General features: G+C 72.0%; 59 protein-coding genes and 5 pseudogenes (2 of these 64 cut by a window edge). 29 read left to right on the forward strand and 35 right to left on the reverse strand.

The genetic code is table 11. The features are described 5' to 3' along the window. The 5 genes in view from L1857_RS22480 to L1857_RS22500 are tightly spaced (at most 21 nt apart) and all read left to right on the forward strand, a layout consistent with a single transcriptional unit that may run on beyond the window. Nucleotides 1-294: the 3' portion of a sugar phosphate isomerase/epimerase family protein gene (locus tag L1857_RS22480; protein ID WP_162831045.1), read on the forward strand. 537 nt of this gene lie to the left of the window's left edge; the window shows 294 of its 831 coding nt (coding positions 538-831); its start codon lies beyond the left edge, outside the window; it ends in the stop codon at nucleotides 292-294. Further along, a complete protein-coding gene (locus L1857_RS22485) occupies nucleotides 291-1,160 on the forward strand; it encodes an intradiol ring-cleavage dioxygenase (RefSeq protein WP_094007581.1) in 870 nt (289 codons plus the stop codon). Before L1857_RS22480 ends, L1857_RS22485 begins: the two co-directional genes overlap by 4 nt. Beyond that, a complete protein-coding gene (locus L1857_RS22490; protein ID WP_116110607.1) occupies nucleotides 1,157-2,227 on the forward strand; it encodes a maleylacetate reductase in 1,071 nt (356 codons plus the stop codon). Before L1857_RS22485 ends, L1857_RS22490 begins: the two co-directional genes overlap by 4 nt. Continuing rightward, nucleotides 2,224-3,576, forward strand: a complete 1,353-nt coding sequence (locus L1857_RS22495) for an MFS transporter (protein WP_116110608.1) — start codon at nucleotides 2,224-2,226, stop codon at nucleotides 3,574-3,576. Before L1857_RS22490 ends, L1857_RS22495 begins: the two co-directional genes overlap by 4 nt. A gap of 21 nt (nucleotides 3,577-3,597) precedes the next feature. After that, on the forward strand, nucleotides 3,598-4,350 hold the full coding sequence (locus L1857_RS22500; protein WP_249466208.1) for an SDR family NAD(P)-dependent oxidoreductase: 753 nt from the start codon (nucleotides 3,598-3,600) through the stop codon (nucleotides 4,348-4,350). Between the two features lies 1 nt (nucleotide 4,351). Here L1857_RS22500 and L1857_RS22505 read toward each other — a convergent pair whose 3' ends face one another. Together L1857_RS22505 and L1857_RS22510 are read right to left on the reverse strand one after the other, a co-directional pair. Beyond that, nucleotides 4,352-5,221: an alpha/beta fold hydrolase gene (locus L1857_RS22505; RefSeq protein WP_094007585.1), complete on the reverse strand. Its 870-nt coding sequence runs from the start codon at nucleotides 5,219-5,221 to the stop codon at nucleotides 4,352-4,354. A 52-nt stretch (nucleotides 5,222-5,273) separates the two neighbouring features. Beyond that, nucleotides 5,274-6,230 carry a LysR family transcriptional regulator gene (locus L1857_RS22510; RefSeq protein ID WP_116110610.1) on the reverse strand — a complete coding sequence of 319 codons (957 nt, stop codon included), beginning with the start codon at nucleotides 6,228-6,230 and terminating at the stop codon, nucleotides 5,274-5,276. A gap of 122 nt (nucleotides 6,231-6,352) precedes the next feature. Between L1857_RS22510 and L1857_RS22515 the strand changes: the two genes are divergently transcribed. Together L1857_RS22515 and L1857_RS22520 are read left to right on the forward strand one after the other, a co-directional pair. Further along, nucleotides 6,353-7,225, forward strand: coding sequence for an alpha/beta hydrolase (locus L1857_RS22515; RefSeq protein WP_249466213.1), 873 nt, complete (start codon nucleotides 6,353-6,355; stop codon nucleotides 7,223-7,225). Further along, on the forward strand, nucleotides 7,222-8,730 hold the full coding sequence (locus L1857_RS22520; RefSeq protein WP_116110612.1) for an MFS transporter: 1,509 nt from the start codon (nucleotides 7,222-7,224) through the stop codon (nucleotides 8,728-8,730). The genes L1857_RS22515 and L1857_RS22520 overlap by 4 nt, the downstream gene beginning before the upstream one ends. Here the strand turns inward: L1857_RS22520 and L1857_RS22525 are convergent. The 6 genes and pseudogenes from L1857_RS22525 to L1857_RS22550 form a co-directional block, all read right to left on the reverse strand. Next, a pseudogene (locus tag L1857_RS22525) lies at nucleotides 8,711-8,827 on the reverse strand (hypothetical protein); the annotation flags it as partial. The gene L1857_RS22520 and the pseudogene L1857_RS22525 overlap by 20 nt on opposite strands. A gap of 86 nt (nucleotides 8,828-8,913) precedes the next feature. Then, the gene (locus tag L1857_RS22530; RefSeq protein WP_240323179.1) at nucleotides 8,914-9,558 is read right to left on the reverse strand and encodes an SRPBCC domain-containing protein; all 645 of its coding nucleotides are present in this window, start codon (nucleotides 9,556-9,558) and stop codon (nucleotides 8,914-8,916) included. A gap of 1 nt (nucleotide 9,559) precedes the next feature. Next, nucleotides 9,560-9,952 carry an ArsR/SmtB family transcription factor gene (locus L1857_RS22535; RefSeq protein WP_116110613.1) on the reverse strand — a complete coding sequence of 131 codons (393 nt, stop codon included), beginning with the start codon at nucleotides 9,950-9,952 and terminating at the stop codon, nucleotides 9,560-9,562. A gap of 106 nt (nucleotides 9,953-10,058) precedes the next feature. After that, nucleotides 10,059-10,487 (reverse strand): hypothetical protein, encoded by a 429-nt coding sequence (locus tag L1857_RS22540; RefSeq protein ID WP_162831038.1) that lies wholly within the window; start codon nucleotides 10,485-10,487, stop codon nucleotides 10,059-10,061. Between the two features lie 111 nt (nucleotides 10,488-10,598). Continuing rightward, entirely contained in the window at nucleotides 10,599-10,826 is a 228-nt protein-coding gene (locus tag L1857_RS22545; RefSeq protein WP_143266228.1) for a hypothetical protein, read from the reverse strand. A gap of 96 nt (nucleotides 10,827-10,922) precedes the next feature. Then, nucleotides 10,923-11,273: a winged helix-turn-helix transcriptional regulator gene (locus L1857_RS22550; RefSeq protein WP_094007592.1), complete on the reverse strand. Its 351-nt coding sequence runs from the start codon at nucleotides 11,271-11,273 to the stop codon at nucleotides 10,923-10,925. A gap of 89 nt (nucleotides 11,274-11,362) precedes the next feature. On the opposite strand from L1857_RS22550, the gene L1857_RS22555 reads away from it, so the two are divergent. Beyond that, nucleotides 11,363-11,668 (forward strand): EthD family reductase, encoded by a 306-nt coding sequence (locus L1857_RS22555; protein WP_094007593.1) that lies wholly within the window; start codon nucleotides 11,363-11,365, stop codon nucleotides 11,666-11,668. A gap of 26 nt (nucleotides 11,669-11,694) precedes the next feature. Then, complete coding sequence (locus L1857_RS22560; protein ID WP_249466217.1) at nucleotides 11,695-12,750, forward strand: quinone oxidoreductase family protein; 1,056 nt, start codon at nucleotides 11,695-11,697, stop codon at nucleotides 12,748-12,750. A gap of 20 nt (nucleotides 12,751-12,770) precedes the next feature. On the opposite strand, the gene L1857_RS22565 is transcribed toward L1857_RS22560, so the two are convergent. Both L1857_RS22565 and L1857_RS22570 read right to left on the reverse strand, forming a co-directional pair. Continuing rightward, nucleotides 12,771-13,454: an ABC transporter ATP-binding protein gene (locus L1857_RS22565; RefSeq protein ID WP_116110614.1), complete on the reverse strand. Its 684-nt coding sequence runs from the start codon at nucleotides 13,452-13,454 to the stop codon at nucleotides 12,771-12,773. Then, nucleotides 13,451-14,539 (reverse strand): ABC transporter permease, encoded by a 1,089-nt coding sequence (locus tag L1857_RS22570; protein WP_094007596.1) that lies wholly within the window; start codon nucleotides 14,537-14,539, stop codon nucleotides 13,451-13,453. The genes L1857_RS22565 and L1857_RS22570 overlap by 4 nt, the downstream gene beginning before the upstream one ends. A gap of 159 nt (nucleotides 14,540-14,698) precedes the next feature. Here L1857_RS22570 and L1857_RS22575 point away from each other — a divergent pair, with 159 nt between their 5' ends. The 4 genes and pseudogenes from L1857_RS22575 to L1857_RS22590 all read left to right on the forward strand — a co-directional run bounded on the left by L1857_RS22575 (nucleotide 14,699) and on the right by L1857_RS22590 (nucleotide 17,784). After that, a complete protein-coding gene (locus tag L1857_RS22575) occupies nucleotides 14,699-15,934 on the forward strand; it encodes a sensor histidine kinase (protein WP_249466223.1) in 1,236 nt (411 codons plus the stop codon). Continuing rightward, nucleotides 15,931-16,569 carry a response regulator gene (locus tag L1857_RS22580; RefSeq protein ID WP_116112355.1) on the forward strand — a complete coding sequence of 213 codons (639 nt, stop codon included), beginning with the start codon at nucleotides 15,931-15,933 and terminating at the stop codon, nucleotides 16,567-16,569. Before L1857_RS22575 ends, L1857_RS22580 begins: the two co-directional genes overlap by 4 nt. Before the next feature lie 121 nt (nucleotides 16,570-16,690). Further along, a pseudogene (locus L1857_RS22585) lies at nucleotides 16,691-16,876 on the forward strand (class I SAM-dependent methyltransferase); the annotation flags it as partial. Nucleotides 16,877-17,010: 134 nt separating this feature from the next. After that, nucleotides 17,011-17,784: a hypothetical protein gene (locus L1857_RS22590; RefSeq protein ID WP_162831162.1), complete on the forward strand. Its 774-nt coding sequence runs from the start codon at nucleotides 17,011-17,013 to the stop codon at nucleotides 17,782-17,784. A 72-nt stretch (nucleotides 17,785-17,856) separates the two neighbouring features. Here the strand turns inward: L1857_RS22590 and L1857_RS22595 are convergent, their stop codons facing one another. After that, a complete protein-coding gene (locus L1857_RS22595; RefSeq protein ID WP_255407941.1) occupies nucleotides 17,857-18,339 on the reverse strand; it encodes an Lrp/AsnC family transcriptional regulator in 483 nt (160 codons plus the stop codon). A 114-nt stretch (nucleotides 18,340-18,453) separates the two neighbouring features. Between L1857_RS22595 and L1857_RS22600 the strand changes: the two genes are divergently transcribed. The 3 genes from L1857_RS22600 to L1857_RS22610 are packed head-to-tail and all read left to right on the forward strand — an operon-like array spanning nucleotide 18,454 to nucleotide 21,676. Next, nucleotides 18,454-19,497 (forward strand): thiamine pyrophosphate-dependent dehydrogenase E1 component subunit alpha, encoded by a 1,044-nt coding sequence (locus tag L1857_RS22600; protein WP_116112359.1) that lies wholly within the window; start codon nucleotides 18,454-18,456, stop codon nucleotides 19,495-19,497. Next, a complete protein-coding gene (locus tag L1857_RS22605) occupies nucleotides 19,494-20,480 on the forward strand; it encodes an alpha-ketoacid dehydrogenase subunit beta (RefSeq protein ID WP_094007602.1) in 987 nt (328 codons plus the stop codon). The genes L1857_RS22600 and L1857_RS22605 overlap by 4 nt, the downstream gene beginning before the upstream one ends. Further along, a complete protein-coding gene (locus L1857_RS22610; RefSeq protein ID WP_116112365.1) occupies nucleotides 20,477-21,676 on the forward strand; it encodes a dihydrolipoamide acetyltransferase family protein in 1,200 nt (399 codons plus the stop codon). The genes L1857_RS22605 and L1857_RS22610 overlap by 4 nt, the downstream gene beginning before the upstream one ends. 36 nt (nucleotides 21,677-21,712) lie before the next feature. Here L1857_RS22610 and L1857_RS35780 read toward each other — a convergent pair. The 4 genes and pseudogenes from L1857_RS35780 to L1857_RS22625 form a co-directional block, all read right to left on the reverse strand. Beyond that, a pseudogene (locus L1857_RS35780) lies at nucleotides 21,713-21,847 on the reverse strand (IS481 family transposase); the annotation flags it as partial. Between the two features lie 230 nt (nucleotides 21,848-22,077). Continuing rightward, nucleotides 22,078-23,355 carry a DUF1479 domain-containing protein gene (locus L1857_RS22615; RefSeq protein WP_116112368.1) on the reverse strand — a complete coding sequence of 426 codons (1,278 nt, stop codon included), beginning with the start codon at nucleotides 23,353-23,355 and terminating at the stop codon, nucleotides 22,078-22,080. A gap of 44 nt (nucleotides 23,356-23,399) precedes the next feature. Beyond that, a complete protein-coding gene (locus L1857_RS22620; protein ID WP_094007605.1) occupies nucleotides 23,400-24,515 on the reverse strand; it encodes an ROK family transcriptional regulator in 1,116 nt (371 codons plus the stop codon). Nucleotides 24,516-24,612: 97 nt separating this feature from the next. Beyond that, nucleotides 24,613-25,620, reverse strand: coding sequence for an AraC family transcriptional regulator (locus L1857_RS22625; RefSeq protein ID WP_094007606.1), 1,008 nt, complete (start codon nucleotides 25,618-25,620; stop codon nucleotides 24,613-24,615). A 142-nt stretch (nucleotides 25,621-25,762) separates the two neighbouring features. Between L1857_RS22625 and L1857_RS22630 the strand changes: the two genes are divergently transcribed. The 5 genes from L1857_RS22630 to L1857_RS22650 are packed head-to-tail and all read left to right on the forward strand — an operon-like array spanning nucleotide 25,763 to nucleotide 30,347. Then, nucleotides 25,763-26,953 carry a lipid-transfer protein gene (locus L1857_RS22630; RefSeq protein ID WP_116112370.1) on the forward strand — a complete coding sequence of 397 codons (1,191 nt, stop codon included), beginning with the start codon at nucleotides 25,763-25,765 and terminating at the stop codon, nucleotides 26,951-26,953. 19 nt (nucleotides 26,954-26,972) lie between these two features. Further along, nucleotides 26,973-27,407: a type II toxin-antitoxin system Rv0910 family toxin gene (locus tag L1857_RS22635; protein WP_094007608.1), complete on the forward strand. Its 435-nt coding sequence runs from the start codon at nucleotides 26,973-26,975 to the stop codon at nucleotides 27,405-27,407. Continuing rightward, the gene (locus L1857_RS22640; protein WP_116112372.1) at nucleotides 27,407-28,249 is read left to right on the forward strand and encodes a MaoC/PaaZ C-terminal domain-containing protein; all 843 of its coding nucleotides are present in this window, start codon (nucleotides 27,407-27,409) and stop codon (nucleotides 28,247-28,249) included. Before L1857_RS22635 ends, L1857_RS22640 begins: the two co-directional genes overlap by 1 nt. Nucleotides 28,250-28,251: 2 nt before the next feature. After that, on the forward strand, nucleotides 28,252-29,133 hold the full coding sequence (locus tag L1857_RS22645) for an SDR family oxidoreductase (protein WP_094007610.1): 882 nt from the start codon (nucleotides 28,252-28,254) through the stop codon (nucleotides 29,131-29,133). Next, nucleotides 29,130-30,347 (forward strand): acyl-CoA dehydrogenase family protein, encoded by a 1,218-nt coding sequence (locus L1857_RS22650; protein WP_094007632.1) that lies wholly within the window; start codon nucleotides 29,130-29,132, stop codon nucleotides 30,345-30,347. Before L1857_RS22645 ends, L1857_RS22650 begins: the two co-directional genes overlap by 4 nt. Here L1857_RS22650 and L1857_RS22655 read toward each other — a convergent pair. From L1857_RS22655 to xsc, 4 genes are all read right to left on the reverse strand, one after another. Next, nucleotides 30,284-30,895, reverse strand: coding sequence for an MFS transporter (locus L1857_RS22655; protein ID WP_116102034.1), 612 nt, complete (start codon nucleotides 30,893-30,895; stop codon nucleotides 30,284-30,286). The two genes, L1857_RS22650 and L1857_RS22655, sit on opposite strands and share 64 nt — an antisense overlap. Before the next feature lie 34 nt (nucleotides 30,896-30,929). After that, the gene (locus L1857_RS22660; protein WP_240323320.1) at nucleotides 30,930-31,448 is read right to left on the reverse strand and encodes an IclR family transcriptional regulator; all 519 of its coding nucleotides are present in this window, start codon (nucleotides 31,446-31,448) and stop codon (nucleotides 30,930-30,932) included. A 90-nt stretch (nucleotides 31,449-31,538) separates the two neighbouring features. Then, nucleotides 31,539-32,549 carry a phosphotransacetylase gene (locus tag L1857_RS22665; RefSeq protein WP_116112376.1) on the reverse strand — a complete coding sequence of 337 codons (1,011 nt, stop codon included), beginning with the start codon at nucleotides 32,547-32,549 and terminating at the stop codon, nucleotides 31,539-31,541. After that, complete coding sequence (gene xsc, locus L1857_RS22670; RefSeq protein ID WP_116112379.1) at nucleotides 32,546-34,144, reverse strand: sulfoacetaldehyde acetyltransferase; 1,599 nt, start codon at nucleotides 34,142-34,144, stop codon at nucleotides 32,546-32,548. Before xsc ends, L1857_RS22665 begins: the two co-directional genes overlap by 4 nt. A gap of 249 nt (nucleotides 34,145-34,393) precedes the next feature. On the opposite strand from xsc, the gene L1857_RS22675 reads away from it, so the two are divergent. Next, nucleotides 34,394-35,350 (forward strand): acyl-CoA desaturase, encoded by a 957-nt coding sequence (locus L1857_RS22675; protein ID WP_198958327.1) that lies wholly within the window; start codon nucleotides 34,394-34,396, stop codon nucleotides 35,348-35,350. A 6-nt stretch (nucleotides 35,351-35,356) separates the two neighbouring features. Here the strand turns inward: L1857_RS22675 and L1857_RS22680 are convergent, their stop codons facing one another. The 9 genes from L1857_RS22680 to L1857_RS22720 all read right to left on the reverse strand — a co-directional run bounded on the left by L1857_RS22680 (nucleotide 35,357) and on the right by L1857_RS22720 (nucleotide 40,900). Then, nucleotides 35,357-35,785 carry a lipopolysaccharide assembly protein LapA domain-containing protein gene (locus L1857_RS22680; RefSeq protein ID WP_233157426.1) on the reverse strand — a complete coding sequence of 143 codons (429 nt, stop codon included), beginning with the start codon at nucleotides 35,783-35,785 and terminating at the stop codon, nucleotides 35,357-35,359. A gap of 119 nt (nucleotides 35,786-35,904) precedes the next feature. Beyond that, nucleotides 35,905-36,477: an alkaline shock response membrane anchor protein AmaP gene (locus L1857_RS22685; RefSeq protein WP_116112381.1), complete on the reverse strand. Its 573-nt coding sequence runs from the start codon at nucleotides 36,475-36,477 to the stop codon at nucleotides 35,905-35,907. After that, on the reverse strand, nucleotides 36,474-37,010 hold the full coding sequence (locus L1857_RS22690) for a DUF6286 domain-containing protein (RefSeq protein ID WP_094007615.1): 537 nt from the start codon (nucleotides 37,008-37,010) through the stop codon (nucleotides 36,474-36,476). The genes L1857_RS22685 and L1857_RS22690 overlap by 4 nt, the downstream gene beginning before the upstream one ends. Then, nucleotides 37,007-37,408 carry an Asp23/Gls24 family envelope stress response protein gene (locus tag L1857_RS22695; RefSeq protein WP_094007616.1) on the reverse strand — a complete coding sequence of 134 codons (402 nt, stop codon included), beginning with the start codon at nucleotides 37,406-37,408 and terminating at the stop codon, nucleotides 37,007-37,009. The genes L1857_RS22690 and L1857_RS22695 overlap by 4 nt, the downstream gene beginning before the upstream one ends. Nucleotides 37,409-37,410: 2 nt before the next feature. Beyond that, the gene (locus L1857_RS22700; RefSeq protein WP_094007617.1) at nucleotides 37,411-37,587 is read right to left on the reverse strand and encodes a hypothetical protein; all 177 of its coding nucleotides are present in this window, start codon (nucleotides 37,585-37,587) and stop codon (nucleotides 37,411-37,413) included. Beyond that, complete coding sequence (locus L1857_RS22705) at nucleotides 37,584-37,904, reverse strand: hypothetical protein (RefSeq protein ID WP_094007618.1); 321 nt, start codon at nucleotides 37,902-37,904, stop codon at nucleotides 37,584-37,586. The genes L1857_RS22700 and L1857_RS22705 overlap by 4 nt, the downstream gene beginning before the upstream one ends. Then, entirely contained in the window at nucleotides 37,901-38,362 is a 462-nt protein-coding gene (locus L1857_RS22710; RefSeq protein ID WP_094007619.1) for an Asp23/Gls24 family envelope stress response protein, read from the reverse strand. Before L1857_RS22710 ends, L1857_RS22705 begins: the two co-directional genes overlap by 4 nt. Before the next feature lie 330 nt (nucleotides 38,363-38,692). Next, nucleotides 38,693-39,508: a class I SAM-dependent methyltransferase gene (locus L1857_RS22715; RefSeq protein WP_116112389.1), complete on the reverse strand. Its 816-nt coding sequence runs from the start codon at nucleotides 39,506-39,508 to the stop codon at nucleotides 38,693-38,695. Between the two features lie 72 nt (nucleotides 39,509-39,580). Further along, nucleotides 39,581-40,900, reverse strand: coding sequence for an MFS transporter (locus L1857_RS22720; protein WP_116112391.1), 1,320 nt, complete (start codon nucleotides 40,898-40,900; stop codon nucleotides 39,581-39,583). Between the two features lie 253 nt (nucleotides 40,901-41,153). Between L1857_RS22720 and L1857_RS22725 the strand changes: the two genes are divergently transcribed. After that, entirely contained in the window at nucleotides 41,154-42,737 is a 1,584-nt protein-coding gene (locus L1857_RS22725) for a PucR family transcriptional regulator (RefSeq protein WP_249466228.1), read from the forward strand. Nucleotides 42,738-42,743: 6 nt separating this feature from the next. Here L1857_RS22725 and L1857_RS22730 read toward each other — a convergent pair whose 3' ends face one another. Beyond that, on the reverse strand, nucleotides 42,744-43,940 hold the full coding sequence (locus tag L1857_RS22730; RefSeq protein ID WP_249466232.1) for a CaiB/BaiF CoA transferase family protein: 1,197 nt from the start codon (nucleotides 43,938-43,940) through the stop codon (nucleotides 42,744-42,746). A 116-nt stretch (nucleotides 43,941-44,056) separates the two neighbouring features. Continuing rightward, nucleotides 44,057-44,926: a PaaI family thioesterase gene (locus L1857_RS22735; protein ID WP_162831164.1), complete on the reverse strand. Its 870-nt coding sequence runs from the start codon at nucleotides 44,924-44,926 to the stop codon at nucleotides 44,057-44,059. A 154-nt stretch (nucleotides 44,927-45,080) separates the two neighbouring features. Between L1857_RS22735 and L1857_RS22740 the strand changes: the two genes are divergently transcribed. Continuing rightward, complete coding sequence (locus tag L1857_RS22740) at nucleotides 45,081-45,812, forward strand: haloacid dehalogenase type II (RefSeq protein WP_198958329.1); 732 nt, start codon at nucleotides 45,081-45,083, stop codon at nucleotides 45,810-45,812. A 12-nt stretch (nucleotides 45,813-45,824) separates the two neighbouring features. On the opposite strand, the gene L1857_RS22745 is transcribed toward L1857_RS22740, so the two are convergent. Then, nucleotides 45,825-46,262: an SRPBCC family protein gene (locus L1857_RS22745; protein ID WP_094007625.1), complete on the reverse strand. Its 438-nt coding sequence runs from the start codon at nucleotides 46,260-46,262 to the stop codon at nucleotides 45,825-45,827. A 12-nt stretch (nucleotides 46,263-46,274) separates the two neighbouring features. Further along, a complete protein-coding gene (locus L1857_RS22750) occupies nucleotides 46,275-47,435 on the reverse strand; it encodes an epoxide hydrolase family protein (protein ID WP_116112402.1) in 1,161 nt (386 codons plus the stop codon). Nucleotides 47,436-47,773: 338 nt separating this feature from the next. Between L1857_RS22750 and L1857_RS22755 the strand changes: the two genes are divergently transcribed. From L1857_RS22755 to L1857_RS22765, 3 genes and pseudogenes are all read left to right on the forward strand, one after another. Next, entirely contained in the window at nucleotides 47,774-49,210 is a 1,437-nt protein-coding gene (locus L1857_RS22755; RefSeq protein ID WP_116112405.1) for an MFS transporter, read from the forward strand. 202 nt (nucleotides 49,211-49,412) lie between these two features. Then, complete coding sequence (locus tag L1857_RS22760) at nucleotides 49,413-49,532, forward strand: DUF5753 domain-containing protein (RefSeq protein ID WP_240323322.1); 120 nt, start codon at nucleotides 49,413-49,415, stop codon at nucleotides 49,530-49,532. Between the two features lie 784 nt (nucleotides 49,533-50,316). Next, a pseudogene (locus tag L1857_RS22765) lies at nucleotides 50,317-50,873 on the forward strand (HD domain-containing protein). A gap of 48 nt (nucleotides 50,874-50,921) precedes the next feature. Here the strand turns inward: L1857_RS22765 and L1857_RS22770 are convergent. Continuing rightward, nucleotides 50,922-51,560: a TetR/AcrR family transcriptional regulator gene (locus L1857_RS22770; RefSeq protein ID WP_116112408.1), complete on the reverse strand. Its 639-nt coding sequence runs from the start codon at nucleotides 51,558-51,560 to the stop codon at nucleotides 50,922-50,924. A 102-nt stretch (nucleotides 51,561-51,662) separates the two neighbouring features. Between L1857_RS22770 and wzt the strand changes: the two genes are divergently transcribed. Together wzt and L1857_RS22780 are read left to right on the forward strand one after the other, a co-directional pair. Next, entirely contained in the window at nucleotides 51,663-52,430 is a 768-nt protein-coding gene (wzt, locus tag L1857_RS22775; RefSeq protein WP_116112411.1) for a galactan export ABC transporter ATP-binding subunit Wzt/RfbE, read from the forward strand. 17 nt (nucleotides 52,431-52,447) lie between these two features. After that, nucleotides 52,448-53,214, forward strand: a pseudogene (locus tag L1857_RS22780) (ABC transporter permease). Nucleotides 53,215-53,257: 43 nt separating this feature from the next. On the opposite strand, the gene L1857_RS22785 reads toward L1857_RS22780, so the two are convergent. Together L1857_RS22785 and L1857_RS22790 are read right to left on the reverse strand one after the other, a co-directional pair. After that, entirely contained in the window at nucleotides 53,258-53,614 is a 357-nt protein-coding gene (locus L1857_RS22785) for a YybH family protein (RefSeq protein WP_162831165.1), read from the reverse strand. A 144-nt stretch (nucleotides 53,615-53,758) separates the two neighbouring features. Further along, nucleotides 53,759-53,815 carry the final stretch of a DUF5709 domain-containing protein gene (locus tag L1857_RS22790; protein WP_198958331.1) on the reverse strand. It continues 357 nt past the right edge of the window, so the window shows 57 of its 414 coding nt (coding positions 358-414); the start codon falls outside the window, past its right edge; it ends in the stop codon at nucleotides 53,759-53,761.

Here is a 53,815-nt window from a genome sequence, read left to right on the forward strand (position 1 = left end):
ACCACGGTGCAGCTGTGCGACGTGCTGCCCGAACCGGGTCCCGACCTGACCGAGGAGGCCCGCCACCGGCGGCTGCTGCCCGGCCGCGGCGCCGGGGACACGCTCGCCGTGCTGGGCGCCCTGCGGGACCGCGGCGTCACCGCGCCGATGTCGGCGGAGGTCTTCTCCGACGAGCTCGACGCCCGCCCGGCGCGGGACGCGGCCCGGTTCGCCTTCGACGCCGCCACCGACGTCCTCGACCGCGCCGCATTCCCCGCGCCCCCCTGGACGATCAACCTCGAGGAGGGCCGATGACCGGCTTTTCGGAGGACACCTCGGCGGAGGTCGTCGCGGAGAGCTTCGCCGGCACCCCCGACCCACGCTTGAAGCAGGTCATGACGAGCCTCGTCAAGCACCTGCACGCGTTCGTCAAGGACGTCGAACTGACCGACGCGGAGTGGCAGCAGGCGATCGATTTCCTCACCGCGACCGGGCACACCTGCGACGACACCCGCCAGGAGTTCGTCCTGCTCTCCGACGTGCTCGGGGTGTCGATGCTGGTCGACGCGATCAACAACCGGAAATCCGCCGCCGCCACCGACACCACGGTCCTCGGCCCGTTCCACCTGGTCGACTCCCCGCCACGCGAGCTCGGCGCGAACATCTCGCTCGACGGCAACGGTGAGCCGTGCGTGTTCGCCGGGCAGGTCCGCTCGTCCGACGGAACCCCGCTGCCCGGCGCGCGAGTGGACGTGTGGCAGGCCAACGGCGCCGGGTTCTACGACGTGCAGCAACCCGGCGTGCAGCCGGAGCGCAACCTGCGCGGGCTGTTCGTCACCGACGAGCACGGCCGGTTCTGGCTGCGCACCGTGGTTCCCCGCTACTACCCGATCCCGGACGACGGGCCGGTCGGCCGGCTGCTCGCCGCCACCAGGCGGCACCCGAACCGGCCCGCGCACATCCACGTCATCGCCGACGCCCCGGGCCACGCGCCGCTCACCACCCACGTGTTCGTCGAAGGGAGCCCGTACCTGGACTCCGACACGGTGTTCGGGGTCAAGGAGTCACTGATCCGGCCCGTCACCGACGTCGACGATCCGGATCGCGCCGCGCGCTACGGGGTGGCGAACCCGTTCCGGCTCCTCGAATTCGACATCGTCCTGGATCGGGTTCGGTCATGACCCACGACTTCGTGCACGAGAGCCGCTCCGGCCGGGTCGTGTTCGCGGCGGGGGCGGTGAGCCGCCTGGCCGAGGAGGTCGAGCGCCTGGGCCTGCGCAGGCTGATCGTGGTGTGCACCCCGGAGCAGGCGGAGCTGGCCACCGAGCTCACGTCCCCGCTCGGCGGCCGGGTCGCGGCACTGCACGCGCACGCCGCCCCGCACGTGCCGGTCGCGGTCGCGGCGGCGGCGATCGCGCGCAGCCGGGACCTCGGCGCCGACGGATGTCTCGCCGTCGGTGGCGGCTCCGCCATCGGCCTGGCGAAGGCCATCGCCAAGGACACCGGGCTGCCCGTCGTCGCGGTGCCCACGACCTACGCCGGCTCGGAGATGACCCCGATCTGGGGCCTGACCGACGCCGGCCGCAAGACCACCGGCCGGGACCCCCGAGTGCTGCCGTCCACTGTGGTCTACGACCCGCGGCTGACCCTCACCCTGCCGGCGGCCCTGTCGCTCACCAGCGGGGTCAACGCCCTCGCGCACGCCGCCGAAGCCCTCTACGCCCCGGACGGTTCACCGGTCACCGCGTTGATGGCGGCCGAGTCGGCACGCGCGCTGGCCGCCGCGCTCCCCCGGGTGGCCGCCGATCCGCACGACCTCGACGCCCGATCGGAGGCCCTCTACGGGGCGTGGCTCGCCGGCAGCGTGCTGGGCGCGACCACGATGTCGTTGCACCACAAGCTGTGTCACATCCTCGGCGGCACGTTCGACCTGCCGCACGCCGAAATCCACACCGCGGTACTCCCGCACGTGCTCGCGGTCAACCTCCCGGCCGCGCCCCGGGCGCGGGCCGCGTTGCGGGCCGCGTTCGGGGCCGATGATCCGGCCGCGCACCTGTTCCGCCTCGCCAGTGATCTCGGCGCCGACATGTCGTTGAAGGCACTCGGGATGCCGGAGGACGGCGTGGACACCGTGGTGGCCCAAGCGCTGTCCGCGCCCTACGCCAATCCGAAGCCGGTGACGGAACACGATCTGCGAGCCATCCTCGGCGGCGCGCTCACCGGCTCCTGTCCCACGGAGGACACGTGACGAGTCTCGACCTGCAACACGTCATCGACCGCAACAAGGTCGGAGGCCTGCAGCGTAAAGTCCTGCTGCTCTGCCTGGGTGTGGTGGTCCTCGACGGCCTGGACCTCGCCGTCGTCGCTTACCTCGGCCCGCCCCTGCTCGCCGACTGGGGCCTGGCGAAGGCCCAGCTCGGGCCGGTGATCACGAGCGGGCTGCTCGGCATGGCGCTCGGGTCCCTGGTCGCCGGGCCGATCGCGGATCGCGTCGGCCGGCGCAAGGTCATCCTCGCTTCGATGGTCTTCTTCGGGGTGATGTGCGCGGCGACCGCGCTGGCCCCGGACGTGGTGTGGTTCTCGATCCTCCGCCTGCTCACCGGTTTCGGTCTCGGTGCCGCGCTGCCCAACGCGACGACGCTGGTCTCCGAGTACGCTCCCGTGCGGCGCCGGGGCACGATGATGGCGCTCACCTACTGCGGCCACACCCTCGGTGGCGCCATCGCCGGGTTCCTCACCAGCCTCGTCGTGCAGGTCGCGAGCTGGCACTGGGCGCTGGTCGCCGCCGGTGTCCTGCCGATCGCCTACGCCGTCGTCGTCTACTTCGCGTTGCCCGAGTCGCCGAAGTACCTCGCCCGCCAGGCCGGGCGGGAGGCCGAGCTGGTGGGCCTGGTGAACCGGATCGTGCCGGAGAACTTCCCGCCCGGCACCCGGTTCGCCCTCCACGAGCCGCCGGTGGAGGCGAAGGCCCGGGTCGCCGGGCTGGTGGCCCGCCGGTTCCGGCTGGGGACCGCCACCATCTGGATCGGCTTCAGCGCCGCGTTCTTCATCGTCTACCTGACGAACAGCTGGATGCCCATCCTGATGACCGACATCGGCTTCTCCCTGACCGCCGCCGCGACGATGGGGCTGCTGCTCCAGGCCGGTGGCACACTGGGCAACCTCGGGATCGGGTCGGCGATGGACCGCTTCGGCCTGCACCGCACGGTCGTCGCCGCCATGGGGTGCGCCTGCGCGATGTTCGTGCTGGTGGCCGTCGCGCCGCCGAACGTGCTGGTGCTCGGGACGCTGATGTTCGTGATGGGGGTGTTCACCAACACCTGCGGCACGGCCTTCCCGATCATCGGCGCCGCCTTCTACCCCACGAGCATCCGCGCCACCGGAACCAGCTGGGCGACCGGCGTCGCCCGGTTCGGGGCGATCGGCGGAGCGGCCATCGGCACGGTGCTCGTCGCCGCCGGTCTGGACTACCACCAGGTGTTCCTCTCGCTGCTCGTGCCCGGCGCCGTGTGCATCCTCGCCGTCGTCGTCAAGGGCAGGCGAGCCCGCGCACCCGAGGGCGAACCGGTCACCGGACGCCTCTCCGCACACAGCTGACCTCAGGAAAGGGACCCGATCATGCGACTGCGCGACAAGACCGCGCTGATCACCGGCGCCTCCAGCGGGATGGGCCGCGCCACCGCCACGACGTTCGCCCGCGAGGGCGCGGCCGTGGTCGTCGCCGACATCAACGACGACGACGGCACCACCGTGGTCAAGGAAATTCAGGCCGGCGGCGGGCGGGCGCGCTACCTCCACCTGGACGTCACCGACGAAGGCTCCTGGACGACCGCGATCGACGAGGTCCTGGCGGAGTTGGGGCGGCTCGACGTGCTGGTCAACAACGCCGGGATCAGCGGCACCTTCGACCCCGACCTCACCAGCACCGCGTTCTTCGACCAGCTCATGCTGGTCAACGCCAAGGGTGTGTTCCTCGGCATCAAGCACGGCGCCGCCGCCATGGCCCGCACCGGCGGCGGCTCGATCGTCAACCTGTCCTCGATCTCGGCCTCGATCGGCCAGCTCGGCGTGCACCTCGGCTACGGGGCGTCCAAGGCGGCCGTGAAGTCGATGACCAGGACCGCCTCCGTGCATTACGCCGACGACGGGATCCGGGTCAACGCGGTGGCTCCGGGAATGCTCCCGCCGATGCGCACCTCCCGCAGCTCGGCCGACCCGGTGTGGCGGGCCCGGCAACTGGACGGGGTGCCGATGAAGCGGGCCGGCGAGGTGCGGGAGGTCGCCGACGTCGTCCTCTTCCTCGCCAGCGACGAGGCCTCCTACGTGACCGGTGTGGAGATCCTGGTCGACGGCGGGCTGACCGCCGTGTGACTCACCGCTGGGCGAGGAACGCCTCCACGGCGGCCACCACGTCCCCGGGTGCTTCCTCGGGAACGTAGTGACCGCCCGGGACGGCGTACCCGCGCACGGCCACGGGATCGGCGTGGTGCTCCTGCCAGACGCGCACCACGTCGGTCCCGCCGAGACCGCCCTCGGCGCCCCACAGCACGAGCAGCGGCGCCCGCACCCGCAGCCCCCGCGCGTGATCGGCCTGGTCACGGTCGAGGTCGGTGGAGAAGCCGGTCCGGTAGTCCTCGAAGGACGCTCGCAGGTGTCCCGGATCGCTGAACGCGGCGACGTAGTGCTCGAAGGTCCGCGCGTCCACGGCGCCGGATTCGAGGACCCGGGAGAAGAAGTGCCGCAGATACGCCTCGACGTTGCCGGCGACCAGTGTCGCCGCCAGCTCCGGGTTCCGGTGGAAGAACCAGTGCCACATGGCGCTCGCCGAGTCGCGGTCGAACGTGTCCATGACGACCCTGGTCGGCAGGATGTCCAGCAGCACCAGGGCATCGATGTCCGCGGGGTGGTCCAGGGCCCACCGGTGCGCGACGCGCGCGCCGCGATCGTGGCCGATCACCACCGCCGAGGAGAACCCCAGGTGGCGGATGAGGGCACTGAGATCGGCGGCGGTGGCGCGCTTGTCGTACTCCCCCGAGCGGGCCAGTCCCGAGTCACCGTACCCACGCAGATCCGGCACGATGAGCGTGCGCCCGCGGCTGAGCGGCTCCACCACGTGCCGCCAGCAGGCGTGCGTCTGCGGCCAGCCGTGCACCAGCACGGCGGCCTCGGGCCCGTCCCCGGCGACGCGGTAGGCCAGCTCGACGTCGTCGAGGCGCACCGATTCGCGAATATCCCACGGCATGTCTTCCCCTTGCGGTCACGGGAGTTCTCCCGGACCACAGTGCCCGCGCCGCTCAGGACACACCAAGCGGCGGTTGCCGCTCAGTGGCAGCGGGGTGCCGGGCGAGGAGCTCGTCGAGCCAGGAGCCCACGTCCGCGCAGTTCTGCCGGACCACCGCGAGGAACGCCGCGAGGACGGGCGAGGAATCGGTCACCCGGAACGACATCTGCAGATCCGGCAACCGGAACCGGGGTTCGACGTCGCAGAACCAGACGTCGTCGCGAGCGAGGAGCCGCATCCGGGCCGGCCCGAGCCCGACCCCGGCGCAGCACGCGGCGAGCCCGGCGATCGTGTGGATGTCCCGGGCGATCGTGGCGGCGTCGAGGACGGCCGCGTCGGCCTCGAACAGTGGTCGCAGGTAGGTGCCGGCCGCGTCCGCGCTGACCACGAGCGGCTCGCGGGTCAGCTGCTCGACGCCGACGGACGGGCGCCCGGCGAAGGGGTGCATCGTGGACACCACGGCCACCAGGTGGTCCGCCCCGATGGGCACCGTGACCAGGTCCTCCGCCCCGGCGCCCCGGGGGCTGCCCCGCCCGACGGCCACATCCAGCTCGCCGGCGAGCAACGCCGCCGACGCGGCGGGGCTGTCCAGCTCCTGCAGGGTGAGCCGGACGTCCGGATGGGTCCTGCGGAAGCGGCCGATCACGCCGGGCAGCGGGGCGAGCAGCGCGGATCCGAGGAACCCGATCCGGAGCCGCCCGGTTTCCCCGCGCGCGGCGCGGCCGGCGTCGATCCGGGCCAGGTTCATCTCGGCGAGCGCGCTGCGTGCCCTGGCGAGGAAGGCCTCACCGGCGGCGGTGGGGAAGACCCCGCGTGCCGTGCGGTCGAACAGCCGCTCGCCGATCTCCCGTTCCAGCGCGGCGATCTGGGTGGACAGCGGTGGCTGGGCGATGCCGAGCGAGGCGGCGGCGCGGCCGAAGTGCTGGTGCTCGGCCAGCGCCAGGGCGTAGCGGAGGTGACGGGCTTCCACGAGCGCGATGATACGGAGGAAGTATCGCGGGCGGCGCTGTGAGATATCGCGGTGGATGACGTGGGTCCCGGTGCGGTGATCTGGTCCGGTCCCCTCGATCGACTACCTCCGAAGGACTTCCCGTGAACCGTCCCTCCGCCTGCGAAACCGTCGTCCTGCTGGTGCACGGCGCGTGGCACTCCGCATTGCACTGGGCGCCCGCCCAGCGGGCCCTCGCCGGGCACGGCCTGGCGTCGGTGGCCGTCGACCTGCCCGGAGCGGGGCTCGGCGCCCCGGTCCCGCCCGGGTACTTCCTGCCCGGCCAGCCCGGGCTCGCCACCGAGAAGTCGGCGCTGCACGAGATCACGATGCAACACGCGACGGACGTGGTGCTCGAGGCGATGGTCAGCGCGCGCACGCGCTACCGGAACGTGGTCCTGGTCGCGCACAGCGCCGGCGGATCACCGGTGTCGGCCGCCGCCGAGCAGGCCCCCGAGCTGGTCGACCGGCTGGTGTACCTGTCCGCGTTCGTGCCCGCGGGCAGGCCCCGGTTCGCCGACTACATCGGCGCGGAGGAGAACGCCGGCGCCGTCCAGGTTCCGCCCGTCGCCGACCCGGCGGAGCTCGGCGCGTTCCGGATCAACCCGCTGTCGCCCGATCCGGCCGTGACCGAGGTGATCCGCCGGGCCTTCCTCAACGACCTGCCCGCGGACCAGCCGGACACCTGGCGCCACTTCCTGCACCCGGACCACCCGTACCGCAGCTTCACCACGCCGGTCGAGGTCACGCCCGGGCGCTGGGGACGTCTCCCGCGCTCCTACGTCAGGCTGACCGGCGACCTCGCCCTGCCGCCCGTCACCCAGGACCTGATGATCGCCGAGGCCGACCGGGTCACGCCGGACAACCCGTTCCACGTGCGGTCCCTGCCCGGCGGCCACTCACCGTTCGTGACCCGTCCGGCGGAACTGGCGGCGCTGCTCGCGACCATCGCCCTGCAGGGCGCGGTGACCCGGTGACGCCGGCGCTGCGGCGGCGGCTCCTCCTGCCGGTCATCCTGTCCGGCACGTTCGTCCAGCTGTTCAGCGTGACGGTCCTGCAGGTCGGTGTCCTCGACGTCCGGCGGGATCTGGGTGCCGGAGCCGGCGAAACCCAGCTGGTTCTCGCCGGCTACACCCTCACCTACGCCTGTTCCCTGATCGTGTCGGCCCGGTTGGGTGACCGGTACGGGTACCGGCGGATGTTCGTCGCCGGGATGGCGTTGTTCACCGCCGCCTCCCTCGGTGCGGCCGCGGCGCCCGGGGCGTGGGTGCTGATCGCCTGCCGCCTGGTGCAGGGCTTCGGCAGCGGGCTCATGGCGCCGCAGATCCTGTCGATCATCCAGTCGGCGGTGCCCGCGCCCCGCCGGCCCGCGGCACTGAGCGCGTTCGGCGCGACCATGGCGGCGGCCTCGCTCGCGGGCCCGGTGCTCGGCGGCGTGCTGATCCAGCTCGACCCGCTGGGGCTGGGCTGGCGGGCGGCCATGCTGGTGACGGTGCCGATCGGGCTCCTGGCCCTCGCCCTGTCCCCCGTCCTGCCGACCGTCCACACCGGACAGGTCCGGGCACGGGTCGATCCGGTCGGGGCGGTGCTGAGCCTGCTGGGTTTCGCGCTGCTGATCTTCCCGCTGGCCGTGGGGCGGGAGGCGGGGTGGCCACTGTGGACCTGGGTGAGCCTCGCGCTGGCGGTGGTCATCCTGGCCGGTTTCGCGGTCTCCCAGCGCCGGGTGCCCGCTCCCCTGGTGCATCCGTCCACCATGGCCGAGCCGGCGACGAGGTGGGGGCTCGGTGTCGTCCTGGTCTTCAACGCGGGCGTGCCGTCGTTCACGCTGCTGCTGTCGATGCACCTGCAGGGCGCGGCAGGCTGGAGCCCCCTGCAGGCCGGGCTCGGCGTCACCCCGTACGCCCTCGGCGCGCTGGCGGGCAGCGGGATCGCGCAACGGCTGGGCGGGCGTGCCGGCCCCGGCGTCCTCGCCGCGTCGTCCCTCACCCTGGGGCTCGTGTCGCTCGCCGTCCCGGTGACTCTCGGCCACCACGGTCTGCTGTGGACGTACTGGCTGGCTCTCGCCCTCGGCGGCGCCGGTTTCGGGCTGTTCACCGCTTCCGCGTTCGCCCAGGTGATCGCCAGGGTCCGGCCCGAGGCCGCCACCTCGGTCTCCGGCCTGCTCCCGACCGCGCAGCAACTGGGCGGGACGCTGGGCGTCACGCTGGCCGGCATCGCCTACGCGGCATCCGCCCCGGACGCCGGCGGAGCACTGTGGCACGCGATGACCTACGAGGCCGCGGTGTTCACCCTCGCCGCCGCGTGCGCCATCGGACTGGCCCGCAAGGCACCGGGCAGTGCGCCGTCCGGGCGGATGCCAGCGGCGGCCGGCCTTCCCCCGCCGTTGACCGCATCCCGCGGCCGTGGTCACGCGCCAGCCCGTAGCGGACGGAGCTGGCGTGCCGGATCGCCTCCTGCTCGTCGCCGACCCGCTGGACCGTGATGACCGGACCGAACCCCTCGTCGGTGACGATCTCGTCGCCCTGCCACCACCGTCGGCGCGTAGCAGAACCCGCCGTCCCCGGCCCGCGAAACTCCACTGTGGACCCGTCCGTGATCCGGGAGCCGGTCGAGGAACCTGATTCTCATCGTGGGCGCGAGCGCCGCGCCCACCCGGTCAGGAATGTCAGGCCGGGTCGGGTGCGTAGAACTTGGTGGTGGCCTCGACCGCGGCCGCGACGTGCTCCGGGTCGCCACCGGCGGCCAACTGAGCCTCGCCCCAGGCCGCGGCGCTGCGCCGGCTGAACTCGCGTCCTTCGGGCGACTTCTCGAACTCCTCGTGGTCGGCGCTCCCGCCATCGGCCAGGAGCCGGGCCAGGGTGAGCAGCGCCAGGTCCCAGCCGACGCCGCCGGCGCCCGGGCCGTAGGTGGGGAAGGAGGGCTCACCGACGACCGCTGCGTGGATCAGCTCGAACTCGGTGTCGCCGGCGGGACCCGGGGCCAGGCGCACCTCGACCTCGCTCGTGCCGGGCCAGGCGTCGGCGTCCGGGCCGTAGAGCCAGGACACCTTGAGCAGCCGCGGCGGCTCACACCGGAGGATTTCGCCGTGCTCACCGCCGGCCAACTCGTACTTCCCGCCAAGCCGGAGGTCTCCGGTGACCGGCCTCAACCAGCGGCGCAGCCGCTCGGGGTTGGTGATGGCGTCCCAGACGTCGTCGATCTCCGCGTCATACCGGCGCCGCAGCTCCACGGTGTACGCCTCGCCGGCCGGCACGCTGCCCTTGCCCATGACCCGGCGCACGGCGGCCAGCTCGTCCAGTACGTCCTTCATGTCATGTCCTCTCGGTGGATGGATCGGGGCTGTGCCCGGCCGGCCGGGTGGGCGCCTCACCGGCCCGGGACCGGCGTGCGCGCTTGCCCCGGGTCAGCTCGGTGCCGAGGGCGTCGAGGCGTTGTTCCCAATACCGGCGGAACCGGTCCAGCCACGCATCGACCTCGCGCAGCGGCGCGGGCTCCACCGTGTAGAACCGGCGAGCACCCTCGGCCCGGACCGACGCGAACCCGCTGTCCCGCAACACACGCAGATGCTGGGAGACAGCGGGCTGGGAAATGCCGAACTCGGCCCGGATGACATCCGTGACCGCCCCGGAGGTCTGCTCACCGTCGGCGAGCAGCTCGAGAATGCGCCGGCGTACGGGGTCGCCGAGGATGTCGAACGCGTGCACACCGAGATCCTACCGGGGCGGGCTAATATAAATCAAGGCTGATACATGATGTCGACCAGGACCTCCAGGGCGAGGCGGAGTTGGTCGTCACTCCACCGGAACGAAGTCACCGCCCGCCCGAGCGGCGGCAAGATCCGCGCAGGTGCGCACGCTGGCCATGAAACGCCCCTGGAAAGACGAGCACGAACTTCGATCCGTCATTCCCACGCAGAACGGCTTTCGCCCTCAGGCTGCCGAGAAACTCGACGATATCGCGCTCGATCTCCTCCGCGAATTCGCGTTGATCGTCCAGCGAAATGTCGTACAGGTCGGTGTCGATGTCGTAGGTGGCACTCCTGCCGGTCACTGGATCCCGCGCCTGGAACGTCGACCCGAGCCAGCTTCGCGGCTCGACGACTACGGTGGCCTGCCACGTCGGTCCCGCGAGCTGCCACGTGGACCCGCTGCCGGTCTCTTCGGTGACGACCGCCCACGTGGTCGCTACCTGGAGCTCGCGGAGGGAATCAAGGAGCCGATCGCCCACTCCGGATGTCACGTACTCACCATTTCCCAGAAGGGGGCGCGGTGGCCGGCGCCGGCCCGGCTCCTGGCCGGCGCCGGCCACTGTGGACGCCGTCGTCACCTCGGCGGCGTGGCCACCGAGGCGTCAGATCAGGTACAGCCAGTACTTCTGGCTGGACGGGCCGGCGTGCGGGCCCGTGCAGGCGTAGCGGTACGCCTTGCCGGCGTGCACGTACTGGAAACCGGCGGTCTCGCACGCGGACTTGGTGGCGTACTTGGCGTACGGGTCCTGCGCGGACGCTGTGCCGGCGCCCGCCAGCAGCATGCCGGCAGCAGCCGAGGTGACCACTGCCGTCGTCAGAATTCGCTTCACTCGCATTCCCTTCGGTCGGCGTTGATGATCATCATGCCAGCACAGCTGCCGGCGATCTCACCGTGCATCCGGTGGTGCAGCGCCGGCGCTCGAGCGTCAGAAGCGCTGGTGGTCGGCGGCGGAGAGCGTCGCGGCCCATTCCGTGGACCACCGGGCGAGCGGGCGCAGCGCGCGGTGGGCGCCGTGGCCCAGCTCGGTGAGGGCGTAGGTGCTGTCCGGCTGCTGCTCGACCAGGGCGGCATCGAGCAGCTCGGTCAGCCGTTGCCGCAGCACGCTGGAGGACATGTTGTCGCAGCGCTCCTGCAACGCACGGAACCCGACCGGCCCGTCTCGCAGTTCCCAGACGATCCGCAGGTTCCACCTGCGGCCGAACAGGTCGAGGGCGGCCATCAGCGGCCGGCCGGTGCTCGACCCTCGCACCGGGCGGCCCGGTCTGGGTGCAGCCATCCGTCGTACCGTCCCCTCTTGCGGCTTCGATATCCGACACACTATCGTGCGTCCCACTGATTCGATTTTCGAAGCACTTGGAGGTTGTCGTGCACAAGCTGGTGGTCCTGTATCCCGAGCCCACCGACCCCGGCCACTTCCGCGACTACTACGTGAACCACCACCTGCCGCTGGCCACGCGCATGCCCGGCCTGCTGGCGTGGCGCTACAGCTTCGAAGTGGCAGCGACGGAGGGACGAACACCGTACTTCGCGATCTTCGAAGCCGACTTCGCCGACGAAGCGGCGATGACCGCGGCGAGGACGTCTCCGGAGGGCCAGCAGGCGGCTGCCGATGTCCCCAACTACGCCACCGGTGGCGCGATCGTCATCCACTACCCGGTGCAGAACGACTGAGCGAGAACATCGAACAGGGAACCGTGATGAAGGCGTTGCTCATGTCCGGGCCGGCCGTGGACGGCAGTGCGACGAACGTGGCCGAGGTGCCCGCGCCGGAGCCCGGGCCGGGGCAGGTCGCCATCGACGTCGCCTACGCGGGGATCAACTTCATCGACGTCATGGCCCGCCGCGGGGACCCCGGCTACGCCTCCGGGTGGCCGTACGTCCCCGGGCTCGAAGTCGCCGGAACCATCCGCGCGGTCGGCGCCGGGGTGACCGGCAGGCAGATCGGGCAGCGGGTGGCCGCGTTCACCCCCGGCGGCGGCCTCGCGCAGGTCGCCCTCGCCGGCGCGGAGGTCACCGCGCCGGTGCCCGACGGCGTCGCGCTCGCGACGGCGGCGTCCGCTCCGCTCGTCGTGGCCACCGCCCTGCTCCTGCTCACCGAGCGGGCCCGGTTGCGGCCCGGCGAGACCGTGCTCATGCACTCCGCCAGCGGCGGGCTCGGCTCGGTCGTGAGCCAGGTGGCCACCGCATTGGGCGGCGCCCGCCGGATCGGGACCGTCGGCAGGCCGGACAAGATCGCCGACGGTCTCGCCGCGGGCTGGGACGACGTGTTCGCCCGCGACGGGGACCTGGCAGACGCCGTCCACACGATCGCCCCCGACGGTGTCGACGTCGTGCTCGACCCCACCGGCACCGCGCTGCTCGACCTCGACCTGAGCCTGCTCGCGCCGGGCGGACGTGTCGTGCTGTTCGGCAACGCCGGCGGTGGCACCCCGGCACCGCTCCCACCGGTGGGCCGCCTGATCGGTGACAACGCTGGGATCGTCGGCTTCAGCATGAGCCGGCTCATCGCCACCGACCCCCCGGGCCGCGGCCGAAGCGCTGACCACCGGACTGGACCTGATCGCCCAGGGCAGCCTCCGCCCCGGCGTCACCGTCGTCGGACTCGACCGCGTCGCGGCGATCCACGACCTCCTCAGCAAGGGACTCGGCCGCGGCAAGTACGTGGCGAAGATCGGGAACTGAGGCGGGCGCTGCGGGACACGGGCAACGGCGTCTGCCCGGACCGAGGCCCCACCGCTCCATCCGGGGTGTAGCGCACTGGTTGTCTGGACCTCTAGCGGGTGGCGGCCGGCAGGCGCAGGCTCCCGTCCTGGATTTCGGCGATCCGGTCGGCGGCGGCGAGGTGGGTGCGGTCGTGGGTGACCAGGATGGTGGCGGTGGCCTGCTGGTGGGTGAGGCGGGTGATCAGGTCGATGACGGCGCCGCCGCGTTCCTGGTCGAGTGCGCTGGTGGGTTCGTCGACCAGGAGGACGGTGGGGTCGTTCATCAGGGCGCGGGCGATGTTGACGCGCTGGCGCTGGCCGCCGGAGAGCTGGTGGGGGCGGCGCTGGGACTGGCCGGCCAGCCCGACCGCGTCGAGGAGTTCCAGGGCGCGGGTGCGGGCCTTGGCGGGGCTGCGGCCGTCGATCTGAGCCATGACCTGCAGCTGTTCGACGGTGGTGAGCGAGGGCAGCAGGTTCGGTTGCTGGAACACGATGCCGATCTTGTGGCGGCGCAGGGTGGCGAGTTCGCCGCGGCTCATACCGGTGGTGTCGGTGCCGTCGATGGTGATCGTGCCGGCGTCGGGGGTGATGAGGGTGGCGGCTACGGCCAGGAGGCTGGACTTCCCGGAGCCGGAGGGGCCGACTACGGCGGTGAGGCTGCCCTCGGGGACGTCGAGCGTGACGTGGTCGAGGGCGGTCAGGCGGGTGTCGCCGTCGGGGTAGGTGAGGGTGATGTCGGTCAGGTTGAGGCTCATCGTGCGCTCCCCAGGGCGGTCAGCGGGTCGACGGAGGTGATGCGGCGGATGGACAGGGCGGCTCCGAGCGCGCCGAGGAGGATCATCACGGCGGCCGGGATCAGGACGGTGGCGGGTGTGAGGAGGAACGGCACCGCGGCGCCGGCCACGAGTGCGCCGAGGGCGACGGCGAGGCCGGTGCCGATCAGGGTGCCGCCGGCGAGCAGGACGACGGCCTGGCCGAGGGCGTCTTCGAGCAGGCTGGCGGTGGAGGCGCCCAGGGCCTTCAGGACGGCGACGTCGCCGCTGCGCTGGATGGTCCACACGGTGAAGAAGGCCCCCATGACGAGGGCGGAGATGGCGAACAGGAAGCCGCGCATCAGCTGCAGGGAGCCGTTTTCCGAGGCGTAGGAACCGATCGCGGACAGCGAATCGTCCTTGGTGACCGTCTGGGTGCCCGCGGCCTCGTCGGCGGCTGCCGTATCGGCGCCGGAGGTGGTGGTCAGGGCGATGACGGTCGCGGCGGGGCCCTCGCCGTCAGCGGTGGGAGGCGCGGTCTTGCGCCAGGTGCCGAGGCTGATCCAGATGACCGGGGTGTGGCTGAAGGACGCCTCGCCGGACACGGCGGCGACCGTAAGTCGCTGCCCGGCCAGGGTGAAGGTGTCGCCGGGGGCGAGGCCGAGGTCGGCGGCGGCCGGGGTGGACAACACCGCGGAATCGCCGGTGATCTTGCTGCTGTCGGGGGCCAGGCGGGAACCGGGCCGGACCCCGAAGGCGGAGACGCTTGTGCTGGTGCCGGCGGTGGTGGCCGTGGTGGTGGTGATGCCCAGCGGTTCGGCGCTGGTGACACCGGGGGTCGTGGCCCACTGCCGCCACTGTCGTTCCGTGACCGTGGAGTCGGCGTAGGACAGGTCCCCTCCGCCGCGGGGAGCCTGGAAGACGATCTTGTCGGCAGGCAGGCTGGTGATGGCGGAGATGTTCTGCCGGCCCAGGCCGGCGGTCAGGCCGGACAGCAGCCCGACCAGCAGGGTGATGAGCACGATGACGGTGCCCATCAGGGCGAAACGCCCCTTGGCGAACTTCAGATCTCTCCAGGCGACGAACACGGCGGGGGGCCTGTCCTTTCCGGTGATGGCATCGGGATGGCTCCACTGTCGCCGCTGGTCCCCGGTGTGCGCGTCTGGCGCAGGACGGCACTTCGCGGGCCGGAAGACGGCACGCGGGTTATCACTTTCGATAGAGGCGGCCTCGCGGTCGGTGTCCGTATGCTGGAAGCCACTGTGGATACCGCCGCTCCTGCCCCGACCCCGGCGCTGCGGGCCCTGGCCTGGTGCCTGCACCTGCTGATCATCGGCCTGCTCGTGCTGGCCGCCGCCCGCGCCGTGGTCGACAGCCGGCCGCACGCCGCGACGACCGTCGCCGTAGCGGTGGTGTGCGCCGGGGTGTCCGCGGCCGGGCCGCTCGTGGCGCGCATCCGCCGCTCCCGTCCGGCGGCGGCCTGGTGGCTGGCGGTCGTCGGCGCGTGCTGGCTGGGGCTGCTGGTCCTGTCCGCCGACGGGGTCTGGGTGGCGTTCCCGCTGTACTTTCTCCAGCTCCACCTGCTGCCGCGCCGCGCCGGCCTGACCGCCGTCGCGGCGACCGCGCTCATCGCGATCAGCGCGTTCGCCGCCCACACCGGCTCCGTCAGCGTCGCCATGGTGATCGGTCCCGCGCTCGGCGCCGCCGTCGCGGTCGCGGTGGTGTGGGGATACCAGGCCCTGTACCGGGAGAGCGAACAGCGCCGCAGGCTGATCGAGGAGCTCACCGCCACCCGGGCCGACCTGGCCGCCGCCCAGCACACCGCCGGGGTGCTGGCGGAACGCGAACGTCTGGCGCGCGAGATCCACGACACCCTCGCCCAGGGCCTGTCCAGCATCCAGCTGCTGCTGCGCGCCGCCGAACGCGCCCTGCCCGGCACACCCGGGAACGCCGCCCGCCACGTGGACCAGGCCCGTCAGGCCACAGTGGACAGCCTCACCGAAGCGCGCCGCTTCGTCGCCGCCCTCACCCCGCCCGCCCTGGACAGCAACACCTTGGCCGGCGCGCTGGAGCGCCTGTGCGCCACCACCAGCGCCCGGCACCGGCTCACCGCACGCTTCCGCCTCACCGGCGACCCGGCGCCGCTGCCGACCGCGCACGAGGTCGCCCTGCTGCGCATCGCCCAGTCCGCCCTGTCCAACACCGTCCGCCACGCCGGCGCCACCACCGCCGACGTCACTCTCGGCTATCTCGGTGACCACGTCGTCCTCGACGTCGTCGACGACGGGACCGGCTTCGACCCCGGCCGGGTACCCGAGCCCGACCCCGACCGGGGCGGCTTCGGGCTGCCCGCCATGCGCGCCCGCATGCACGCCCTCGGCGGCGCCCTCACCATCGAATCCGCCCCCGGCCAGGGCACCGCACTGGCCGCGCGGCTCCCGCTGAACCCGGCCGGCGACACCGAACGCGAGGGCCGCCCGTGACCGGCCGGCCGATCCGGCTGCTCCTGGCCGACGACCACCCGGTGGTGCGCGCCGGGCTGCGCGCCGTGCTGGAGACCGAACCCGGCCTCACCATCGTGGCCGAAGCCGCCACCGCGGAGGACGCCGTCGTCCGCGCCCGGCACGGCGACATCGACGTCGTCCTCATGGACCTGCAGTTCGGCAACGGAATGGGCGGCGCCGAGGCCACCGCGGCGATCACCGCCCGGCCGGACGCCCCCCGCGTGCTGATCGTCACCACCTACGACTCCGATGCCGACACCCTGCCCGCCATCGAGGCCGGCGCCACCGGCTACCTCCTCAAGGACGCCCCGCCCGAGGACCTGGCCGCCGCCGTCCGCACCGCCGCCGCCGGGCGCACCACGCTGGCCCCCGCCGTCGCCGACCGCCTCATGAACCGGCTCCGCACCCCCGCCACCGCCCTGACCCGGCGGGAGACCGAGGTCCTCGCACTGGTCGCCGAGGGCCTGTCCAACCAGGCCATCGGCCGGCGGCTCCACCTCACCGAGGGCACCGTGAAATCCCACCTGGCCCGCATCTACACCAAACTCGGCGTCGACTCCCGCACCGCCGCCGTCGCCACCGCCACCGAACTCGGCCTCATCCGGAGGCGGTAGCGCCGGATGTCACTACGCTGACCCGAGCATCGCCAGGGACGACGGAGACACCTGGGACCTGGCCTCCAGCGCGCGGAAAGTTCGCTCATCGACGATCCGTTCGCCGAACCGCTCGTCCGGGCTGGGCGCCGCGCCCACCGCCGACCGGAGAGTGGCCCCGGCCGATCTGCGCGACGACTGGCCCACCGCTCTGCGCACCGCCGGAGTCGATCCGGCCCGGCCGGCCGCGTGGAGCGCCGAAGGCCTGCCGGGCTACCTGCCGCCCGAGGCGCAGGACCGCCTCCTGGACACGATCACCGAACTCTCGCGTTCCCGAAGGGCGGAGCTCCATGGATGCGATCGCGGTGCAGCGTGTGGCTGGTCCGCGGCGGAACAACCCGCTGTGGCAGGTTCCGGTCCGAACCCGCCCCGCCACGCGCGGGCCCGCGATACCGTCGCCCGGTGGGCAGCTCTGCGAGGGGTTCCGAGGTCGTCCGGTTCCGCACCAAGCGGCGGTTCCTCACCACACCCGCCCTGGGCGCCTGGTTGCTGCTCTGCGCCGGCGCCGGGGTTCTCGCCATGGTGGTGAGTCCCTGGGCCGGCGCCGCGCTCCCGGTCGCGGCGATGGCCGGCCGGGCCGTGTTCGTCGTCGCGGTACCGCCCCGCGGCGGGCGCCGGGTGTACGAGGTCACGCCTGCCGAGCTGGTCGTCCACGCCGGGGGTGAGCGCCTGGCGATCCCGTGGCGCGACGTCGAGTACGTGGTCCACCGGCCCGTCGCCAAGACCCACGACGGCGGGACCGTCACCACCCACTGGGAGCACATCGAGCTGTTCCTGACCAGCCGGCGCGTCTCCCGGATCACGGGCCTGGGGCGCCGGCGGGTCTTCGGACGCGGGCACCGTGACGACCGGCGGATCCTCATCCACGGCGTGCACCGGCAGGGTGCCCTGTCGAAGCTGGTGATCGAGCGGTGCCGGGACCGCATCGTGCGCCGGCTGCGGACCGCCCTCGACCGCGGGCGCGAGGTGGAGTACGGGGACTTCCGACTCGACGGCGAGGGCGTGCGCGCCCCCGCCGGCTTCCTGCCCTGGCGGACCGCTTGGCGGATCCGGCACCACCACACCGCGGAGGGCACCAACCTGGTGCTCACCACGCCGGACGGGCAGGTCCTCGGCGGGTGGGTGCCGGAACGCACCACCGCCGAGGAACTGCTGCGAGCACGAGCCGACGCGTGAATGCCGCGGATCGCCGCCGTGGTTCCGTTCGGCATCGCGCCGGCCAGCGGAGGTTCGTCCCCCGGCCGCTGGTCAGTGGTTGTCGATGTCTTCGAAGATCAGCGTGGTGCGGGTGCCGAGCACGCCGGGGATGTCGTGCAACTGGCCGAGCACCACCTGCCGCAGGTGCTGGTTGTCCGTGGCGCGCACCAGCAGCATCACGTCGGCGTCGCCGCCGACCAGGGCCATGTGCTCCACCTCGGGGATGCGACGCAGGTGCTCGGTCAGGTGCCGCCACGAGTTCTGCCGCACGGTGAGCGTCACGTAGGCCGAGGTCGCCAGGCCGGCCTTCGCCGGGTCGACCTTCACCGTGAAGCCGGTCAGCACGCCGCTGTCCCGCAGCCGCTCCAGCCGGCTGTAGGCGTTCGCGCGGGAGATGTTCACCCGCTCCGCGAGGACGCGCACCGACATGCGCCCGTCGGCGGTCAGCTCGCGCACGATCCGCTGATCGACCTCGTCGAGGGCGGGCGCCAATCGTCCAGGACCGCGCGTCCCCGTGGCCTCCCGGCTGGACACATCGTTCACGCTTTCCACCCTCGCAATCCATTCGTCTTGGCTTGGTGCGGTCCTCTGTTCATGAGTTCTCCATGAAAGCAGAATCGGGTCACTCTGTCTTTCCCGGAGGTGTGCATGACCGAGGCAGTCCGCCTCCTGAACCCCGACGGCACGGTGCATCCCGACGCCCGCTACGCGATGCCGGACCGCGCGGAGCTGCGCGCCCGCTACCGCTCCCTCGTGCTGGGCCGCCGCCTCAACGAGCAGGCCGGCGCGCTCGTCCGCCAGGGCAAGCTGGCGGTCTACCCGTCGTCACACGGGCAGGAGGCGTGCCAGGTCGCGGCGGCCGCGGTGCTGCGCCCGGGCGACTGGCTCTTCCCCACCTACCGGGACACCGTCGCCGCGGTGGAGCGCGGCGTCGACCCGGTCGAGGTCCTGATGATGCTGCGCGGCGACTGGCATTGCGGCTACGACCCCACCGCCCACCGCGTCGCGCCGCAGTCGACGCCCCTGGCGACCCAGCTGCTGCACGCCGTCGGCGTCGCGCACGCCGCCACGCTCAAGGGCGAGGACACGGTGGTGATGGCGCTGTGCGGCGACGGCGCCACGAGCGAGGGCGATTTCCACGAGGCCCTCAACTTCGCCGCGGTCTTCCGCGCCCCCGTCGTCTTCCTGGTGCAGAACAACAAGTACGCGATCTCCGTCCCCTTGGCACGTCAGTCGGTCGCGCCCTCCTTGGCGGACAAGGGGATCGGCTACGGCGTCCCCGCCGTGCTGGTCGACGGCAACGACGTCGCGGCGCTGCTGGCGGTGCTCGGCGAAGCCGTCACACGTGCCGCGACCGGCGGCGGCCCGACCCTCGTCGAGGCCGACACCTACCGCATCGAGGCGCACACCAACGCCGACGACGCCACCCGCTACCGCGACGAATCCGAGGTCGAGGAATGGCGGACCCGGGACCCGCTGACCCGGTTGCGCACCTACCTCGGCCTGACCGGCGAGGAGTTCCGGGACGAGGCCGAGGAACTGGCCGCCCGCCTGCGCACCGGCCTGTCCGCCGAGGGCGCGCCCGATCCGGCCGAGCTGTTCGCGCACGTCCACGCCACGCCGACCCCGCAGCTGACCGCGCAGGCAGACCTGCTGCAGGCCGAGCTGGAAGCCGAGGAGGAGCCGGCATGACCGCGACCAAGGTGACGATGGCGCAGGCCATCAACACCGCACTGCGCGACGCGATGACCGAGGACCCCTCGGTCGTCGTGTTCGGCGAGGACGTCGGCCCGCTCGGCGGCGTCTTCCGGGTGACCGACGGGCTCACCGGCGCCTTCGGCGAGCAGCGCTGTTTCGACACGCCACTGGCCGAGTCGGGCATCGCCGGCATGGCGATCGGGATGGCCATGAACGGCTTCCGCCCGGTGGTCGAGATGCAGTTCGACGCCTTCGCCTACCCGGCGTTCGAACAGATCACCAGCCACCTGGCGAAGATGGGCAACCGCACCCGCGGCCGCGTCCGGCTGCCGGTGGTCGTGCGGGTCCCCTACGCCGGGGGCATCGGCGGGGTCGAGCACCACTGCGACTCCTCCGAGGCCTACTACGCGCACACCCCGGGCCTCACCGTCGTCGCGCCCGCCACGAACGAAGACGCCTACGGCCTGCTCCGCGAAGCCATCGCGAGCCCGGACCCGGTGATCTTCCTCGAACCGAAGAGGCACTACTTCACCCGCGAGGAGGTCGACTTCGCGCGGGCGGTTCCCCCGATCGGCCGCGCGGTCGTGCGCCGCCCGGGCCGGGACGCCACCCTCATCGCCTACGGCCCGTCCGTCCCGGTCGCGCTCGCCGCCGCCGGCCAGGCCGCCACCGAAGGCCGCGACCTCGCCGTGGTCGACGTGCGCTCGATCGTGCCGTTCGACGACGAGACGGTCACCAGGGCCGTCGCCGCCACCGGCCGGGCGGTCGTCGTCGCCGAGGCGCCGGGCTTCGCCTCCGTCGCGGCCGAAATCGCCGCGCGGGTGAGCGAGCAGTGCTTCCCCTACCTGGAGGCGCCGGTCCGCCGCGTCACCGGCTTCGACATCCCTTACCCGCCACCGAAACTCGAACACCACCACCTGCCCTCGGTGAACCGGATCCTGGACGCCGTCGACGAGCTGAACTGGGACGCCGCATGAGCGACACGTTCACCCTGCCCGACCTCGGCGAAGGGCTCACCGAAGCCCAGCTGGTGCGCTGGCTGGTCGCGGTCGGCGACACCATCGCCGTCGACGCGCCGGTCGCCGAGGTCGAGACCGCCAAGGCCGTGGTCGAGGTGCCCTCGCCCTACGGCGGGGTCGTCACCGAGCTGCACGGCGAGCCCGGCGGCACGGTGCTGGTCGGCGCACCGCTGATCACGGTGACCGCGGACCAGCCCGCGGCCGCCGCTTACCGCGAGGAAGAGCGGGCGGGCTCCGGCAACGTCCTCATCGGTTACGGCACCAGCACCGCGGCCAACGGCCGTCGGAGGCGCCGCAGGCCCGCCGGCACCCGGACCGTGGTGCTCGACCGGCCGCGCACCCAGTCACCGATCGTGCGGAAGCTGGCCCGGGAACGCGGCCTGAACCTGGCCACGCTCACCGGGAGCGGACCGGACGGGCTGATCACCCGCGCCGACGTGGAACGCGCCGCGGCCCCCTCGGCGGGCGACGACCCACGCACCGGCCTGGGGATCCGCGAACGGGTGCCGATGACGGGGATCCGCAAGGCGATCGCCACCACCCTGAGCCGCAGCCGCCGCGAGATCCCCGAGGCGACCACCTGGGTCGACGTCGACGCCAGCGCTCTGGTGGAGCTGCGTGAATCGCTGGCGGGCGCGGGGATCCTGGCGTTGCTCGCGCGGTTCGTGGTCGCCGGGCTGGCCCGCTTCCCCGAGCTGAACGCGCGGGTGGACGAGGGCGAGATCGTGCAGTTCGACGGCGTCAACCTGGGCATCGCCACGCAGGCCGGACGCGGGCTGGTGGTGCCCGCGGTCAGGCGGGCCGACCGGATGAGCGCCCGCGAACTGGACGCCGAGATCCGCCGCGTGGTCACGGCGGCCCGCGACGGCGCGGTGCCGGAACCGGTGGCGGGAACGTTCACGCTCAACAACTACGGCTCGTTCGGCGTGGACGGCAGCGCGGCGATCATCAACCACCCGGAGGTCGCGATCCTCGGCGTGGGCCGGATCCTGCCGAAACCGTGGGTCGTCGACGGCCAGGTCGTGCCCCGGCACCTGACCCAGCTGTCGCTGGTGTTCGACCACCGCGTGTGCGACGGCGGCACCGCGGCCGGATTCCTCCGGTTCGTCGCCGACGCCGTGGAAAACCCGCTGTCCGCGCTCGCCGATCTCTAGGCCCCGCGCCGCGATGCGGCCAGGTGTACTTGGCCATCAGGTTGGTGGCAGTCGGCTGGTGGGTGGGTGGCCGCCGAGTGCGTTGTGGCGGCGTTGGGTGTTGTAGTGCTCGAGCACGTGCCGGAGTGACCAGCGATAGGCCCAAGCGTTGCCGGTCATCCGGGGATGCCGCGACGGGCGAAGGAGGCGATCGCTCGGGCTGGTTTCCCGCTGGGCGCGGCCGAGCGCGATATGAGCCTGCGGCCACCCGCGTGCTATCGCTGGACGATCAGCAACCTGCACAGAAACGTGGTGCGGGCATTACGGCGGGACACGGGAGCCTCCGGTCGAGCGTGGTCCTAGACAAGCCACACCCCAACCGGAGGCTCTCCCCAAAGGGCGTCACCTACGTGTTCGCCGCGTCAGTCGAGGCCGAGGCCCCGGCGTCCGGTGTCGTTCAGCTGCTCGACGGTGAAGCGGCCTTCCCAGTCGCGCTCGTAGTGTTCGGCCGGGAAGTCCGCTGGGCTCGATCCGGTGCGGAACGCTTCGCGCACGCTGGCCGCGTACTCCTCGTTGCGGGGGCACCACGGGGCGGCCGGGATGTACATGACGTTGCCCCAGCCCTGCTGGTCGGCGACCGGCGCGACGCTGTGGATCACGTCGCAGTGCCACCACACCGAGTCGCCGGCCCGCACGTCCGGGATGCCGGACAGTGCCTCCATCAGGTCGGCGTGCCACTTGTGCCCGGCCGGGAAGACCTGGTTGACGGTGACGCCGCACATGTCGTCTTCGGGCACGTCGGTCAGCAGGGGACGCAGCATCAGGTACGCCATGGCCTCCGGGATCGGCACGGCGTGCAGGACGCCCTGGTCGTGGTCCATGTCGGACAGTGCGGTCCAGCCCTGGAAGGTGCGGAACGCCGAGCACATCGTCGAGCCGGGGTACTGCGGGCCCGCGGTGCGGTGCGCCGCGTCCCACGGGTCGTACTCCTCGACCGTGCCGTCGAACAGGTGGCGGAACGCCTTCTGGTAGGCGCTGGTCATCCACAGGTCGAGGGTGCCCGGATCGCTGTGCGTGCCCAGGCCCGCCGAATCGGCGCCCGGCGGGCGGCGGCGGATGCGGTCCGGGTACAGCGCGTGGCGGTCCGGATCGAACCACCGCACCCCGCCGGATTGGTGCCGCCAGAACGAGTTCAGGAACGCCTGCACGGTCGCCATCCGGTCGCTCTGCCGGGCCTGCATCTGCGCCGGCGACCAGTAGATCGGGTAGATCTCGGGTTTCGAGCCGACACTGCCGAAGAAGTCGTCGCCGGGCCCCCGGTAGTTCTCGAAGAACCGGTTCCGTTCGACGTAGTCCACGATGCCGGCGTCCCAGGCGAGGGCCTGCTCGCGGTCGAAGTGCCCGCGGACGACGAGGCACCCTCGTCGTTTCACGAGGTCCCGCTGTTCGTCGCGGACGGTGCCGTGCGCGATGTCGGCGTAGTCGAGGACGGGCCAGACCGCCTTGCCCTGCCGGCGGTCGGAGCCGATCTCGGCGACCCGCTCGGCGATGCGCCGCTCGACGACGGCGAACACCTCCTCCACGGAGCGGCCCGACGCCGCGATGCGCGCCCGCAGCGCCGACTTGATCTCGCGGATCGCTCCGGGAAGGTCCTCGGGCACGCTCTCCCAGTGGGGCAGTTCCGTTGCGGCGGCCGGCATTCCAGCAGGGTAGCGAGCGCTCCACTTTTAGGCAAGAGTCCTAACTAAAACTGGCTTCGCGTGGCGATCCAGCTGCGCAACTCCCCCAGCGCGTGCGACCGCGCTCCGGCCAACGCCGGTTCGGCGACGACCTCCGCCGCCCGCACCGGCACACGCCGGGGCAGGCTGCGAACGCGCTCCTCGATCGCCCCGAGGAGGGCGGGCTCGGTTCCCCACTCGCCGCCGAGCACGACGACCTCCGGATCGCACACCGCGAGCAGGGCCGACAGGACTCCGCCGATCGCGGCGGCGAGCGCGTCCAGCGTCTCGCCGGGCAGCGCCCGGGACAGGGCTTCCACGTCGATCGCCGCCGAGCCCGGCCGGCGCAACCCGAGCACGCGGAACACCTCGGTGAACGCGACCGCGCGGCCGTCCGGGCCGTGGGTGACGAGGTGCGCGATCTCCCCGGCCAGCCCGGACGCCCCGCGGCGGACCTCGCCATCGCTGACCACCGCGCAGCCCAGCCCCGCGCCCAGGTGCAGGTAGGCGAAATCGTCGAGCCCCTGGGCCGCGCCGGACGCTCGTTCCGCCCGCGCCGCCCAGTTGACATCGTTGTCCACCCGCAGCGAGCCGGCGATCAGCGGCCCCACCTGCTCGGCCGGCGACAGCTCACCGATGAGGAACGGCGCGTCCGGCAGGTGCACCAGGCGCCCCGTCCGCCGGTCCACCGGGTCGGCGGCGCTCACCGCCCCCACCAGCAACGGGCCAGGCAGGTCCGCGCGCACCCGGTTCACGACTCGGCGCAACGCCACCGCCACCTGCCGGGGCGTGGCCGGCCGCGACACCGCGTGCCGCGCCCGCGCGAGGACTTCGCCATGACAGTCCACGCCCTCGGCCACCACACCCTCCGGCGCGATGCCGACGACGAGCGCCGCACCGACGTCGTCGGCGAGGGCGTAGTAGGACCCCACGCGTCCACGGCCGGACGTTCGCTCACCGGTATCACGCAGCACACCCGACTCGGCCAGCCGGCGCACGCTCTCCGAGACCGTGGGCTTCGAGATCCCCGTGACCTTCGCCAGCTCGGCGCGTGTCAGCCGGCGGTGCTCCATGAGCGCGCGCAGCACGTGCTCGTCGGTCAGGCTGCGGAGCAGCTCCAGCGAAGGCTTGGCCGTGGTCACGGCACCAGTTTAGTTAGGAGACCTTTCTTTGGCGCGAGACCGGTCACACGCGGACGGCCCGCTCCCGCGACCCGGCCGGACGTCCTCGCGCGCCTGGCTAGCTCGTCTCCCGGAGGCGGGCCCGGTAGCGGGCCGGCGCCTCCCCCGTCCACCGGTGGAACGCCCGCGTGAACGCGCTCGTCTCGGAGAATCCCAGCCGCGTCGCGATGGACGCTATCGGGTCGTCCGTTGTCCGCAGCGCCGTCTCGGCCGTCTTCGCCAGGACCTCGTCGCGGATTTCGCGTAGGGAACTGCCCTCCTGACGCAACTGCCGGCGCAGCGTGGGCACGCTCGTCGTCAGCGCCGCCGCCAGCTCCTCCGCCGTGACGATGTGCCGCCGCGCCAGGCCGCGCTCGATCAGCTGCCGCACCCGGCGGGCCAGCGGGAGCGTGCCGGGCTCGCTCGCCAGCCACTCGCCGGGCGCGCGGGCCACGTAGTCGACCACCGACTGCTCGTCGTGCGCGATCGGGCTCGCCAGCGCGCTCGCGGGGAGGATCAGCGCCGGGAATTCCCCGGCGCCGTACCGGATTTCCTCGCCCAGCAACAACGCGATGTCCGCGCTGTTGGGCGGTTCCGGGAACGGGAATTCGACCCGCACCTTCGGGGTGGCGCGCCCGATGGCCCAGCCGATGATCCGGTCCGCGATCGCCGCCACCATCACCGTCAGCAGGGGACCCGCGCCGGGCGGCACGTGCAACCGGAGCGCGTGATCCCTCCCGCACGGCTCCAGCTCGAGATCGGGGAACCCGGCCAGCGGCTTGACGAGCATCGCGAGCCGGTCGATGCCCTCGCGCAGGGTCGGCACGCCCGCCATGGCGTGGGACAGGATGTGCAACGTCCCGCGCGGCACCGGGGCGGCCCCGAGACCGAACAGCTCGTCGCCGGTCATGCGCCGCAGGGCGACCGCCAGCCGGACCGCCTGCTCGGCCGTCACCCGCAGGTCGTGCGGGCGGGTGCGGATCGGCGACAGGCCCGCTTCGACCAGCAGCCGCGGCAGGTCGATGCCCCGCTCGACGGCCAGTTCGACCGCCGCGACCGCGAACGACGCCGGGATCCGGTACGCCACCCCACCCTCCTTCCCGCGATCGTTCGAGTCAAGACGACCGTGATCGGTTCGGTCAAGTCCTTGCTCGCGAGGGTCAACGCGCGGCGCCCGGCAAAAGTTACCGTCGGGTCGGCAGGCAAGTGCCGAACCGGAGGAACCCAGGATGAGCCGGAAGGTCTACGTCATCGGTGTCGGGATGACGAAATTCGAAAAACCCGGCCGTCGCGAGGGGTGGGACTACCCCGAGATGGCCAGAGAGTCCGGCACGAACGCGTTGCGGGACGCCGGAATCCCCTACGACCTCGTCGAGCAGGCTTACGTCGGCTACGTCTACGGCGAATCGACTTCCGGGCAGCGCGCGGTGTACGAGCTGGGCATGACCGGCGTGCCGGTGGTCAACGTCAACAACAACTGCTCCACCGGGTCGACCGCGTTGTACCTCGCCGCGCAGGCGATCCGCGGCGGGCTGGCGCGCTGCACGCTCGCGCTCGGGTTCGAGAAGATGCAGCCGGGTTCGCTCGGCGCGATGTACGACGACCGCGAACAGCCGATGACCAGGCACATCCAGGCGCTCGCCGAGATCTCCGAGGTGCTGTTCCCGCCCGCGCCGTGGATGTTCGGCGCCGCCGGGCGCGAGCACATGCGGCGGTACGGCACCACCGCCGAGCACTTCGCGAAGATCGGCTACAAGAACCACAAGCACTCGGTCCACAACCCGTACTCGCAGTTCCGCGACGAGTACTCGCTCGACGACATCCTCGGTTCGCGGACGATCTACGACCCGCTGACGAAACTCCAGTGCTCGCCGACCTCGGACGGCTCCGGCGCGGCCATCCTGGCCGGCGAGGACTTCGTCGACGAGCACGGCCTCGCCGGTCAGGCCGTCGAGATCGTCGGGCAGGCCATGACCACGGACTTCGCGTCCACTTTCGACGGTACCGCGAAGAACATCGTCGGCTACGACATGAACGTCCGCGCCGCGCGGTCGGTCTACGACCAGTCCGGGCTCGGCCCCGGGGACTTCCAGGTCATCGAGCTGCACGACTGCTTCTCCGCCAACGAACTGCTGCTCTACGAGGCGCTGGGCCTGTGCGGCGAGGGCGAGGCCGCGCAGCTGATCGACGACGAGCAGACCACCTACGGCGGCAAGTGGGTCGTCAACCCCTCGGGCGGCCTGATCTCCAAGGGACACCCGCTCGGCGCGACCGGTCTCGCGCAGTGCGCCGAGCTGACCTGGCAGCTGCGCGGCACCGCGGACCGGCGGCAGGTCGAAGGCGTCACCGCGGCGCTGCAGCACAACATCGGACTCGGCGGCGCCGCCGTCGTCACCGCCTACCAGCGCGCCGAGCGCTGACCCCACGAGGAGGACAACCATGGGCAGCATCCACGTTTCCGCCGAACTCCCGGCCGCGCCGGAGAAGGTGTGGCAGACCTTTTCCCAGCCGGACAGGTTCGAGCAGTGGCTGACCATCCACACCAGGTGGAAGGGCGACGTGCCGGCCGAGTGGCGCCAGGGCTCCCAGGTCAGCGAGGTCGTGACCATGCTGGGGATGGCCAACACGATCACCTGGACCGTCGAGGAGTACGACGCGCCGAAGAAGCTGGAGATCTCCGGCACCGGCATGGCCGGGGTCAAGGTGCGGTTCACGCTCTCGGTCGAGCCCGCGGGCGCCGGCGGGAGCACCGCCACCATCGACGCCGAGTTCACCGGCGCGATGATCGTCGGCGCGCTGGGCAAGGCCGTGGAGAAGGACGCGCGCAAGAACCTCACCGAATCCCTGGACAAGCTCAAGGACCTGGTCGCCTGATGCCGGAGAACTTCGATCCGGCCGGGCTCGGCGTCTGGACCGGCGCGGTCCGGCACACGGTGACCCGCGACGCGGTGATCGGCTACGCCAAGGCCACCAACGACCCGATCGAGGCGCACCTGGCCGGTGACGTGGCCCCGCCGGTGTACGCGATCGTCCCGGTCTTCCCGTCGCTGATGGAACCGGCGCTGGAGGTCGTGCCGCTGCGCCTGCTCGGCAGGATCCTGCACGGCGAGCAGGACTTCGTGTTCCACCGCCCGATCCGGCCCGGTGACGAACTGGTCGCCAGGGGCCGGATGACCGGCTGGAAGGGCGGGCAGAGCGGAACCGCCGCCTGCGTGTACCTGGAAACCCGGGACACGGACGGCGAACTGGTCAACGAGCAGCGCGTGACGTTCTTCGTGCGTGGGTTCGACACCGGCGACCGCCGGGGCGAACTGGCGCCGGAGCACGTCTTCGACGAGTCGTTGCGGCGGCGGGCACCGGTCGCCACGGTCACCCAGCACATCGACGACGACCAGCCGCTGCGGTACGGGCCCGCCGCCGGTGACCCGATGCCCATCCACCTGGACGAGGACGTCGCCAGGGCAGCCGGCCTGCCGGGGATCATCGCCCACGGCCTGTGCACGATGGCGTTCACGTCGTGGGCGCTGCTCACCGAGCTCGCCGGCTCCGACGTGCGGCGGCTGCGGCGGCTCGCGGTCCGCTTCGCGAAACCGGTGCTGCCGGGCCAGGACATCACGACCACGGTGTGGCGCAGGGACGCCACCACCTACGCCTTCGAGACCACCGCCGGTGACGACGTCGTCGTCAAGGACGGCCTCGCGGAAATCAGGGAGTAGCCATGGGAACGCTGGACGGGCGCGTCGCGGTCATCACCGGCGCCGGCCGGGGCATCGGCCGCGAGCACGCGCTGCTGTTCGCCGCGGAGGGCGCCCGCGTCGTGGTCAACGACCTCGGCGGCGCCAACGACGGCACCGGGTCCGACGCCGGGCCCGCGCAGGCGGTGGTGGACGAGATCCGCGCCGCGGGGGGCACCGCCGTGGCGAACACCGGCAACGTGGCGGACTGGTCGGGGGCGGAGAAGCTGGTCGCCCAGGCGGTCGCCGAGTTCGGCCGGCTCGACGTGCTGGTGAACAACGCCGGCATCCTGCGTGACGCGTTCATCGCCGGGCTCGGCGAAGCCCAGTGGGACGCCGTGATCTCCGTGCACCTCAAGGGACACGCGGCGATGCTCCACCACGCGGCGGCGCACTGGAAGCAGCGCGCCAAGGACGGCGACCGGCCGGACGCGGCGGTGATCAACACGGCGTCGGCGTCGGGGTTGACCGTGCCGAACGCGGGCCAGGCCAACTACGGCGCGGCGAAGGCGGGCATCGCCGCGCTGACCCTCGTCGCGGCGGAGGAGCTGGAGCGCTACGGCGTGCGGGTCAACGCGATCGCGCCGATCGCCCGGACGCGGCTCACGCTGGCCACCCCCGGCATGGGCGCGATCTTCGCCGCGGAGGCCGGCGAGGGCGAGGCCGATCTGTTGTCCCCGGCCAACATCGCGCCGCTGGTGGCGTACCTGGCGCGGGCGGGGTGCCCGTTCACCGGCGAGGTCTTCGCGGTGCAGGGCGGGTCGATCCAGCGGCTGCGGGGCTGGACGGCGGCCCAGACCGCCGAACACGACGGCATGTGGTCGGTCGAGGCGGTCGCGGAGAAGATCGGCGGGTGGTCCGCGTGAGCGGCTGGAGCGAAACGGAACTGCTGATCCGCGACAGCGTCCGCGCCTGGGTGGACAAGGAGGTCCGCCCGCACACCGCCGAACTCGAAACCGGTGCAGTGCCGCCGTACGCGATCATCCGCAAGTTCTGGGCCGACTTCGGGGTGGGTGCGATGGCCTCGGACGCGCTCGGGAAGTTCCTGGGCGAGCGGAAGTCCTCCGGCGGCGGGGGTGGCGCGTTCGCGGGCCAGGCGGGCCTGCCGCTGATCGTGGCGAGCGAGCTGGCCGGGGTGAGTCTCGGGATGCTCGTCTCGATCGGCGTGAGCCTCGGGCTGACGGCCCAGACGATCCTGGCGAAGGGCACGCCGGAGCAGAAGCGGCGCTGGCTGCCCAGGCTGGTCACGTTCGAGGACGTCGGCGCGTGGGCGATCACCGAGCCCGGCTCGGGTTCGGACGCGTTCGGCGGCATGCAGACCACGGCGCGCCGCGACGGCGACGGGTACGTCCTCAACGGGCAGAAGACGTTCATCACCAACGGCCCGTTCGCGGACGTGCTGGTGGTGTTCGCGAAACTGGACACCGGCGAGGGCATCCCGGTGCGCGACCGCCCGGTGCTGACGTTCGTGCTGGAGAAGGACGATCCCGGCCTGACCCGCGGCAAGCCGTTCCGGAAGATGGGCATCATGTCCTCGCCGACCGGCGAGCTGTTCTTCGACGACGTGCGCCTCGGCCGGGACCGCCTGCTGGGCGGCGCGGAACCCGTCGCGGGCGCGGACGCCAAGACCGAGGTCAAGACCGGTTTCACGCTGGAGCGCGTCGGCGTCGGCGCGCTCGCCCTCGGCATCATCAACGAGTGCCACCGGCTGAGCGTCGAGTACGCGAAGACGCGGATGGCGTGGGGCCAGGAAATCGGTCGCTACCAGCTGGTCCAGCTGAAGCTGGCGAAGATGGAGATCGCGCGGATCAACGTGGAGAACATGGTCCTGTCGGCGGTGGCGGGCCTGCGTGAGGGCAGGACCCCGTCGCTGGCGGAGGCGTCGGCGATCAAGCTCTACGCCTCCGAAGCCGCGACCGACGTGGCGATGGAGGCGGTCCAGCTCTTCGGCGGGAACGGGTACATGGCCGAGTACCGGGTGGAGCAGCTGGCGCGGGACGCGAAGTCGCTGATGATCTACGCGGGCAGCAACGAGATCCAGGTGACCCACATCGCGAAGGGGCTGCTCGCGCGGGGATGACCGGGGCGCGGACGGGGGACGGGCGGTGGGTGTGGTGCGCACCCACCGCCCGTCCCCCGCCGGTCAGGGTTTACCGGGCGGACGCCCACCGCGCGTGCCGGGGCGCGGACGTCGTCGGTGAACATGTCGCGCCGGCGGATGGCCAGCGTGCACGCCACGCTGATCGCGGTGGTCACCGCGAGGTAGGCGAGCACACCGTTCGTGCCGATGCGGTCGGACACCCTGCCGAAGATCGGGATGAACACGACCATCACGACCGCGGCGATCATCACCGCCTGCAGCAAGGGCTGCCGATCCAGGTCCAGGGTCCCGCTGCCGTAGGAGATCACGAACACGGCCCAGGCGTTGAACGCCACGCCTTCGGTCAGCCTGCTGCCCATGCCGAGCAGCAGGTGCCGCCGCGAGATCCGGTCGCGGACCAGTTCGCGCGCCGGGACGGTCGATTCGCCCTCCTGCTCGGCCATCTTCCGGAACGCGGGCGTCTCCACGATCTTCACGCGGATGAGGAGGCCGACGACGACGAGCACCGCCGACAGCAGGAAGGCGATGCGCCAGCCCCAGGCGAGGAACGCGTGTGGGTGGTCAGCGCGGGCAGCTGCTCGGGCAGGCCCGCCAGGTACGCCTCGACGTCGAGCGAGTGCGCGAGGATCGCCTTGCCGGAAGCGGTGGTGTACAAGGGGAACGGGGCCCCGGGGTGCTGTTCGAACCGCAACGGGAGGGTGGACTGGACTGGGCCCGCAGCAGCACCACGGACTCGCGGCCGTCGCGGATCGCGATGTTGACCGACTCCTCGGTCTCCTCGTTGACCTGCCGGATCACCGGCAGCGCCCGCTCCAGGCCGTGGACGCGCTGCGCGGCCTGGCCGAGCAGGATCGCCCCCGGGCCCAGGTGGTAGCAGTCGGTGTGCGGGTTGTGCGTGACCAGGCCGTCCACGCTGAGCGCGCCGACGACGCGGTGCGTGGTGCCCGGCGTGAGGTCGAGACGCCGGGCGATGACGGACAGGGACAGCTCCCCGCCCTCGTCCCGGAGCAGCCGCAGCACCGCCAGCGCGCGCCGGATGGCCTGCGTTCCGGCTGGCGGCTGGGCTCCTGTGTGGTTCACGGGCTTCCGTCGTCGTGGCGATCTCCTGACCGGGTCAGGTTACCAGTCCAGCGGGCGGGCACCGACCGCTCGGGAAACCGCCGTCACCAGCTAGGACGTGTCACCGCCGGTCAGCGCGGTTCTGCTTCGCGTCGCCTGGACTGCGGTGAGCAGCGCGGTCGCCCGGACGTCGGCCGCGCTGCAGCCGCGGGACAGGTCGTTGACCGGCGCGGCGAGTCCTTGCAGGATCGGGCCGAACGCGCGGGCGCGGCCGAGCCGTTCGGCGATCTTGTAGCCGATGTTGCCGGCGTCGAGGTTCGGGAAGACGAGCACGTTGGCCCGGCCCGCGACCTGGGAGCCGGGTGCCTTGCGCAGCCCGACACTCGACTCGACCGCGGTGTCGAACTGCAGCTCGCCGTCCACCTGACAGCCCGGGTCGCGCTCGCGCAGCAGGGCGGTGGCGCGGCGGACGCGCTCGACGCGTTCGTGCGTGGCGCTGCCGAGCGTGGAGAACGACAGCATCGCGATCACCGGCTCCTCCCCCGTCAGCGTCCGGTGGGTGCGCGCCGAGGCCAGCGCGATCTCGGCCAGTTCCCCGGCCGACGGGTCGGGCACCACGGCGCAGTCGGCGAAGGTCAGGCACCGCCCGTCGGGCAGGACGAGCAGGAAGCAGCTGCTCAACGTCGCGCTGTCCGGGACGAGCCCGACGTAGCGCAGGCACGCCCGCAGCACGTCGGCGGTCGGCCGGTTCGCGCCCGCGACACACGCGTCGAACGCTCCGGTGGCGACGCCCGCGACGGCGGTGCTGACGGGGTCGGCCAGCGCGTCCGGGATCCGGCCGGGCTTCTTCGCCAGACGGGTCGTGATGAGACCGCGGACCGCCGCGTCGGCGGCGAGATCCCGGGTGTCCACGATGGACTCACCCGGGAGCCGGACTCCGGTGTGGTGGCAGGCCCGGCGGATCGACGCCGGATCGCCGACGAGCCGGGGCGCGACGCCGTCTTCGTCGTGCAGCAGCGCCGCCGCCTGGACGACGCGGGGGTCGTCGCCGTCGGCCAGCGCCACCGTGGGCCGGGTGCCGGCCAGCACCTCGCGCCATCGGTCGTGCAGGGGAAAGGTCACGCGGCACCACTTTCGTGAGGACGGCGTGCCGGGCGCACCGGTTTGCGCCGCGCGTCGCGGCGGAACGGGTCACCCGGCTCGGGCGAGCACAGGACCTCGAGGACCGTGGTGCGGCCGGAGGTCATCTGCGCGTCGACCGCCGTGCGCAGCGCGGGACCGACCTCGTCGAGCGCATCGACCACGATGCCGTCGGCGCCCATCGCCCGCGCGGTCCCGGCGCCCCGCGGCCGGCGGTGGAACACCACGGCGGTGACCGGGATGCCGTGGCGCACCGCGGTCGCGACCTCGGCCATGCTGCTCCCCCACGCGCCGTCCCCGGCGTAGGCGATCGCGGGCCGCTCGGGACGCGCGACCTTGGCCCCGATGATCCTCGGCAGCGCGTGCCCGCAGTTGCCGAAGCTCATCGGCGGGAAGAAGCTGCGCGGCTCCTCGAAGCGCAGGTAGCTGTGCGCGACGGAGTTGATGGTGCCGATGCCGGTGGACACCATCGCGCGCCCGGGCATCGCCTTCGCCAGCTCGCGGAGGACCTGGCGGGGATGCAGCCGGTTGTGCTCCTGCTTCTCCGGGGTCCAGGCGCTGAGCTGCCGTTCCCACATCGCCTTTTCCTCGCGGATCCGGCCGGCACGCCGGCCTCGGGTCGCGTCGCAGGCGAGCGTCCGCGGGCGCAGCCGCTGCGTCAGCGCGGCCGCCGCCTCCCTGGCGTCACCGCGGATGCCGACGTCGATCTTCTTGACCAGGCCCAGCATCGTGTGGTCGGCGTCGACCTGGATGATCTTCGCGTTCCCGGGCCAGTAGTCCATCCCGTGCTGCGGCAGCGTGCCGAACGGGCCGAGCCGGGTGCCGAGCGCGAGGACGACGTCCGCCTCGGCGATGAGCCGCATGGCGGCCGTCGAGCCCTGGTAGCCGAGCGGGCCGCACCACTGCGGGTGGCTCGCCGGGAACGAGTCGTCGTGCTGGTAGCTGTTCACCACCGGCGCGCCGAGCCGCTCGGCGAGTTCGCGGCATTCCGCGATGCCGCCGGAGAACACGACACCGCCGCCCGCGACGATCACCGGGAAGTCCGCCCGGGCGAGCAGGCCGGCCGCCTCGTCGAGGCCGCGGGTGTCACCCGGGCCGCGGCCGGGCCGTCGCGGCCGCGGGATCTCGGTCTCGATCTCGCCGGAGAAGTGGTCGCGTGGGATGCTGAGCTGCGCCGGCCCCATCTCGGACCTGGCGCGGTCGAATGCCCGCGCGGTCAGCTCCGCCATGCGGTTCGGGTGGTTCACGTGGGCCCGGTACTTGGTGAACTCCGGGAACATCGTCCCGGCCTCCGGGGTGATCACGACCACCGGGCTGTGCGCCCAGAACGCGGCCGCGATCGCCGTGACGCAGGTGCTGATGCCGTTCTGGCCGATGACCACGCCGGGGCGCCCACTGGCGCGGGCGTAGCCGTCGGCCATGTGCGCGGCGCCCAGCTCGTGCACGACCGGGATCAGCCGGATGCCGGCCGGCGCGAAGATCTCCCTCGCATCGGTGAACGCCGAGCCCGTGCTGCCGAAGATCTCGGTCACGCCGTGGGCCGCCAACGTCTCGACGAAGGCCTCCGCAGGGGTCATCTTCCGCGGCCCCGTTGCTCGCTCGCTCACAACCCACTCCCCTGCGCGTCACACAATGTGGAACGTGAGATTCCGGAATCTGGCTGAGATCGCACTGTAAGGGGCGCGACGCGGCCAAGTCAACGGGTTGTCTTCGAGTCCGAGACAATATGTACTGTTTTCCGAGATATCAGGGAGACTGTTTTCCGGCCGTCCTGCGCGGCAACCCCAGGGATGACCGAACCGCTTTGTCAGCCAAGGACGCGATCGATGACCTCAACCGTAGAGTCCCGGCGCACCGCCGAGCCGATGCTCGCCGGGGAGCAGACCCGCGCCCAGAACTTCCTGGTCAAGCTGTTCGCGATCGTGCCGCTCGTGGCGCTGCTCGCGGCGGTGCCCTTCGCCTGGGGCTGGGGCCTGGGCTGGACCGACGTCGGCCTGGCCGTCGGCTTCTACTTCCTCACCGGCCTCGGTGTGACGATCGGGTTCCACCGGTACTTCACGCACGGCGCCTTCAAGGCCAACCGCGGCCTGCGGATCGCGCTCGCCATCGCGGGCAGCATGGCCATGCAGGGCCCGGTGATCGGCTGGGTGGCCGACCACCGGCGGCACCACGCCTACGCCGACCGCGACGGCGATCCCCACTCGCCGTGGCGTTTCGGCACCACGCCCGCCGCGCTGGTCAAGGGCTTCTGGCACGCCCACATGGGGTGGCTGTTCCAGCGGGAACAGACCAATGCCCGCCGCTTCGCCCCGGACCTGCTGGCCGACCGCGACATCATCCGGATCAACCGCTGGTTCCCGGCGCTGACGGTCGTGACCCTGCTCGCCCCGGCGCTGCTCGGCGGGCTGATCACGCTGTCCTGGTGGGGCGCCGTCACCGCGTTCTTCTGGGCCGGCCTCGTGCGGGTGGCCCTCCTGCACCACGTGACCTGGTCGGTCAACTCGCTGTGCCACATGATCGGCGACCGGCCCTTCGCCGCGCGGGACAAGTCCGCGAACTTCTGGCCGCTGGCGATCGCCTCCATGGGCGAGTCCTGGCACAACTCCCACCACGCCGACCCCACCGGCGCCCGCCACGGCGTGCGCCGCGGCCAGCTGGACATGTCCGCCCGCCTGATCTGGGTGTTCGAGAAACTCGGCTGGGTCACCGACGTCCGCTGGCCGCGCGCAGATCGCCTGGCCCGCAAACTCAACCCCGGCTACGAAGCCTCACCGCGCCGCTGAGCCCGGTCACGGGCGGCGCCGGCGTGCGGTGTGCCGGAGCTGGAGGATGCGCGCGGAGCCGATCAGGGCGATCAGCAGAGCCCCGGCGACGGCGGCGAGAAGCATGGCCACACCGATGGGCAGGGTCCCGCCGGCGCCGAGGAACGTCAGCTCGGTGCGGGTGGGGTTCTGCAGGATGAAGATCAGCAGGACCACCAGGACGAGTACGGCGATGATCACCGCGACCCAGGTGCCGCTGATCCTGGTCCGCGCCACGCGGGTCTTCCGGGCGCGGGAGGCCGGCGCGGGTTCACCGGTGGTGGCCTGCGGTGCCGCCGGGCCGGCGACGACCGGGGCCGGCGGCGCCGCGTCGTGCTGGTTCTCCGGCTGAGGAAGCGGTGTGTCGGTGCCGTAGCGGGCGCGGGCGCGCCGAGCGCGGTCCAAGAGGTTCGACATGACGTGCCTCGTCTGTGGTCCCGGTGCGGGCTGGCACTACCGGATGTGGTGTCGTCGTGGCCGGATGTGTTCAGTCTACGCGCACAGCGGCGTCTGGCGTGCCCCCGATCCGCGGGGGTTCAGCGGACCGTTGTCGTCGTCGTGCCGGTGAAGCGGAATTCGACGGCCGTGGGTAGTTCTTGCAGGTCGAGGGCCTGACGCAGCCGGGGCAACGTCTCGGTGCTCAGCCGCTGCCGGATTTCGGTGGGGGACGCCCGCTGCTCGGCGTGGATGACGACCGTGAGGGCGGCGTCGTGCGGTGTGCCGGTCAGGACGGCGTCGGCGGCGGCCACGTCGGGGTAGGTTTCGATCTCCTCGGTGAAGGGTTCGACCGCGGTGGTGGTGGCCAGCTCGGTGCGCCCCCGGGCGGGGTCGTTCTCCAGGCGCCAGACGCGGCTGCGGGGCTTGCGGACCAGTTGTGCGGCGAGCCAGCGCAGGCACAGGAGCCCGACGAGGACGGCGACCGCGGTGATGACGTAGAGCGCCCAGGTGGGCGGCCTCCCGGTGCCGGGGACGACGGTGCCGGCCGGATCGACCACGGCTCGCCACCCGAAATGGGTGGCGAGGATGAGCCCGCCGGCGGCCGCCAGCAGCAGCCCGAGCAGTGCGAGCAGGCCACGGTTGAGCCGCCCGGGCGGGTTGGGAGCGCTCATTCCTGGCTCCTCGTGCTGAGCACCCGGACGCGCAGGGCGGGGCGCGTTGCCGGGGAGATGTCCTCGATCCGTCGTTCGAGTGCGGCACGCACGGCGTCGGCCAGTCCCTCGCCGCTCGCCCGGTCGGTCCGCACCTTGGCGGTGACGACGCGGCGGCGCACGGCGAGCTTGGCACCGCGCACACCGTCGACCGCTTCGACCGCCGCACGCAGGGTGGTCCGCAAACCCCGGCGGGACGCGCCCGAGTCGAGACCGCTGCCGTCGTCCTCGAGCGGCACGACCGTCGCCGCCCCGGGCAGGACCGCGGCCAGCAGCAACACCAGCCCGAACGCCGCGAGGACGCCCCCGGCGATCGCGGCGCCCACGCTGTCCCACCGCGTCCGGTTCAGGGTGCCGGCCACCGCGTCGTAGCTGAGGAAGGGCTGATGCCCGGTCAGCATCTGAATCGCACACGTCGCGACCAGGACGGATGCCGCGAGGAGCACCAAGGCGGTCAGAGTCGCGGGAACGCTGCGGCGGGGACGGCGGATCATCGGACCCTCGCGGTGGTGGCGCGGCCGTGCAGAGCGGTCACCGTGATGTCGATCCGCGTCACCGCCAGGCCGGTCAGCTCGCCGACTCGCTCGATCAGGTGAGCCCGCACCTGTTCACAGGTCGCGGCGACCGGCACCGGGTAGGTGATCGACAGCCGGACCTCCAGGTCCACGGTCGCCCCGTCGACCCGGGCCCGGACGCCCGCGGCGCGGTCGGCCTCCTCGGCACCGACGGTGACGCCGAAGAGGCGGCGGGCCGAGCCGCCGACCGGGCCGACCTCGGTCGCCGCGCACGCGGCCAGGCGCTGGATCGCGCGCTCCGCGATGACGGTCCGGCCGCGCTCGCTCATCTCCTGCTCGCCGCGGTCGACGACCGGCGGCGAATCCGGCGCCGCCATGGTCAGCGACGATCGCGGCCGGTGAGCTGGGACAGATCGAGCTTGCCGTCCGCCACCCGGCCGGCCAGCAGACCGAGCGCGCCGAGGACGAGCACGACCAGGAAAGCGGTGAAACCGCCGAACGCGCCCGCGAGACCCAGCACGAGGCCGGACAGCAGGCCGAGAACCGTGAAATTCATGACTGGTCTTCCTTCACTGCGACTCGCGCGGGTGCCGCGGGCGCGGCCGCCGGCAACACGATGTCCATGACCGCCACCCGCACCGGACGGTCGACGGCTCCGACCGCGGCGCGCACCGCGGCGTCGATTTCGGCGACGGTCGCCGGATACCGGCTGACCACCCCGATGGTGATCTCGTCCGGCCGGATGCGGACGCCGGCGACCCGGCGGCCGGGCAGGTACGTCGCGATCTCGCCGTGGCCGCTGTCCAGATCCGCGATCACCGGCAGCGACCGCACCGCGGCGGCGATCCGATCGGCCGCGAAATCGGCGGTCACTGCAACCTGGTCTGCTCGGGCTCGGCCTCTTCGTCGGGCAGGTGCACGTCGTTGACGGCGATGTTGACCTCGACGACCTCCAGGCCGGTCATCCGCTCGATCGCCGTGATGACGTTGCGGCGGACGGAGCGCGCCAGGTCCACGATCGAGACGCCGTACTCCACGACCAGCTCGAGGTCCACGGCGGTCTGCCGCTCCCCCACCTCCACCGACACGCCTTGCCCGGCACTGGCCGACGCGCCGGGAATGCGCTCCCGGAGCGCACCGAACGCCCGCGCCGCGCCCCCGCCCAGGGCGTGCACGCCGGCGATCTCGCTGGCCGCCAGACCCGCGATCTTCTGCACGACCGCGTCGGCGATGGAGGTCGACCCTTGTTCGGTGACGAGCTGGCTCGGCGAGCCCGTGTTCCCGCCCGACGGCGAGTTCACCGATGCGTTCTGTACCGGCGGTGTTGTCATGGTGCGCTCCTTCGAGTCTGCGGGACGACGGGCCCGGCGCGGCGGATGCCGGTGCGGCTCCCCGCCTCAGGAGCTGGGTCCCCAGCACGCACTCGCGTACTTCGTTCCAGGGGTAGCCCACGGTTTCGGGAAACAAACGTCGTTCGTTCCCCATTTTCCGCAGCGCGGGGCCGTTGAGCAGGCTGTTCGTCGGGGCACTACTGACGGTGTCGCCGGTCCGCCACGGCGGTATCGAACGGGTGACCTACCGCCGGTGCCGCCGCCGCGGCGGCCGGCCGCATTGGTGTCCGCTGTGGACGGATCGGCTGAACGCCGGCCGGTCCGCGCCTGCTACTGCTTGGTCGCCCTCAGCGACAGCGACAACGGCACCTTCGGGTACTGCTCGGGCAGCCGGTACATGCCGTCGTCGTCCCGCTCCATTCCGGGGAAGTACGGCCAGGTCAGGCGGGTGTGTTCGTGGACCCAGTCGAGGCGGAGCCCGGCGGCGGCGAACGCGTTGAGCATGTCGGCCAGCGGGTGGATCCACTCGTGGCTCGCCAGCGCGGCGGCCTGGTCCCCGGTGTAGGTCGTGCCCGCGGGCTCGACGATCGGCCGCTCGGGGGGCGTGCGCCAGTCGTCGCGCACCGTCAGCCGCCCGTCGGCCAGTTCCAGGCACAGCATCATGGGGTGGCCGTCGGCGAAGTAGAGGGATCCGCCGGGTTTGAGCAGCGCGGCGACCACCCGCGCCCAGGCCGCCACGTCGTGCAGCCAGACGATCGTGCCCCAGGTCGTGTAGACGAGGTCGAAGTCACCGTCGAGGAGTTCCCGCGCGGCGTAGACGTCCCCTTCGACGAACCGGACGTCGGTGCCGGTCCGCCGCGCGAGCTCGCGGGCCTCCGCGATGGCGGGCGCGGAGAAGTCGATCCCGGTGACGCCGGCGCCACGCCTGGCCAGGCAGATGGAATCCATCCCGAAGTGGCACTGCAGGTGCGCGATCCGCAGCCCGCGCACGTCCCCGATCTCGGCGGCCTCGATCGGGAACAGCACGTCCTTGCCGGCGAGGAAAGCCTCGACCTGGTAGAAGCCCGACGCGTCGCGGCGGTGCACCGCCACGCGTTCGTCCCAGAGCTCGCGGTTCTTCCCGTAGGCGGTGCGCAGATCCGGCATTCGATTCCTTCCCCCGAAAGTTTCGTCGCTCCACGGTAGCGACCGGGGGCAACCGATTTCCCGGCTGCGGCCTCAGCTGGGCGTCTCTCGCAACGAGACGGCACGTGTCTCCGGCAGGAAGGGCAGCACGACCAATCCGACGATGTACAACGAACCGAGGATGACGGCCGCTTTCGTCACGCCGCCGAAGGCGAGCACGAGGTTGCCGAACACGATGGGGCCGGCGGCCGCGATCAGGCGGGTGGAGTTGAACACGAAACTGATCGCCGTCGCGCGCACCCGGGAGCGGAACAGTTCGGGCAGGTAGATCGCGAAGGCCGCGAACATCCCCAGGGTGAAGAACCCGTTCACGGCGGCCATCCAGACGACCGTGGTGGCCGAATCCGCGGTGAGGTAGAGAACCGCGGTCGTCACCACGGCACCCACCAGGTACACCGCGATGTACCGGCGCCGGCCGATGGCGTCGGCGAGGAAGCCGCCTGCGATGTACCCGGCGATCGATCCGACGGTGTAGGTGATTCCGGCCAGGCTGGTCAGGTGGTCGACGCCCGCCTGCCCCGCACCGCCGGCGAGCTGCCTGACGAAGAGCGGCAAGGAGGTCGACACGGTGTAGTACGCGCCGATCGAGAACAACGACAGCACGAGCGTGAGCAGCACCCGGCGTCGGCTCACCCGATCGTGGAACACCTGGGCGAGAGTGGAACGGCCGCGCTTCGCGGCGTCGCGGCCGGCGGATCGCTGCCAGACCGCCGACTCGGGCACGTTCCGGCGCACGTACAGCGTGAACAGGGCCGGCAGGACGCCCAGGACGAAGACGACCCGCCACATGCCGGGACCGAACTCGCTCAGGACGAGCCACACCGCGGAGGCGAGCAGCGCGCCGAACCCGAAACCGGCCTGCATGGTCCCGGCGGCCTTCGAGCGGGCCCGGGTCGGCCACGTTTCGGCGATGAGCGCCGTTCCGGTGCCCCACTCGCTGCCGAGGGAAAGACCGGTCAGGAAACGGAGGACGAGCAGCATTTCGAGGTTCTGGGAAAGCGCCGTCAAACCCGCGAACGCCGAATACGCCGCGATCGAGAAGAGCATGACGCGCTTGCGCCCGATCCGGTCGGCGATCACCCCGCCGATCACGCCGCCGATCGCCCACCCCAGCAGCGTGACGCCGACCGCGATTCCGCCCCACAGCGGCAGATTCGCGCGCTGGGCCGGGTCGAGGAGCTGGCTCAGCATCGGCGTCAGCACCACGGTCAGCGCGTAGGTTTCGTAGCCGTCGAAACCCCAGCCGAGAAACGCCGCGAACAACGAGCGCCAATTCGCCGCGGTGACGTCGCGGTACCAGGGGCCGGTGTTCGCGGACAGGCGAGGCTTGGTTTCCTCATCGTTGAGGGCCATTTACTTCTCCTCATCGAACCAGTAATGGCACCGCGGCGGGTCCGGCAACTGTAGGCACCACGCGGCCGGGTCCGCTTCGGGGAGACGCCCGATCCGGGCTGTGCGACGTTGGCCCAATCTCCAAGGCCGCGACCCGGCAGCCGGCAGTGGAGTTTCCGACAACAGCGGGCGGGTGCGAGGGGACGAAACTCCCTCGGCGAGCGGGCACCGGGCGTCTATCCTGTGCCGGAGCTCGGGCGACGAGGAGATGATGGTGACACTCGGTGATCTCCTTGCCGTGCTGGGCGCGGACCAGCTCGAGGCCGAGCTGCTCCAGCGAGACGGCACGGCCGTGGTGAGTGACGTCGCCATCCTCGATCCGCCCGATCCGGTGGACCGGGGTCACCTCGTGCTCGCCGTCGGTGTCGACGCCGGTGATCCACGAGCCGGCGAGGTGGTCGCCGACGCGGCGAAAGCCGGCGCGGCGGCGGTGGTGTTCCGCGCGACGGGCCGGCCCGGTCCGGCCGCTCTCGCCCGCGAACACGGGATCTCGCTTCTGCGGGCCAAGCCGGGCACCAGCTGGACGAGGCTGGTCACGCTGGTCCGCTCGGTGCTGACCGCGGCCACGGCCGGCCCCGAATCGCCCCGGGACCGCACCAGTCCGAGCACCATCTACGGTCTCGCGGACGCGATCGCCGTGACCGTCGGCGGTTCGGTCGTGCTCTACGACCGCGCCCACCGGGTCGTCGCCTACTCGGTCCAGGGCTTCGAGATCGACGAGGTCCGGCGGGACACCATCCTCGGCAGGCGCACGCCGGACCAGTGGATCGAGCGGTTCACCACCGACCGGAGCGCGTACGAGACCTTCTGCCGGCCGGACGAGGTGGTGCGTGTGGACGGTTACGAAAACCTGTCCACCCGGCTGCGCATCGCGATTCGCTCCGAAGGCGAAGTCCTCGGTGAGATCTCCGTCGCCGAAGGCCGGCAGCCGCTGGGCGCGGAAGCCGAAGCCGCGTTGATCCGCGCCGCGCGGCTTGCCGTGCCGCACCTGCTCCGGCACCGGCTGGTCGAGGACGCCGACCGCGCGGCCAGGATGCGGCTGCTCCGCGGGCTGCTGTACGGGGACGCCCCACCGGCGGCGGATCTGGGGCTGGGCGGCAAGGCCGGGCTCGTGGTGATCGGTTTCGCCGGCGCGGACCTCCCGCCGGGCGAGGGCGGCAGCCTCGCCGGGGAACGGGTCCTGCACCTGCTGTCGCTCCAGATGAGCAGCATCGACCCGGCGGTCGGCGTACTGCCCTCCGGATCGGTCTACTACGCGCTGGTCCCGGCCGTCGACGGCGATCGCGTGACCCGGCTCGTGGAGCCGGCGTTGCGCCACATCCGGCGGATGGGCATCACGGCCCACGCAGCCATCGGCCCGTGGGCGGCCGGGCCGGGCGACGTGCCCGCCGCGCGTGGAGTCGTGGACGATCTGCTGGACATCCTGCGGCGTCCGGGCTGGCCGGCCGCCCCCACGGTCGCGACCGCCGAGAGCCGGTGGCCGGACCTGGCGTTGCTGCCGGTCGAGCGAGCGCTTGCCGGTACCGCGCCCTGCGATCAGCTGCGCGCCCTGCGCGACCACGACGAACTCCAGAAAACCGACTACATCACGACCCTGCGGGTGTTCCTCGACGAATTCGGATCGGTGTCCCGGACGTCCGAGCGTCTCGTGCTGCATCCCAACACGGTGCGGCACCGGCTCGAACGCCTCGCCGGGATCGCCGGGCTGGACCTGTCGGATCCCGCTCAGCGGCTGGCCGTCATGGTTCAGCTCCGTGCCCTGCCCTGGCCTGCCGCCCCCGGTGGTGCCGGGAGGTAGCGGGCGTCATCGACGGTGCTCGCCGCGGCGGATCTCGGCCAGCACCTCGTCGGTGTGCTCGCCGAGACCCGGCACGTCGCGGCTGCCCGCGGGGTCGTCGCCGAGGTCGAAGGGCGGGCGCAGCGCGCGGATCGGCCCGCCCGGCGAGCCGGCCTCGAACCACCGGTCGCGGGCCCGGAGTTGCGGGTGGTCGAGGAGACCGGCCAGGTCGTTGACGTCGCCGGTGGGGATACCGGCCGCCACGAGCCGGGCGGCGATGTCGGAGACCCCCGCGCTCGCCGCGAACTCGCGCTCGATCTCGCGCTCCAGGCTGTCCCGGTGCCGGACGCGCAGCTCGTTCGTGCGGTAGCCGGGGTGGTCGGTGAGGTCGGGCCGGTTCAGCACCTGGTCGCACAGGGCCCGCCACTGCGCGGCGGTTTGCACGGCGAAGTTGACGTGCCCGTGGTCGCCGACGCGGTACACGCCGTAGGGCACCATCATGTTGTGCCGGGCGCCTTCCCGCGACGGCTGCCGTCCACTGTAGAGCTGGTGGTAGGCCGGGGCCATCATCCACTCGGCCAGGCAGTCGAGCATCGAGATGTCGATCGTGCGTCCGCGGCCGGTGTGCTCGCGCTCCAGGAGGGCGGCGAGGATCGCCGACATCGCGTACACCCCGGCGCACATGTCGGCGACGGAGATGCCGACCTTCGCGGGCTGGTCCGGGGTTCCGGTCACCGACAGCAGCCCGGCTTCGCCCTGGATGAGCAGGTCGAACGCCTTGTGGTCGCGATACGGCCCGGTCGCGCCGTAGCCGGAGATCGCGCAGGCGATCAGCCGCGGCCACCGGCGTGCCAGGACCTCCGCGCCGAAGCCCATGCGGTCCACCGCGCCGGGGCCCAGGTTGTGCACGAACACGTCCGCGTGGCCGAGGAGCTCGGCGAGGACCGCACGTCCGTCCTCGGTCTTCAGGTCGAGTGCCACGCTGCGCTTGCCGCGGTTGGCCCACACGAAGTAGGCGGACTGGCCCCGGACGACCGAATCGTAGCCGCGAGCGAGGTCGCCGCCGGCCGGATTCTCCACCTTGACGACGTCGGCCCCGAGATCGGCCAGGTGGCGGCTGCACAAGGGTGCGGCCACCGCGTGCTCCAGCGCCACGACGCGCAGGCCGGTGAGCGGTCGGCCGCCGGACTCGGCGGCGTCGGTGTCGGTGGTGTGCGAGTCCATGCCAGGCAGTCTCGCCGTCCTGCGGTGGCCGAAGCCAGGTGCGCTCGTCCAACGTGGCGGGATCGGTGTTGCGCGATCCTCCGACGCCCGGGCGCGACCGTCCATTCGCGACTCGTTCAGCGCCGGTGCACCAGGCCCGCGACCGCACGGACGTGGCCGTCCTGCAGCAGCCGCACCTGGGTGAACACGGTCCGGCGGGTGGTGTGCTCGACGGCCGGTTCGAGCACGACGGGCTGAGCCGCGCTCGTGCCCGCCAGGAACCGCATCGTCCCGGAGACCAGCCTCGCGCGGGTGCCGTCGCGGGGTGCGCCGCACCGGGCGGCCGCCGCGAACAGCACGCCGCCCTGGACGGCGCCCGCGCGGTTGGTCATCACCTCGGTGGGCATCAGCACGCTGGTCCCGTGCTCGTCGGCCGTCGCCTCGCTGATCACCTGGTCACACCACGACCGGCCGGTCTCGTCCGCCCGCCGCGCGGTCGTGACCAGTGCCCGTTCCGCGGCGGTGAGCTCGCCCAGGCCCCCGGAGCGGAGTTCGGGCGGGTCCGGCCGGTCCCACGGGAGTTCCGCTTGTGATCCGCTGGACGGAACCGCGAAGGCCGCGCCGCAGTGCCCCAGGACGTGGTTCCCGCTCCGGATCACGCCGGCGGCGGTCCCGACGCCGTCCGCCACCGCGACCTCACCCACTTCGGCGAGCGTCCGCGCACCGGCGCCGGGCGAGCCGGTGAGGTCGAGCGTGAGGCTCAGGGTCGGGAGCGGCCGGGTCCCGCCGAGCCGGCGGCGAAGCGCGCCGCCGAGCGCGAAGTCCGCCAGCATCGCCACCTCCACGAGGCCGAGACGTTGTGGCGCGGGCGGTGCGAAGCCGAGCGTGAACGGTTCGGACGACACGTGGCGCAGGCCGGCCACGCAAGCCAGTACGGGAGCACCCGTCGCGCGGGCGAGCGCGAGAGCAGGAAGCAGCCAGTTCCGCGGCGCCGGTTCGGAGCACATCGCACCACTATCGCGGGCGGGTCCGCGTGGAGCGACGTGACACCCACCAATCACCGGCCCCCGGTGTCGGGCGTTCCTCCGATGCCAAGGTGACGCGTCGTCATTAGCGTTCACCGCGTCCCATCCACACCTCGTCCCACCGGGAGGACGCGCAGTGACCGAGCAGACCGAGTCCCTGACCGGCGTCAAGGCGCTGATGTTCGACTTCTACGGCACCGTCGTCGACATGCAGAGCGGCCTGACCGAGGCGATCACGCCGTACCTGCGGTCCAAGAACTACACGGCGCAGCCGCCGAACCGGGTCGTGACGTGGTGGCGCCGGACGCACTTCGAGAACTCGATGATCGACGGCCTGCTCGGGCGCGAGCACATCCCCTACCGGGAGATCGGCAGGCAGGCCGTGGACTACACGCTGACGCGCGCCGGTGTCCCGCACACGATGGACGAGGTGCGCTCGCTCGTCGCGGAGATCGAGCGGCTCGATCCGTTCCCGGACGTGGTCGAGGCGTTGAGGCGGCTGAAAGAGGCCGGGCTGAAGCTGGTCATCCTGTCCAATGGGGACCCGGACATGCTCGAGTCCGGCGTCAAGTACTCCGGCACCGCGGACCTGTGGACCCGGGTGGTTTCGGTCGCCGAGGCCGGTGCCTTCAAGCCGCACTTCGCCACCTACGCCACCGGCGCCAAGGCGGTCGGCCTCGACCCGTCGGAGGTGCTGTTCGTGGCCAACCACGCGTTCGACTGCGTCGGCGCGAAGGCCGCGGGCATGCACACGGCGTTCGTCGACCGCCGCAAGCGCCCGTTCGGCAACGAGTACTACCCGCCGACGCTCGTCGTCGACGACTTCGCGCACCTCGCCCGTGAGGTCATCGCCCGCACCCGGGGCTGACGCCGCTGCCTCTCAGCGCTGGGCGGCGTGCTCGGCCAGCCCGGTCGCCATGTCCTGCATGAAGCGGCGGAGGTACCGCTGGAGGAACCAGCGCATCCCGAAGCGGGCCGAAAACGTGCCGTGCCACCGGATCCGGGTTCCACCGCCGGGCAGCTCCTGCAGCTCGATCGCGGCCCGGTAGTCGCTCAACTGAGGGTTCTCGGCGCCCTCGTACGCGAACCGGCGTCCGGGCTCCAGCTCGGTGATGCGCTCCTTGGTGACGACCTTCCCGGTGCGGAACGCGCGGACGGCGCCGACCCCGTCCCGGCCGTCCGCGGACAGGCCCTGCGACTGGCCGGTCTCCAGGGCATCGATCGGGGACCACGACGGCCAGCTGCGCGCGTCGAGCAGCAGGGCCCACACGGCCGAGGGTGGCGCGGTGGATTCGGCGGTGACGTCGTAGGACTGCATTTCCGGTTTTCCTCACACTGGTCGGCCGTCGCGTACCTCGCGGAACGCGTCGCGGATTTCGGACACGAGAAGGGCGGGCTGTTCCAGCCCGGGGAAGTGGCCGCCGCGGTCCAGGACGTGCCAGGTGCGCAGGTCGCGGTAGCGCCGGTGCGCCCAGCGGCGGGCGGTCGGCCACGGGTCGGCCGGGAAGAGCGAGCAGAACGTGGGCACGGTCACCGGCCGCGCGTTCTCCTCCTCCGCGCTGCGCGGCACCCACCGCAGTGCCTCCCAGTACCACCGGGCGGTGGAGGCGCCGGTACCGGTCAGCCAGTACAGCGCGATGGTGTCGATCTGCTGGGCCACGCTCACCCCCGCGGTGTCGGCGAAGGCGGTGAACTTCTCGCCGAGCCAGGCGGCCAGGCCGGCGGGTGAGTCGAGCAGGGAGTAGCCGATCGTCTGCGGGCGCGTGCCCATCAGCATCCCGAAGCCGTAACCGTCGGCCAGGTGCCGGTCCCGGCGGTCCACAATGCACTGTTCGTCCCGGGTGGGGTTCACGCGGTCCGCCGGCAGGGGCGAGGCCAGCGGCATCGTCAGGTGCAGTCCGGCCACGCGTTCCGGCGCGAGCCGGGCCAGTTCGGTGCTCACGTAGGCACCCCAGTCGCCGCCGTGCGCGGCGAACCGCGGGTAGCCGAGCACGGTCATCAGGTCCGCCCACGCCCGTGCGGTGCGGCCGGGGTGCCAGCCCGGCTCGGCCGGCCGGTCGCTGAACCCGAACCCCGGCAGCGCGGGCACGACCACGTGGAAGGCGTCGCGGGCGGAACCGCCGTGCGCGACCGGATCGGTGAGCGGCCCCAGCACGTCCTCGAACTCCAGCACCGAGCCGGGCCAGCCGTGGGTCAGCAGCAGCGGCAGCGCCGCCGGCTCCGGCGAGCGGACGTGCCAGAAGGCGATGCCCAGTCCGTCGAGGCGCACGCGGTAGTGCGGGATCGCGTTCCACCGGGCCTCGGTCGCCCGCCAGTCGTGCCGCCGCCACGCCTCGATCAGCGCGGTGAGCCGCCGCAGCTCGATTCCCTGGGCCGGGTCCGTCTCGGGCTCGGGGAGCCGGACCCGGTCCAGCCGCGCACGCAGGTCCGCGAGATCGGCTTCGGCGACGTGGATCGCGAAGGGTTCGGGCGCCGTGGGGATTGCGGGCATGTCCGCACGCTACGGCGAACCCCGAGGGCGGTTCCATGCGCGAGATTGCGGTGTACCGGTCAGAAATTGCGGTGGGCCGAGGGCGGGGAAGCCGTGCTGACTTCCCCGCGTCGCCGGGCCTGCCGGAGCGGCTCGACCGCCAGGCCGAACAACCGGGCGACCGCGCCGGCGACGAGAGCCGTGGCGTCCGCGTCATGGGGAACGAGCTCGGCGACGCCACCGGATCCACCCGGTCGATCCAGATCACACTATTACCCCCGGGGGTACTTGCGCGACGCGGGGATCCGGGGATACCTTCGCTCCACCAGATACCCCCTAGAGGTATAGGAGAGAAGGCAATGACCGCCTCGCAACCGAGTTCCCGGCGCTGGTGGGCGCTCGGGTTCATCGCACTCGCCCAGTTCATGGTCATCATGGACACCTCGATCATCGGGGTCGCGCTGCCGAAGATGCAGGCCGACCTCGGCTTCTTCCCGGACGGCCTGTCCTGGGTGTTCAACGCCTACGTCGTCGCCTTCGGCGGGCTGCTGCTGCTCGGCGGCCGGCTGTCCGACCTGCTCGGCGCGCGCCGGATGTTCGCCGCGGGCTGGGTCATCACCCTCGGCGGCTCAGTGGTGGCCGCGCTTGCCGGCACCGCCGGGGTCGAACTGACCGGCCGGGTGCTCCAGGGCGCCGGAGCCGCGCTGATCGCACCGTCGGCCCTGACGCTGCTGATGGTGCTGTTCGGCGGGCGCCCGAAGGAGCTGACCAAGGCACTCGCCCTCTACGGGACGGCGGCGCCGGCCGGTGGCACCGCGGGTGTCTTCCTCGGCGGCGTGATCACCGAGTGGCTGTCCTGGCCGTGGATCTTCTGGCTCTACGTCCCGATCTCGCTGATCGCGATCGTGGCCACGCCCGCCCTCATGCCGGCCACCCCGTCCCGGCGCGGAGCCGTGGACGTCGCGGGCGCCGCGGCCGTCACCGCCGGTCTCGCGCTGGCCGTGTTCGCGATCGTGCGGGCGCCGGAGCAGGGCTGGGGATCGGCGGCCACGCTCGGCGCCCTGGCCGGTGGCATCGCACTGCTGGCGATCTTCCTGGTCATCCAGCGGTCCCGGCGGGTTCCGCTGGTCCGGCTCGGCATCTTCCGCACACCTGGCCTCGGCGCCGCGAACCTGGCGCAACTCCTGCTCGGCGCCGCGTGGATCCCGATGTGGTACTTCCTCAACCTGTACCTGCAGCAGGTCCTCGGCTACGGCGCCTTCGCCAGCGGCGCGGCGCTGCTCCCGATGACCCTGCTCATCGTGATCCTGATGGTCGGCGTCGCGCCGCGCCTGATCGCCCGGTTCGGCACCAAGAGCCTGATCGTCGCCGGTCTGTGGGCGCTGGCCGCCGGCCTGGTGTGGCTGTCCTTCGTCCGGCCGACGGGGTCGTTCGTGGTCGACGTCCTGCCCGCGTCGCTGGTCGCCGCTCTGGGCCAGGCTCTGGCGTTCATCCCGTCCCTGGGCATGGCGATCTCGAGCGCGAAGCCGGAGGAAGGTGGCCTCGCGTCCGGCATCGTCAACACCTCATACCAGATCGGCTCGGCCCTCGGCCTGGCGGCGATGACCGCGGTCGGCCTCTCCTTCGGCGCCGGCGAACTCGGCAACGCGGTCGCCCTCACCGACGGCTTCTCCGCCGCCTTCCTCGGCGCCGCCGCCCTCGCAATCGTCGGCGGATTCCTCGGCCTGGCCACCATCCGCACCGCCCGCAAGGACACGCCCGCGCCGGCCGACACTCCGGAGGTGAGCAGCCTCTGAAACCCGCCTGCTGTTCTCCACACCAATGCGACCCCCCGTCGGGCGGACCGGTGAGCACTCGCCGGCCCGCCCGACGGCCGTGCGTCAGGGCAACTGCAGCAAGACCTCTCTCGCGTGATCACGTTCGCGACCCCTTCGAGGGCACCGTGACGACGAGTCCCTCGTCCCGTAGGAGCTGAGTCGCGTGCCGAAGGGTGCGTCGATGATCACCCTCGCCGCATCACAGTGCGAAGTCTTCCTCGGCCTGTCGGCGCTCACCTCACGAGTCGGCGGCGTGAACGTCATGGCGAAGCAAGTTGAGCGGCTGATGGAGGTACTCTGAGCCCCCAGGAGACGCGCCGACATCTCGAAGACGTTCTGCACGAGTTGAGAACCCCGTCGCCGCGAGGCCTCCCGCGGTGAGCCGTCGCGACGGCGTAGGGCGTAGGCCGGGGACAAGCTGGTCGACGACACCGAGCCAGTCCCCTTTCGCGGTGGGGAACCAGCCGGTGAGGCGACCGGGCACCCCGCCTGTCCTGTCCGGTGACCACGGTGTGCACGGGCGCTCCCGGCACCCGCTGAACCAGGTGTAGGGACTGTGCAGCATCGGCAGCCTCCTACTCCCAGCTCGGCGCACAGCTTCCGCCGGAGCCCACCGGTCGAGGCACGGCTGATCACCGAACTCGGCGCGCGCGGCCACCCCCGCTGACACTAACCGCCCCAGATCTCCACTGCCAGCGCGGTACGCACGGGACTTCACCGCCGCGATGCCGATGGGCTCGGTCCCGGACGTGGCGAACCTGAACTACTGGGCCTACTGGATCGGCGAACTGCGCGAGGTCGACGACGCCTTCATGCTCCACGCCGACCTGCGGTCGTGAGGTGGGGTGCACCTGCTTGAGCACCTCACCCGACGTGTGGCGCCGTCTTCGCCGCACCTGCCGCTGAATCCGCACACCTTGGTCACGTTGATAGCCTCACGGCCGTCACTGCTGACCGACTGGCCCCAGCGCTCGCCGAGGCCGTCGAAGTGGGCTTGTCCACCGACGAACTCACCCGCGCCGAGCGGGACCAGTTCGCCGGCCCGCACCACGCCCTCCGCATCGCCGACCGATAGGAGCCCCTGCGTGTCCGACCCCAGCGCCATCGCCGGCTTCGGCTACGAACTGGGCGTCCTCAAGCGGATCCGGCGCTCGGGCTGGTGGCACGCCGGCGTCCGCGACCCCGAATCCGTCGCCGAACACTCCCTGCGCGTCGCCCAGCTCGCCGGGCTCCTCGCCGCCGAAGAAGGCGCCGACCCCGCCCGCGCCGCGTACCTCGCCCTGTGGCACGACAGCCAGGAAACCCGCACCGGGGATCTGCCCCACACCGTCAAGCCCTACCTCGCCAAACCCGACCCCAGGCAGATCACCGCCGACCAAACCGCCCACCTGCCCGACGCGGCCCGCACCTCCGTCCGCGACGCCGTCGACGAGTACGAAACAGCCGAGACCATCGAAGCCCGCTGCGCCCGCGACGCGGACAAGCTCGAGATGCTCCTCCAAGCCGTCGAATACCGCGACATCGGCGTCCAGCGCGTCCAGGGCTGGATCGACAGCGCCCTGAAAGGCCTGTCGACCACCACCGCGCAACGGTCGCCGAGGTCGCCGTCTCGCTCTCACCGCTCGCCTGGCGTGACCGCTGACCGCTGCATCGGACGTGGCGAGCCAGGGGGCACCGCGGTCGAAACGCGTTACGGATGGCCCACGGGCCCGGACGTCAGATAGGCCATGGCCATCTCGGTCGTCGCGTCTGCCCAGGCCGGCCAGGACAGGCCGTCCTGCCAGGCGGGGAACGTCGCGGCCCGGTGGACACACGAGCCGATGATGCTGCGCGCCGCGAACCGGAGGGCCTCCCGCGGGCCGGGCCGCGCGACCTCGCCCAGGTGGGCCTCAGCGGATTCCAGGAGCGCCCGCTGGATCGTGTCGAGCGCTTGCGAGCCGCGCTGGGCGCCGTCCGCCGGCTGGCCGTTGAGGAGCTCCGGGAAGGCACGCGTGTAGCCGGAGAAGGTGTGCGCCATGGCGTGGGTGAACGAACCGATGGCGCCGCGGAGTCCACCGGGCGCCGCGGCGAGCGCTTCGGCGACGCCGGTTTCCAGTTGTTCGAGCAGATGGTCCTGCACGGCCTTGAGCAGCTGCTCCTTGCCGGTGAACCGGCGGTAGATCGCCCCCACCGACAGGCCCGCGCGCTCGGCCACCGCGGCGACCGTGAACTCCTCGATACCGCCCGTGCTCAGGACGTGCTCCGCGGCGGCCAGCACCTTCTGCAGCGATTCCCGGCTGCGGGCCTGCTGCGGGGGACGGAAGCCGTGCTCGGCGTGCTGAGCGCTCACGACCTGGACGGTACCGCTCGCCACGGGGGGTCTGGCGACAGGGCAGACGATAATGGTAGTTTACGTTCGCATAATGTCCAGCGGCAGGAGTGAGTTCCGAGCGTGGTCAACATCGAGGTGCGCGGCGCCTACGTCGACTTCCCGGTCTTCGACGCCAAGACGCGCTCGTTGAAGAAGAAGGTCCTCGGCAAGGTCGGCGGCGCCATCGGCACCTCAGCGAGAGTGCCGGTCCTCGAGGCGTTGCGCGACATCACGCTGTCCCTGACCGAGGGCGACCGGGTCGCCCTGGTCGGGCACAACGGAGCGGGCAAATCGACCCTGCTGCGCCTGCTGTCGGGCATCTACGAGCCCACCCGCGGCACCGCCCGGGTCGAGGGCATGGTCGCGCCCGTGTTCGACCTGGGCGTCGGCATGGACCCGGAAGTCTCCGGGTACGAGAACATCCTGATCCGCGGCCTGTTCCTCGGCATGTCCCGCCGGCAGATGCAGCAACGCGCCGACGACATCGCCGAGTTCACCGAACTCGGCGACTACCTCCACATGCCACTGCGGACCTACTCCGCCGGCATGCGCGTCCGCCTGGCCCTCGGCGTGGTCACCACGATCGACCCGGAGATCCTGATCCTCGACGAAGGCCTGGGCGCGGTCGACGCGGCCTTCATCGCCAAGGCCCGGCGGCGCATGGTCGACCTGGTCAACCGCTCGGGCCTGCTGATGTTCGCCTCGCACTCCGACGAGGTCCTGCTGGAACTGTGCACGACGGCGATCTGGATGGACGAAGGCCGGATCCGCATGCGCGGCCCGGTGCGCGAGGTGCTCTCCGCCTACAAAGGACACGAGCCACACGTGCTTCCCGAACGAGTCGCGTAAGGAGCCTGAGCAAGACCATGAAAGCCTCCGCCGTCATCGACGATCCCACCGACCTCGTGTCAGACCCAGCACCGCTTCCGCCGTTGTCGGACAGCCGCACGTTCGGGCGCGCGTTCGGCGACATCAAGGAAGGCCTCCGCCAGCGCGAGCTGTGGAGCCACCTCGGCTGGCAGGACATCAAGCAGCGCTACCGCCGGTCGGTGATCGGGCCGTTCTGGATCACCATCAGCCAGGGCGTCATCGCGCTCGGCCTCGGCCTGCTGTACTCGCAGCTGTTCGGGATGCACATCGGCACGTTCCTGCCCTACATCACCACCGGTTTGGTGGTGTGGAACTTCATGAGCAGCTGCCTCGCCGAGGGCAGGACGGTACGGGGATCTGCCACCCCGGTCTGGGCTGGTACACGCTCACCGCGATCCCGGCGTTCTTCCTGCTGGCGTTCAACGGCGTCTGGGTCACGCTGCTGCTGGGCATCATCTCCACCCGCTACCGGGACATCCCGCAGGTGATCAACTCGCTGATCCAGCTGCTGTTCTACCTGACCCCGATCGTGTGGCCGATCGACCAGCTCAAGAGCGGCCAGCGCGAGGGCGTCAGCTGGGCCGAGCCGATCATCCACCTCAACCCCATCTACCACTTCGTCCAGATCCTGCGCGCGCCGCTGATCGGGCAGGCCGTCAGCCCGTGGAGCTGGGTCGCCGTGGGTGGCATCACGATCGTGGGCTGGCTGCTCGCGCTCGTCGCCATGCGCAACTACCGGTCCCGCGTCTCCTACTGGGTGTGAGAACGAACCGGAGCAGCTGTTCCAGGCGAGTGCCTGCTTGCGTTTACTGCTGCAGATGTTCGTAGAACGCGCGTACCCGGGCTGCGTGGCCGTGCTGGTCCAGCTCGACCACGTCGAGTACCCGGTTGCCGTTCTCGCGGTGGTAGAGCAGTGCGTAGCCGCCCGGGCTGGTCAGCAGTGCCTCTTCGGTGAAGGTCAGCTCGGGGGCGAGCTCCAGGCCGAGTTCGAAGTGCCTGCGCAGTTCGGGCTTGCCGCGCAGCCGGCCGTCGGGCCTGCCCCACCGGCGGGTCACGGTGGAGGCGACGAAGTCCACGTCGTCGGCGTAGCAGGCCATGATGGCATCGAGGTCGCGCGCTTTCCACGCGGCCAGCCAGGCGTCGGCATGGGCTCGAGCGTTCATCCCCGCAGTCTTCCCGGTCGTCTTGATCACCGGCAACCTCGTTTCGGCGCCGGACAGGGGGACGGCTACAGCTCCTCTCCAAGCCGGGATGCGTGTCGCCGCCGAAACGCCCGGGACCGCGTCAAGCGCCGTGTGAACCGCCGCTCAGAGGTCCTCCGCGGGGATCGTGTGCATCGCTGCCTCTTCGGCTGACGCGGCGGC

It is taken from the genome of Amycolatopsis thermalba, assembly GCF_023376025.1.
In the GTDB taxonomy this organism is placed as follows: Bacteria; Actinomycetota; Actinomycetes; order Mycobacteriales; family Pseudonocardiaceae; genus Amycolatopsis_E; species Amycolatopsis_E thermalba.

What these genes read in the sequence shown, in the direction of transcription:
- L1857_RS22485 (WP_094007581.1), top strand. Translation starts at nt 291, where the DNA reads ATGACCGGCTTTTCGGAGGACACCTCGGCGGAGGTCGTCGCGGAGAGC.
- L1857_RS22490 (WP_116110607.1), top strand. Translation starts at nt 1,157, where the DNA reads ATGACCCACGACTTCGTGCACGAGAGCCGCTCCGGCCGGGTCGTGTTC.
- L1857_RS22500 (WP_249466208.1), top strand. Translation starts at nt 3,598, where the DNA reads ATGCGACTGCGCGACAAGACCGCGCTGATCACCGGCGCCTCCAGCGGG.
- L1857_RS22505 (WP_094007585.1), bottom strand. Translation starts at nt 5,221, where the DNA reads ATGCCGTGGGATATTCGCGAATCGGTGCGCCTCGACGACGTCGAGCTG.
- L1857_RS22530 (WP_240323179.1), bottom strand. Translation starts at nt 9,558, where the DNA reads ATGAAGGACGTACTGGACGAGCTGGCCGCCGTGCGCCGGGTCATGGGC.
- L1857_RS22550 (WP_094007592.1), bottom strand. Translation starts at nt 11,273, where the DNA reads ATGGCTGCACCCAGACCGGGCCGCCCGGTGCGAGGGTCGAGCACCGGC.
- L1857_RS22560 (WP_249466217.1), top strand. Translation starts at nt 11,695, where the DNA reads ATGAAGGCGTTGCTCATGTCCGGGCCGGCCGTGGACGGCAGTGCGACG.
- L1857_RS22565 (WP_116110614.1), bottom strand. Translation starts at nt 13,454, where the DNA reads ATGAGCCTCAACCTGACCGACATCACCCTCACCTACCCCGACGGCGAC.
- L1857_RS22575 (WP_249466223.1), top strand. Translation starts at nt 14,699, where the DNA reads ATGCTGGAAGCCACTGTGGATACCGCCGCTCCTGCCCCGACCCCGGCG.
- L1857_RS22600 (WP_116112359.1), top strand. Translation starts at nt 18,454, where the DNA reads ATGACCGAGGCAGTCCGCCTCCTGAACCCCGACGGCACGGTGCATCCC.
- L1857_RS22605 (WP_094007602.1), top strand. Translation starts at nt 19,494, where the DNA reads ATGACCGCGACCAAGGTGACGATGGCGCAGGCCATCAACACCGCACTG.
- L1857_RS22610 (WP_116112365.1), top strand. Translation starts at nt 20,477, where the DNA reads ATGAGCGACACGTTCACCCTGCCCGACCTCGGCGAAGGGCTCACCGAA.
- L1857_RS22615 (WP_116112368.1), bottom strand. Translation starts at nt 23,355, where the DNA reads ATGCCGGCCGCCGCAACGGAACTGCCCCACTGGGAGAGCGTGCCCGAG.
- L1857_RS22630 (WP_116112370.1), top strand. Translation starts at nt 25,763, where the DNA reads ATGAGCCGGAAGGTCTACGTCATCGGTGTCGGGATGACGAAATTCGAA.
- L1857_RS22635 (WP_094007608.1), top strand. Translation starts at nt 26,973, where the DNA reads ATGGGCAGCATCCACGTTTCCGCCGAACTCCCGGCCGCGCCGGAGAAG.
- L1857_RS22640 (WP_116112372.1), top strand. Translation starts at nt 27,407, where the DNA reads ATGCCGGAGAACTTCGATCCGGCCGGGCTCGGCGTCTGGACCGGCGCG.
- L1857_RS22645 (WP_094007610.1), top strand. Translation starts at nt 28,252, where the DNA reads ATGGGAACGCTGGACGGGCGCGTCGCGGTCATCACCGGCGCCGGCCGG.
- xsc (WP_116112379.1), bottom strand. Translation starts at nt 34,144, where the DNA reads ATGACCCCTGCGGAGGCCTTCGTCGAGACGTTGGCGGCCCACGGCGTG.
- L1857_RS22675 (WP_198958327.1), top strand. Translation starts at nt 34,394, where the DNA reads ATGACCTCAACCGTAGAGTCCCGGCGCACCGCCGAGCCGATGCTCGCC.
- L1857_RS22680 (WP_233157426.1), bottom strand. Translation starts at nt 35,785, where the DNA reads ATGTCGAACCTCTTGGACCGCGCTCGGCGCGCCCGCGCCCGCTACGGC.
- L1857_RS22685 (WP_116112381.1), bottom strand. Translation starts at nt 36,477, where the DNA reads ATGAGCGCTCCCAACCCGCCCGGGCGGCTCAACCGTGGCCTGCTCGCA.
- L1857_RS22690 (WP_094007615.1), bottom strand. Translation starts at nt 37,010, where the DNA reads ATGATCCGCCGTCCCCGCCGCAGCGTTCCCGCGACTCTGACCGCCTTG.
- L1857_RS22695 (WP_094007616.1), bottom strand. Translation starts at nt 37,408, where the DNA reads ATGGCGGCGCCGGATTCGCCGCCGGTCGTCGACCGCGGCGAGCAGGAG.
- L1857_RS22700 (WP_094007617.1), bottom strand. Translation starts at nt 37,587, where the DNA reads ATGAATTTCACGGTTCTCGGCCTGCTGTCCGGCCTCGTGCTGGGTCTC.
- L1857_RS22710 (WP_094007619.1), bottom strand. Translation starts at nt 38,362, where the DNA reads ATGACAACACCGCCGGTACAGAACGCATCGGTGAACTCGCCGTCGGGC.
- L1857_RS22715 (WP_116112389.1), bottom strand. Translation starts at nt 39,508, where the DNA reads ATGCCGGATCTGCGCACCGCCTACGGGAAGAACCGCGAGCTCTGGGAC.
- L1857_RS22720 (WP_116112391.1), bottom strand. Translation starts at nt 40,900, where the DNA reads ATGGCCCTCAACGATGAGGAAACCAAGCCTCGCCTGTCCGCGAACACC.
- L1857_RS22730 (WP_249466232.1), bottom strand. Translation starts at nt 43,940, where the DNA reads ATGGACTCGCACACCACCGACACCGACGCCGCCGAGTCCGGCGGCCGA.
- L1857_RS22735 (WP_162831164.1), bottom strand. Translation starts at nt 44,926, where the DNA reads ATGTGCTCCGAACCGGCGCCGCGGAACTGGCTGCTTCCTGCTCTCGCG.
- L1857_RS22745 (WP_094007625.1), bottom strand. Translation starts at nt 46,262, where the DNA reads ATGCAGTCCTACGACGTCACCGCCGAATCCACCGCGCCACCCTCGGCC.
- L1857_RS22750 (WP_116112402.1), bottom strand. Translation starts at nt 47,435, where the DNA reads ATGCCCGCAATCCCCACGGCGCCCGAACCCTTCGCGATCCACGTCGCC.
- L1857_RS22755 (WP_116112405.1), top strand. Translation starts at nt 47,774, where the DNA reads ATGACCGCCTCGCAACCGAGTTCCCGGCGCTGGTGGGCGCTCGGGTTC.
- L1857_RS22760 (WP_240323322.1), top strand. Translation starts at nt 49,413, where the DNA reads ATGATCACCCTCGCCGCATCACAGTGCGAAGTCTTCCTCGGCCTGTCG.
- L1857_RS22785 (WP_162831165.1), bottom strand. Translation starts at nt 53,614, where the DNA reads ATGAACGCTCGAGCCCATGCCGACGCCTGGCTGGCCGCGTGGAAAGCG.